Annotated in this window: 60 protein-coding genes and 1 pseudogene; 50 read left to right on the top strand and 11 right to left on the bottom strand. The window is 55.7% G+C overall.

The genetic code is table 11. The annotated features are described in order from the left end of the window. Positions 1-10 precede the first annotated feature (10 nt). The 7 genes from CKK19_RS20785 (at position 11) to CKK19_RS20755 (ending at position 4,162) form a co-directional block, all read left to right on the top strand. Complete coding sequence (locus CKK19_RS20785) at positions 11-325, top strand: hypothetical protein (protein ID WP_023338051.1); 315 nt, start codon at positions 11-13, stop codon at positions 323-325. Positions 326-385: 60 nt separating this feature from the next. Then, complete coding sequence (locus CKK19_RS20780; RefSeq protein WP_074174452.1) at positions 386-847, top strand: DUF1419 domain-containing protein; 462 nt, start codon at positions 386-388, stop codon at positions 845-847. Positions 848-934: 87 nt separating this feature from the next. After that, positions 935-1,135: a hypothetical protein gene (locus CKK19_RS20775; RefSeq protein WP_031494497.1), complete on the top strand. Its 201-nt coding sequence runs from the start codon at positions 935-937 to the stop codon at positions 1,133-1,135. 40 nt (positions 1,136-1,175) lie between these two features. Next, positions 1,176-1,967, top strand: a complete 792-nt coding sequence (locus CKK19_RS20770; protein ID WP_063854333.1) for an N-6 DNA methylase — start codon at positions 1,176-1,178, stop codon at positions 1,965-1,967. A 42-nt stretch (positions 1,968-2,009) separates the two neighbouring features. Then, positions 2,010-2,345 carry a hypothetical protein gene (locus CKK19_RS20765; protein ID WP_063854334.1) on the top strand — a complete coding sequence of 112 codons (336 nt, stop codon included), beginning with the start codon at positions 2,010-2,012 and terminating at the stop codon, positions 2,343-2,345. Between the two features lie 685 nt (positions 2,346-3,030). Next, positions 3,031-3,324: a hypothetical protein gene (locus CKK19_RS20760; protein ID WP_045332709.1), complete on the top strand. Its 294-nt coding sequence runs from the start codon at positions 3,031-3,033 to the stop codon at positions 3,322-3,324. A gap of 16 nt (positions 3,325-3,340) precedes the next feature. Beyond that, positions 3,341-4,162, top strand: a complete 822-nt coding sequence (locus tag CKK19_RS20755) for a DUF932 domain-containing protein (protein ID WP_063854336.1) — start codon at positions 3,341-3,343, stop codon at positions 4,160-4,162. 28 nt (positions 4,163-4,190) lie between these two features. Here CKK19_RS20755 and CKK19_RS20750 read toward each other — a convergent pair whose 3' ends face one another. After that, a complete protein-coding gene (locus CKK19_RS20750) occupies positions 4,191-4,730 on the bottom strand; it encodes a lytic transglycosylase domain-containing protein (RefSeq protein WP_063854337.1) in 540 nt (179 codons plus the stop codon). Between the two features lie 598 nt (positions 4,731-5,328). On the opposite strand from CKK19_RS20750, the gene CKK19_RS20745 reads away from it, so the two are divergent. Beyond that, positions 5,329-5,715, top strand: coding sequence for a relaxosome protein TraM (locus CKK19_RS20745; protein ID WP_023338043.1), 387 nt, complete (start codon positions 5,329-5,331; stop codon positions 5,713-5,715). Between the two features lie 38 nt (positions 5,716-5,753). Here the strand turns inward: CKK19_RS20745 and CKK19_RS20740 are convergent, their stop codons facing one another. Then, positions 5,754-6,395 carry an Arc family DNA-binding protein gene (locus CKK19_RS20740; RefSeq protein ID WP_045343952.1) on the bottom strand — a complete coding sequence of 214 codons (642 nt, stop codon included), beginning with the start codon at positions 6,393-6,395 and terminating at the stop codon, positions 5,754-5,756. A 196-nt stretch (positions 6,396-6,591) separates the two neighbouring features. On the opposite strand from CKK19_RS20740, the gene CKK19_RS20735 reads away from it, so the two are divergent. The 37 genes from CKK19_RS20735 (at position 6,592) to repA (ending at position 41,675) form a co-directional block, all read left to right on the top strand. Beyond that, positions 6,592-6,945 (top strand): type IV conjugative transfer system pilin TraA, encoded by a 354-nt coding sequence (locus tag CKK19_RS20735; protein ID WP_045343953.1) that lies wholly within the window; start codon positions 6,592-6,594, stop codon positions 6,943-6,945. A 2-nt stretch (positions 6,946-6,947) separates the two neighbouring features. Beyond that, positions 6,948-7,250, top strand: a complete 303-nt coding sequence (traL, locus tag CKK19_RS20730) for a type IV conjugative transfer system protein TraL (RefSeq protein ID WP_045343954.1) — start codon at positions 6,948-6,950, stop codon at positions 7,248-7,250. A gap of 5 nt (positions 7,251-7,255) precedes the next feature. Next, the gene (locus CKK19_RS20725) at positions 7,256-7,837 is read left to right on the top strand and encodes a TraE/TraK family type IV conjugative transfer system protein (RefSeq protein ID WP_063854338.1); all 582 of its coding nucleotides are present in this window, start codon (positions 7,256-7,258) and stop codon (positions 7,835-7,837) included. Positions 7,838-7,848: 11 nt separating this feature from the next. Beyond that, complete coding sequence (traK, locus tag CKK19_RS20720) at positions 7,849-8,589, top strand: type-F conjugative transfer system secretin TraK (RefSeq protein WP_047366158.1); 741 nt, start codon at positions 7,849-7,851, stop codon at positions 8,587-8,589. Continuing rightward, positions 8,586-9,989: an F-type conjugal transfer pilus assembly protein TraB gene (gene traB, locus CKK19_RS20715; protein ID WP_045409372.1), complete on the top strand. Its 1,404-nt coding sequence runs from the start codon at positions 8,586-8,588 to the stop codon at positions 9,987-9,989. The genes traK and traB overlap by 4 nt, the downstream gene beginning before the upstream one ends. Positions 9,990-10,002: 13 nt before the next feature. Further along, entirely contained in the window at positions 10,003-10,461 is a 459-nt protein-coding gene (locus tag CKK19_RS20710; protein ID WP_063854339.1) for a hypothetical protein, read from the top strand. Further along, complete coding sequence (locus tag CKK19_RS20705; RefSeq protein WP_047366161.1) at positions 10,451-10,855, top strand: hypothetical protein; 405 nt, start codon at positions 10,451-10,453, stop codon at positions 10,853-10,855. The genes CKK19_RS20710 and CKK19_RS20705 overlap by 11 nt, the downstream gene beginning before the upstream one ends. A gap of 109 nt (positions 10,856-10,964) precedes the next feature. Next, the gene (locus CKK19_RS20700) at positions 10,965-11,330 is read left to right on the top strand and encodes a hypothetical protein (RefSeq protein WP_154819173.1); all 366 of its coding nucleotides are present in this window, start codon (positions 10,965-10,967) and stop codon (positions 11,328-11,330) included. 91 nt (positions 11,331-11,421) lie between these two features. Beyond that, positions 11,422-11,820 carry a hypothetical protein gene (locus CKK19_RS20695; protein WP_047366163.1) on the top strand — a complete coding sequence of 133 codons (399 nt, stop codon included), beginning with the start codon at positions 11,422-11,424 and terminating at the stop codon, positions 11,818-11,820. A gap of 58 nt (positions 11,821-11,878) precedes the next feature. Next, positions 11,879-12,418, top strand: a complete 540-nt coding sequence (gene traV, locus CKK19_RS20690) for a type IV conjugative transfer system lipoprotein TraV (protein ID WP_063854340.1) — start codon at positions 11,879-11,881, stop codon at positions 12,416-12,418. Next, positions 12,415-12,669 (top strand): hypothetical protein, encoded by a 255-nt coding sequence (locus tag CKK19_RS20685; RefSeq protein ID WP_063854342.1) that lies wholly within the window; start codon positions 12,415-12,417, stop codon positions 12,667-12,669. The genes traV and CKK19_RS20685 overlap by 4 nt, the downstream gene beginning before the upstream one ends. Next, entirely contained in the window at positions 12,666-15,272 is a 2,607-nt protein-coding gene (gene traC, locus CKK19_RS20680; RefSeq protein ID WP_063854343.1) for a type IV secretion system protein TraC, read from the top strand. The genes CKK19_RS20685 and traC overlap by 4 nt, the downstream gene beginning before the upstream one ends. After that, positions 15,269-15,682 (top strand): type-F conjugative transfer system protein TrbI, encoded by a 414-nt coding sequence (gene trbI, locus CKK19_RS20675; RefSeq protein WP_045409385.1) that lies wholly within the window; start codon positions 15,269-15,271, stop codon positions 15,680-15,682. Before traC ends, trbI begins: the two co-directional genes overlap by 4 nt. Further along, positions 15,679-16,311: a type-F conjugative transfer system protein TraW gene (gene traW / locus CKK19_RS20670; RefSeq protein WP_063854345.1), complete on the top strand. Its 633-nt coding sequence runs from the start codon at positions 15,679-15,681 to the stop codon at positions 16,309-16,311. Before trbI ends, traW begins: the two co-directional genes overlap by 4 nt. Next, entirely contained in the window at positions 16,308-16,700 is a 393-nt protein-coding gene (locus CKK19_RS20665; RefSeq protein ID WP_074174454.1) for a hypothetical protein, read from the top strand. The genes traW and CKK19_RS20665 overlap by 4 nt, the downstream gene beginning before the upstream one ends. Then, positions 16,691-16,927, top strand: a complete 237-nt coding sequence (locus CKK19_RS20660) for a hypothetical protein (RefSeq protein WP_045409394.1) — start codon at positions 16,691-16,693, stop codon at positions 16,925-16,927. The genes CKK19_RS20665 and CKK19_RS20660 overlap by 10 nt, the downstream gene beginning before the upstream one ends. Further along, the gene (locus tag CKK19_RS20655; protein ID WP_074147105.1) at positions 16,918-17,463 is read left to right on the top strand and encodes a hypothetical protein; all 546 of its coding nucleotides are present in this window, start codon (positions 16,918-16,920) and stop codon (positions 17,461-17,463) included. Before CKK19_RS20660 ends, CKK19_RS20655 begins: the two co-directional genes overlap by 10 nt. Before the next feature lie 103 nt (positions 17,464-17,566). Then, the gene (locus CKK19_RS20650; RefSeq protein WP_045409397.1) at positions 17,567-17,782 is read left to right on the top strand and encodes a hypothetical protein; all 216 of its coding nucleotides are present in this window, start codon (positions 17,567-17,569) and stop codon (positions 17,780-17,782) included. A gap of 56 nt (positions 17,783-17,838) precedes the next feature. Next, on the top strand, positions 17,839-18,162 hold the full coding sequence (locus tag CKK19_RS20645; protein WP_063854346.1) for a hypothetical protein: 324 nt from the start codon (positions 17,839-17,841) through the stop codon (positions 18,160-18,162). Continuing rightward, entirely contained in the window at positions 18,159-19,157 is a 999-nt protein-coding gene (gene traU / locus CKK19_RS20640; protein WP_045409403.1) for a conjugal transfer pilus assembly protein TraU, read from the top strand. The genes CKK19_RS20645 and traU overlap by 4 nt, the downstream gene beginning before the upstream one ends. Before the next feature lie 10 nt (positions 19,158-19,167). Next, positions 19,168-19,791 carry a type-F conjugative transfer system pilin assembly protein TrbC gene (gene trbC / locus CKK19_RS20635; RefSeq protein ID WP_063854347.1) on the top strand — a complete coding sequence of 208 codons (624 nt, stop codon included), beginning with the start codon at positions 19,168-19,170 and terminating at the stop codon, positions 19,789-19,791. Continuing rightward, positions 19,788-21,641: a type-F conjugative transfer system mating-pair stabilization protein TraN gene (gene traN, locus CKK19_RS20630; protein WP_063854348.1), complete on the top strand. Its 1,854-nt coding sequence runs from the start codon at positions 19,788-19,790 to the stop codon at positions 21,639-21,641. Before trbC ends, traN begins: the two co-directional genes overlap by 4 nt. Beyond that, positions 21,638-22,420 carry a type-F conjugative transfer system pilin assembly protein TraF gene (gene traF, locus CKK19_RS20625; RefSeq protein ID WP_045409411.1) on the top strand — a complete coding sequence of 261 codons (783 nt, stop codon included), beginning with the start codon at positions 21,638-21,640 and terminating at the stop codon, positions 22,418-22,420. The genes traN and traF overlap by 4 nt, the downstream gene beginning before the upstream one ends. 9 nt (positions 22,421-22,429) lie before the next feature. Then, positions 22,430-22,921, top strand: coding sequence for a hypothetical protein (locus CKK19_RS20620; protein WP_045409413.1), 492 nt, complete (start codon positions 22,430-22,432; stop codon positions 22,919-22,921). Then, positions 22,918-23,136 carry a hypothetical protein gene (locus CKK19_RS20615; protein ID WP_045409416.1) on the top strand — a complete coding sequence of 73 codons (219 nt, stop codon included), beginning with the start codon at positions 22,918-22,920 and terminating at the stop codon, positions 23,134-23,136. The genes CKK19_RS20620 and CKK19_RS20615 overlap by 4 nt, the downstream gene beginning before the upstream one ends. After that, positions 23,126-23,737 carry an F-type conjugal transfer protein TrbB gene (trbB, locus tag CKK19_RS20610; RefSeq protein ID WP_063854350.1) on the top strand — a complete coding sequence of 204 codons (612 nt, stop codon included), beginning with the start codon at positions 23,126-23,128 and terminating at the stop codon, positions 23,735-23,737. The genes CKK19_RS20615 and trbB overlap by 11 nt, the downstream gene beginning before the upstream one ends. A gap of 17 nt (positions 23,738-23,754) precedes the next feature. Next, entirely contained in the window at positions 23,755-24,018 is a 264-nt protein-coding gene (locus tag CKK19_RS20605; protein WP_063854352.1) for a hypothetical protein, read from the top strand. Then, complete coding sequence (locus CKK19_RS20600; RefSeq protein ID WP_063854353.1) at positions 24,015-24,431, top strand: hypothetical protein; 417 nt, start codon at positions 24,015-24,017, stop codon at positions 24,429-24,431. Before CKK19_RS20605 ends, CKK19_RS20600 begins: the two co-directional genes overlap by 4 nt. Next, positions 24,424-25,788, top strand: a complete 1,365-nt coding sequence (gene traH / locus CKK19_RS20595; protein WP_063854354.1) for a conjugal transfer pilus assembly protein TraH — start codon at positions 24,424-24,426, stop codon at positions 25,786-25,788. The genes CKK19_RS20600 and traH overlap by 8 nt, the downstream gene beginning before the upstream one ends. Beyond that, positions 25,788-29,201: a conjugal transfer mating-pair stabilization protein TraG gene (gene traG / locus CKK19_RS20590; protein ID WP_063854355.1), complete on the top strand. Its 3,414-nt coding sequence runs from the start codon at positions 25,788-25,790 to the stop codon at positions 29,199-29,201. The genes traH and traG overlap by 1 nt, the downstream gene beginning before the upstream one ends. Positions 29,202-29,213: 12 nt before the next feature. Further along, the gene (locus CKK19_RS20585; protein ID WP_063854356.1) at positions 29,214-29,810 is read left to right on the top strand and encodes a hypothetical protein; all 597 of its coding nucleotides are present in this window, start codon (positions 29,214-29,216) and stop codon (positions 29,808-29,810) included. A gap of 182 nt (positions 29,811-29,992) precedes the next feature. Continuing rightward, positions 29,993-30,724, top strand: coding sequence for a conjugal transfer complement resistance protein TraT (traT, locus tag CKK19_RS20580; protein ID WP_048210006.1), 732 nt, complete (start codon positions 29,993-29,995; stop codon positions 30,722-30,724). Between the two features lie 190 nt (positions 30,725-30,914). Further along, complete coding sequence (locus CKK19_RS20575) at positions 30,915-31,229, top strand: hypothetical protein (RefSeq protein WP_047959896.1); 315 nt, start codon at positions 30,915-30,917, stop codon at positions 31,227-31,229. Positions 31,230-31,343: 114 nt separating this feature from the next. Beyond that, positions 31,344-33,944: a type IV conjugative transfer system coupling protein TraD gene (gene traD / locus CKK19_RS20570; RefSeq protein WP_225455215.1), complete on the top strand. Its 2,601-nt coding sequence runs from the start codon at positions 31,344-31,346 to the stop codon at positions 33,942-33,944. Continuing rightward, a complete protein-coding gene (traI, locus tag CKK19_RS20565; RefSeq protein ID WP_225455214.1) occupies positions 33,941-39,355 on the top strand; it encodes a conjugative transfer relaxase/helicase TraI in 5,415 nt (1,804 codons plus the stop codon). Before traD ends, traI begins: the two co-directional genes overlap by 4 nt. Before the next feature lie 28 nt (positions 39,356-39,383). Further along, positions 39,384-40,172 carry a DsbA family protein gene (locus CKK19_RS20560; protein WP_225455213.1) on the top strand — a complete coding sequence of 263 codons (789 nt, stop codon included), beginning with the start codon at positions 39,384-39,386 and terminating at the stop codon, positions 40,170-40,172. 582 nt (positions 40,173-40,754) lie between these two features. Further along, positions 40,755-41,675 carry a plasmid replication initiator RepA gene (repA, locus tag CKK19_RS20555; protein WP_225455212.1) on the top strand — a complete coding sequence of 307 codons (921 nt, stop codon included), beginning with the start codon at positions 40,755-40,757 and terminating at the stop codon, positions 41,673-41,675. A 6-nt stretch (positions 41,676-41,681) separates the two neighbouring features. On the opposite strand, the gene CKK19_RS20550 is transcribed toward repA, so the two are convergent. From CKK19_RS20550 to CKK19_RS20530, 5 genes are all read right to left on the bottom strand, one after another. Then, positions 41,682-42,239: a recombinase family protein gene (locus CKK19_RS20550; protein ID WP_003100847.1), complete on the bottom strand. Its 558-nt coding sequence runs from the start codon at positions 42,237-42,239 to the stop codon at positions 41,682-41,684. After that, a complete protein-coding gene (locus CKK19_RS20545; protein WP_003100853.1) occupies positions 42,233-42,604 on the bottom strand; it encodes a hypothetical protein in 372 nt (123 codons plus the stop codon). The genes CKK19_RS20550 and CKK19_RS20545 overlap by 7 nt, the downstream gene beginning before the upstream one ends. Continuing rightward, entirely contained in the window at positions 42,601-43,101 is a 501-nt protein-coding gene (locus tag CKK19_RS20540) for a hypothetical protein (RefSeq protein ID WP_003100856.1), read from the bottom strand. Before CKK19_RS20540 ends, CKK19_RS20545 begins: the two co-directional genes overlap by 4 nt. Next, complete coding sequence (locus CKK19_RS20535; protein WP_003100858.1) at positions 43,098-43,424, bottom strand: hypothetical protein; 327 nt, start codon at positions 43,422-43,424, stop codon at positions 43,098-43,100. Before CKK19_RS20535 ends, CKK19_RS20540 begins: the two co-directional genes overlap by 4 nt. Before the next feature lie 254 nt (positions 43,425-43,678). Beyond that, positions 43,679-44,035, bottom strand: coding sequence for a cupin domain-containing protein (locus CKK19_RS20530; RefSeq protein WP_003465043.1), 357 nt, complete (start codon positions 44,033-44,035; stop codon positions 43,679-43,681). Between the two features lie 307 nt (positions 44,036-44,342). Here CKK19_RS20530 and CKK19_RS20525 point away from each other — a divergent pair, with 307 nt between their 5' ends. The 3 genes and pseudogenes from CKK19_RS20525 (at position 44,343) to CKK19_RS20515 (ending at position 49,160) form a co-directional block, all read left to right on the top strand. Further along, a complete protein-coding gene (locus CKK19_RS20525) occupies positions 44,343-47,309 on the top strand; it encodes a Tn3-like element ISPa38 family transposase (protein ID WP_003100881.1) in 2,967 nt (988 codons plus the stop codon). Positions 47,310-47,341: 32 nt separating this feature from the next. Beyond that, positions 47,342-47,467: pseudogene (locus CKK19_RS20520) on the top strand (replication initiation protein); the annotation flags it as partial. Positions 47,468-48,356: 889 nt separating this feature from the next. Further along, the gene (locus tag CKK19_RS20515) at positions 48,357-49,160 is read left to right on the top strand and encodes a DUF4225 domain-containing protein (protein ID WP_041163021.1); all 804 of its coding nucleotides are present in this window, start codon (positions 48,357-48,359) and stop codon (positions 49,158-49,160) included. Here the strand turns inward: CKK19_RS20515 and CKK19_RS20510 are convergent. The 3 genes from CKK19_RS20510 to CKK19_RS20500 all read right to left on the bottom strand — a co-directional run bounded on the left by CKK19_RS20510 (position 49,138) and on the right by CKK19_RS20500 (position 51,138). Further along, complete coding sequence (locus CKK19_RS20510; protein WP_014172383.1) at positions 49,138-49,461, bottom strand: hypothetical protein; 324 nt, start codon at positions 49,459-49,461, stop codon at positions 49,138-49,140. The two genes, CKK19_RS20515 and CKK19_RS20510, sit on opposite strands and share 23 nt — an antisense overlap. Positions 49,462-49,471: 10 nt before the next feature. Continuing rightward, positions 49,472-50,245: a TraX family protein gene (locus CKK19_RS20505; RefSeq protein ID WP_063854296.1), complete on the bottom strand. Its 774-nt coding sequence runs from the start codon at positions 50,243-50,245 to the stop codon at positions 49,472-49,474. 368 nt (positions 50,246-50,613) lie between these two features. After that, complete coding sequence (locus CKK19_RS20500; protein ID WP_074174450.1) at positions 50,614-51,138, bottom strand: hypothetical protein; 525 nt, start codon at positions 51,136-51,138, stop codon at positions 50,614-50,616. A 141-nt stretch (positions 51,139-51,279) separates the two neighbouring features. On the opposite strand from CKK19_RS20500, the gene CKK19_RS20495 reads away from it, so the two are divergent. Beyond that, positions 51,280-51,540, top strand: coding sequence for a type II toxin-antitoxin system ParD family antitoxin (locus CKK19_RS20495; protein WP_063854297.1), 261 nt, complete (start codon positions 51,280-51,282; stop codon positions 51,538-51,540). Continuing rightward, positions 51,527-51,823, top strand: a complete 297-nt coding sequence (locus CKK19_RS20490; RefSeq protein ID WP_063854298.1) for a type II toxin-antitoxin system RelE/ParE family toxin — start codon at positions 51,527-51,529, stop codon at positions 51,821-51,823. Before CKK19_RS20495 ends, CKK19_RS20490 begins: the two co-directional genes overlap by 14 nt. 231 nt (positions 51,824-52,054) lie before the next feature. Here the strand turns inward: CKK19_RS20490 and pcoE are convergent, their stop codons facing one another. Further along, positions 52,055-52,489 carry a copper resistance system metallochaperone PcoE gene (pcoE, locus tag CKK19_RS20485; RefSeq protein WP_004152085.1) on the bottom strand — a complete coding sequence of 145 codons (435 nt, stop codon included), beginning with the start codon at positions 52,487-52,489 and terminating at the stop codon, positions 52,055-52,057. Positions 52,490-52,560: the final 71 nt, after the last annotated feature.

The raw sequence follows: 52,560 nt of genomic DNA, 5'->3' as shown, positions 1-52,560 counted from the left end.
GAAAACCAGGATGCACACACGAAACGTCAACGTCAAAACCGCCGCTCAAGAATCTTCCAGAAAGATGGGGGGAAAAACCGTGTCGTACACGATCCTCGTCGCTGAGACGAAAAAAAACTCAGAGGAGGAATCGGACGTTCTGGAGTTCAGCAGCCTTGCTGAGCTGAAGAAACTGCGCAGACGCTGCCCAGAAACGATGCGCTGCACCTATTTCTACGCCCTCAGCAGCGGCGTCGATAAACAGTTCCGCCATATCCATGTGGCAGAAGCTGACCACTTCAAACAGTTTGTGCGCCTGATCGAGCGCGCAGGTATCGACATTTAAACACGGTTCACCCCGTGCGGCTGCCGCCGCACGGAACCTCATCAGACAGGAGCCAGAAACATGAACGTTAACACTCCGACCGCTACACCAATGGCCTTTTTCGTTCCGTCTCATAACGCCGTTTATGACCGCGCAACCCAGCTGGAAGGGCAGTGGGTGACTCAGCGTGAAGCGATAACGCTGGAATCTCTGCGCCGTCTCTATCCGGATGCGGAGCTGATCCCCGCGACTCTGGTACAGGAAAAGCAGAATGACGGCTATCGCCGTCCCTGGGTGGAAATCACCGAGGCCCGGTACATCGGCCAGCTGGAAACGCTGCCGCCAGTGGACTGGTGCAGAGGGTATGGCGGGGAGTCGTTCAAATCGATGGAGTTTACGGGCGGGGATGTGACCGCGATTTTCGTCCGGTATGGCGTGCGTTTCTTTGAGTGCCATGACCTGCACACCCGCCATCACCGGGAGCTGATTGGGGACGTGATCGCCCGTTTCTGTCTCGATGCACCGCTGAATTCAGCGCATTAAAAAAGCAGGGTTGCCCCTGCTTTCTCAACGCCGGGTAGCCGCAGCAACGGTGAACCGGCAATCACAACCAAAGTAAGGAGATTGATCGTGAAATTTGACCCGCAAACTGTCGCACAGGCGAAGGCATTTGTAAATGCCCTCCGCGCCGGAAAACGCGCCCGCGTACCCGCGCTGCGCTTCTCACAGTGGCAGCCGTTCCTGTCCGTGGTAAATGCCGAAACAGGCTACGCCGCCGATGCTGACTGTGGTCTGGCTGTCAGCGTCTACCCGGCGCTTGGACTGGCTTAACAGGAGACGGCCGCCTGCGGGCGGCCGGTAAGGAGAAACCATGTCACAACTGAGTTTTGAATCCCTGTTCCTGGCAGACCTGGTCGATCCGCAGCCGCGGGCTTCCGCGCCTGTCCGGATGCTGTCGCCAGCTGAGGCGCGTAAACAGTTCGCCAGCGTCTTCCGTCAGACGGCGAAAAATATGCGCCGTTCGGAAGTGTTCCGCGACTTTATCGCCCTGGCTGCCAGTGAGCTGGATATGGCGCGTATACGTTTGCCGGAGAATATTGAAAACAGCCGTCGCATCTGCGGGCGGTATCAGCCGGACGATTTATACGCCATGAAACAGCTGTTCAGCCTGTTGGTGGAGGGGCTGGCGGGTGACATTCATGATTTTCTCGGCGCCCTGTACATGGAGCAGGAGCTGGGTGCGGATGAAATGGGTCAGTATTTTTCACCGTCCTGTATCTCCCGTCTGATGGCCGGAATACTCATGCCCGGCGCTCAGGAGACGATAAAGCGTGAGGGATGGTTGACGCTCGATGAGCCAGCCTGCGGCAGCGCCGGAATGGTCATCGCCTTTGCATTCTGGATGGCTGAAGCGGGATATAACCCGTCAGAACAGCTGTATGCCACCTGTACCGATATCGATCCCATGGTGGCTGATATGGCCTTTATCCAGCTGGCGCTGCTGGGTATTCCCGCGAAAGTCGTGACAGGCAACACGCTGACCCTGAAAGCGAGCCGTGTGCGTTATACCCCCGTGTATTACTTCAATGACTGGCAGGGACGTCTGGCATTTCGCAGTCGTCTGGATGCAATGAAAAAATTTCTGGCCACCGTGGCCGCCTGACTGACAGAGCGGCAGGGCAGACCTGCCGCAGGAAGAGAGAAAATGACAAGCAACACACTAAACGCTGTTCCGGCGACCGTGCTGGAGACGCTGGCAGAACGCCTGAAAGACCAGCCTGAACCGCTAAAAATCCGCAGCAACGATGATCACGCCGCGCTGGCTGCTGATGTGCTCTGGAACTTCGCCCGTAAAACCGGGCTGAACAGGGAAAGCGAAAGCGTGCAAACCGTCATCACGGATTTTCTGGCCAATCTTCTGCACCTGTGCGAACAGTGCGATCCGGACGGGGCGGGTATCGATGGATTTAATGCCCTGCTGAATATGGCCGTGATGCATTATGAGCAGGAAAATGGGGGTGACAGCGAAGAACCGATCTGAACGGGAACCTTAGCCCCGGTGCATATCATCGGGGCAACCGCAAAACGTTACCCCTTCGGGGAAACGGGGAGGGCGAAAGCGCCTCCGGCGCTCTTGCCATTCCCCGTTGCAGTGCATCTCTCCTTACCTGCGATCATAACCGGCGTCCTGCTGGTTAACTTGCTCAGTTGCAGCTCCGTGACCATACCCCGAAAACAGGGCAGGGCGATGGCCCCCTTCGGCTCCCGGCCAGCGCTGCTGTCCGGTCGTCGAGCCCCACTCCGCCAGGGCGGCCGCTGCGCACCCGCCAGGCTCCGCCGAACCCCTTCGGGTTTCGGGCCATACGGCTAGGGTCTGATGGCAAAGGTCAAGGGCTGCGGCTTCTCCGGCCGTGCCGTCCGGAACGCCTTCACCGCGCCGGCTGATGCCGTCGCTTTAATGGCGCCACGCCGTTCCGACGTGTCGGGTGTGTGCATCCTGTTCCCCTGGTGAAGCCATCCCCCGTGCGTCCTCACGCGGAGGGCTGGTCGTAGCACCGTCGGGTCGTCATCCAAGGGGTGAAATGCACTCCGCCAAAACTTTTTGCGTGCCGCAAAAACTTTAGTCTCCGCCCCTTTCCTTCCTCCCTTCGCCGTTGCTCCTTTGCCCTTTGCCGCGAGAGAACTCACCAGGGAGATGGACACCATCACCACAGGAGAAAACCAGGATGCACACACGAAACGTCAACGTCAAAACCGCCGCTCAAGAATCTACCGGAAGATGTGATTCAAACCTCACCACGTCCCAGTTCACGGATCTGTTTTGCTGGGTCCTGGCAGCATCGGAAGGGGAGCCACAACCGGCAATTTTTACGCCGCCAGAGAATGCCACTGAGCTGACGTTAATTAATGACGAATGCCCGGATTATATCTCTGTCTGGGTTGTAGATGGTCGCCCGGTGGCAGCTGCAATGCCGCTGGATAATTTTCACCGCGTTATTCCTTCATCACTAACTAAATAATCAGGAGTAAATAAAAATGGTCAGTTTCGCAAGCCGCTATCGTATGCCTACCTCGATCCGCAAAGACCGTCCACTGACGAATGAGGAATTACAGCTCATCGTTCCAAGCGCGTTCTCATCGGATAAACACGATTCACGCTCTGAACGTTATACATATATCCCGACCATAAACATTCTTGACCGTTTACGTGATGAAGGGTTTCAGCCGTATTATGCAACGCAGTCACGTACACGTGACCAGGATAAACGCGACTTTACAAAGCATATGCTTCGCCTGCGTCGTCATGACCAGATTAACGGAAAAGAAGTACCGGAAATTATTCTGCTGAATAGCCATGATGGTTCAAGCAGCTATAAAATGATCCCCGGTATGTTCCGTCAGGTTTGCAGTAATGGTCTGGTTGCATGGAAGGATTTTGGTGAAATCCGCGTACCCCACAAAGGGGATATTGTCGGGCAGGTTATTGAAGGCGCTTACACGGTGCTGAAAACATTTGACGCAGTTGATGAAAATATTGACCTCATGAAAAGCATTCAGCTTACTTTGCCTGAGCAGCGGCTTTTTGGTGCGACCGCCCTGGAACTTAAGTATGATGGAAAACCAGCGCCGATTACGCCGGAGCAAATTATTAACCCCCGCCGGGTACTCGACAGAGGCCAGGATTTATGGACCACGTTTAACGTGGTACAGGAAAATGTGATCCGTGGGGGGATTCGTGGCAGAACGCAAAAAGGGAAGGTGACCAGAACGCGGGAAGTCACCGGAATTGATGGTGACATCAAATTAAATCAGGTGCTCTGGAAAATGGCGGAGGAGTTTGCAAAACTGAAGGCCTGAAAATTAAGCCGCTCAACAGAGCGGCTTTTTACTGTCCGCTATGTAACGAGGCCGCTTCCGCAATTTGAATCTCATGCTCCTTTCCCGCAGTTGGCGCCAGACGTTCAGAAAGTAACTTTTTTCTTGCCAGCAATACGCGATATATATTTTTGATATCCTGAGCATACGCCTTGCGCTGCGCAATGAGCTTTTTGCTCGGCCCCGTATTATACATCCCCACGCTGTCCCAGTTTTTTCCGTATGACCTGAAGTTGTGCGCCAGTACCCACGCTCCCGTATAAACGCAGATACATGGATCATTCAACAGGCGCTCACGGGTAATATTGAAGTTTTTAAGTTTACCGTAATGGGAACTGTTCACCTGCATCCCGCAGACATCTTCTGTTCCATTCCTGTTTGATCCATTTATCGCACCCGGCTTAAGTCTGCTCTCTTTAATTGAAATTGACATAAGCAGCAGCGGATCAATTTGATAATCTTTCCCGGCTTGATCAAAGCACATCTGGGGAGCTGCGCCAGCAGACATGGAAAGAGTCAGCAATGCCGCAGGCAGTAACGATATTTTCATGGTTTGGCCTTTTAACGAAATACACGGGCTCAGGAGAGTCGCCTTAAAAAATACCCCGGCGGATCGTCGCAATCAAGTTAATTCACTACAAACGCGCGTGAGCGCTCTCCTGATGGGATTCAACACCCGTCCGAAATAAACATGTCAGAGCAGTAGACGGTATTAACACGCCGCTCTTTACTAACCCATTAAAACATCACACCCCACGCAAGACTTCGTCTTGCAGATTTTTTCTTTAAATTCAGTGGCATGATGTATGTTTTATTACGTAATTTTTGAGTATGTGCGATTAAGGTGTGTGGACTAACACACATTGCAGTGCTTAATCAGGCACTGCAATGTGTGCTAATACAGCACTCTGAAGTGTGGGGATTGTGTGTATTCAATTAATAGAGTAAGTTAAAAGCAGATAGTGCCTGAACCACACACATCATAGTGCCTAATGCACACACACCGTAGTGCCTGATTAGCACACATATTTAGGGATGAGTCATATATAAAATCAGTTGGTTACCAGAACCCTGCACCACGGATAGCTGTTAAAGTTCGCCATTGCAGTGCCGCATCAGGCACTGCATTAGAACATCGAGAAACTATTATGCCAAGAAAGAACATTTACTTTAAAGACAAAATTGACCGCGAAATACATGATATTCTTGAAATAGAGCTACAGAAAGGGGCCACATCTTCTGAGATGAACTACTCTTCGATAGTCAACGAATTAGTACGCCTTGGGCTAATGGTTTACAAATCGAAAGAAGAAGGAAGCTCATTTGACCTGGATGGTTTTAGGCGCGACCTTATAAAGAAAGTCTCCGGGTCACGAGAAGGTATTATGATTCTGACTGCCCTTGTCTCTGACATCTTCGTTACACTCAAAGGCCCCGACTCTGGCGTGAAACTGGAAGAGCTCATAAACACCAACATCAGTGCAATTAACGATGCGGAAGATAAAGCCGAAAAAGACCACTTCCTGGCAGGGTAAAATAACTTCTTTGGCCGGAACACTCCGGCCAGAATCGATCACTGAGACGACTTTTCGTCCCACAGAGGCTCGCTTTTCTCCACCTCCTTAATTTTTTCCTTCAGGAAAACTTCAAATTCCATACACAGCACTTTAAGCGCCTGCGCATCCTCGTTCTGGTCAAGCAATCTTTCAGTAAAATAGCCGAGAGTATTCATTAACCGGGTGAGCATTTCATCATTCAGACTGCGGTTATGCACCTTCGCCATCGCCCTGATTTCATCCGCAAGATTCTCAGGAATACGCATGCTATAGCCGGTAGTTTTCCCCGGAAGCAAAATTCTTTCACCCTCCCGCCATACCCACAATTGCTCCTGTTTGTGTGGGGTCTTAATTTCACTCACAACCTCAACGGATTCACCATCAAGTAATTTCCCAAGCCATTCCTCGAATCTGACCGCCAGCGCAATAAGCCGCTCACCCTCCGCAGTTTTAATGACAGGCTTACCCGGCTGATAATTCAGAGACAACAAAAGCCTGGCAATAATTTCCTCATTCACGCTCCTGTTACCCGCTCTGGCACATATTCTCAGCTCCATGAGCAAATTATCGGGCGCCCGCAACCTCCACTCCACAGCCTCCCCTGGCTGGAACTTCCGTGGACGGCCGCGACCATCCCACATTTTCTCTTTAACTTTCATAGCTATAGATCCCTGAGGCCATTTCTGAACTTACTGGTCAACAAAGCCTACTCACTTACATATTCGGATAAATCTGAATACCTTGTAAAAATGTGACATGCGTCACAGTTTTTTTTTTTTAGGGTCATGGGACAATTGCGCCTGCGTAAACAAGCACTTACGCGATTCACTTTTGTTTACTTCGGAGAAAACAAGCATGTTAACCAAAGGCAGTGCCCTTAACGTCGGTAAGGGATGGGCGGTAGCGTCCTTATTCCGCAAAGCTCGTGAAAATCGTCTGACTAAATTTTACTTAAAGACAGTTGGCGCATTTCTTTTTGCATTCCTGGTCACACACCCGGCATTCGCATCCGGTACTGACCTTCTCGCATCACAGAACACAACGGTTAATTCAACCTTTGGTTCTGGCTCATCAATCGTTAAATGGTTTTACCTCGGGGAAATTCTTTTCGGTGTCTTCATTTATATGAAAACCCGCTCCCCACTCACATTCCTGGGCGTGCCGCTGGTAATCATTGCAACACGCATTGGTTTTGCGATTGCGAGCTAACCATGAGCGGGGAAGAGGATAAATACTACTTCCCGGAAACACTGAACCAGCAGGACCGCTATTTTGGTTTGCCATTAGATGAAATTATTATTGTTGCCCCTCTGGCTATACTGGGCATCCTCAATAATATGTCTATTGAACTCTCCATCATAGCGGGCCTGCTCTGGTTTCTCGTCAGATATCTGAAGAAAGGGCAGGGGTCGTACTGGTTACTTAATTTCTGCTACTGGCACCTGCCATCACTTTTATTCAAAGTAACCTTTCGCCAGATACCTGATTCAAGTTTCCGGCACTGGAGGGCATAGTTTTTATGAAACTGAAAATTAAAGGAGAGCGCGATAAACAACTTAGTTATGCGTTTATTGGTCTTTCAGCGTTAACTTTAATTATGGGCGTGGGAAACGTATTAACAGGTTCGCTGGCATGGCATTTCGCCACCACCCAGAAAATCATCACCACGCCATTAACGTTTAACCGCCCATTTGCATCAGATTCAAAAAGTGTCGACGCCACCGGCCTGACACAGTTCGCCGCTTCCTTTATTTACTGGCGGCTGAATGTTAGTCCGGAAAACGTCGACACTAACCAGAAAATGGTTCTTGGATTCGTCCCCTCCGCCGAACGGGACGCACTCAAGAAAGCCCTGGATATTGAAGCTGAGCGAATCAAGAACGGGGGCATCACCACCCGATTCGACACGAAAGAAATTCGCGTTATTGACGATAACACCGTGCAGTACAGCGGAATACTGAAACCATCCACCACCAACGGCGCAATCACCACGCCACTGAAAGACCAGGAAAAAACCTACCGACTTAAACTGAGTTATGACAATGGTGTGATTAACCTCCACAGCTTTGAAGAACTCCAGCCGGTATCTCCCACCAACTGACAGGACTGCCCATGAAATTTCGCATTTCACCGGCAGCTGCTGCTGTGTTTCTGGCAGCGGGATTATTCACAAGCGGCCTCCGGGCCGCTTCCGCACCCGCAGCCATTCCGTTTGAGAACGACGCCGCCTTTAACGTCACACTCAGCAACACCAACCCGAGCAAGGTTGTTGTTGACGGAGAACTCATAACCAGCATCAGCGGACCAACCGGTGCCTATGACCAGAGCACAACCGACGACGGAGCGCTAATTCTGTCTCCACTCGTAGGCCAGAACTTCACGCTGTTTATCCAGACTGACCGCGGCTCATCCCTGAGCCTGAACGTCAGACCCCAGCCGGGTAACGGCAAAACACTGCGCTTCACCCCAATGTCACCACCACTTCGCAAGAACGATGACGCGAAGGCATGGGAAGAAGGGCAGACCTACGAAAAAACTCTGGTCGCATTGTCCCGCGCTGTAGTCAATGGCCAGGTGCCGGACGACTACCAGGAGTACCCGGTCAGCCGCATGCCGGCATACACACCCGCCAGTGATGTACGCCTGACGCCGGAACGCCAGTTTGTAGGTAACCACCTGCGCATTGTGCGCTTCCGGATGAGCAACCCGGGCAGCATCACCCGCAGCCTGCGCGAGCGCGATTTCTGGCGCAAGGGCGTCCGGGCCGTAATGCTGTCGCAGAACCAGCTCTACGCCGGCGGAGAGGGGTATGCCTGGATTGTGTTTTCAGATGACGGAGACACCCGCCCATGAACCTGAATGAAAACCTGAAAACCCGCCGTAAGCAGCTGGCCATTCTCGCTGCCGTTATAGTCGGCGGCGCGGCCGCAACGGGCGGCGTTATCTGGTACGGGCAGCATCAGCAGGAGCAGAAGCAACCCGCCCCGGTCGCAACGCCAAATATGACCGGCGTGGTTACCGCAGCGTTTAACCAGCAGGTTAACGATGCCGCACTGCAGCAGCAGCAGGCCAAAACATCAGAGCTTGAAGACAAGCTCGCTACGCTCACGCAGCAGTTCGCGCAGAACAAGCTCACCACCGAGCAACAGCTGGCCAAAAAGGACGAAGAAATTCAGCGTCTGAATGACCAGCTTACGAAAGCCCCCGGCAGCAACCAGACCACTGGCCAGCAGACACCACCTGCAGGTCAGAACGGAACACCACTCCCCGGTCCCGTTGCTGCCGGTCAGGCCCGGCCTCCCGAATACACTGTGACCCCCGCAGGCACACCGGCCGCCACTGGTGTGAATATGGGGCAGGGCGCAGCGTTCTACCCGGGCGGCTCCGGCCAGAGAATGACAGGCGGCCTGTCGACAACAAAGTTCAGCTATGAAAGCCTGAAGAAAAAGCCAACGAAACTCCCCTGGATTCCGTCAGGCTCCTTCTCCGACGCCATCATGATTGAAGGTGCCGACGCCAACGCCAGTGTTACCGGCCAGCAGAACACCCAGCCCGTCACCATCCGCCTGCTGGGCAATATCCAGATGCCGAACAACAAAGAATACAGCGCTGACGGCTGCTTTGTGGTGGGTGAAATCTGGGGCGACATCTCCAGCGAGCGCGGGATTGTCCGGACGAAATCAATCAGCTGCGTACTGAAAAACGGCAAGCACGTCGATATGGAATTCGATGGCCACGTCAGCTACCAGGGTAAAGGCGGTGTTCGTGGCAAGCCTGTTATGCGAAACGGCATGATTGTCGGCTACGCGGGGGCTGCAGGCCTCCTGTCAGGCTTTGGTGAAGGTATCAAATCTGCGGCAACACCATCTGTCGGCCTCGGTGCCACAGCGGAAGTAGGTGCCGGCGACGTGTTTAAGCAGGGCTTTGGCGGCGGGGCCAGTAAGGCAGCCGACACGCTGAGCCAGTACTGGATTAAGCGCGCCGAACAGTATCACCCGGTCATTGATATCGGCGCTGGCAACCTGGTAACTGTGGTCTTCCAGAAGGGCTTCCGCCTTGAAACCATCGAGGATGCCGATGACGCGAAAGCGAAAGAGGAACTGCAGAAAGCCGGCAACGCCGCGCAGAACGCTGTGACTCCGCAGCCTGCGAGCCAGACCACAACATCCAGCACCACCTCTGTCGGTAACATCAACCCTGATGACGTTCTCCGCCAGGCCAGTCAGTTGCGCCTCGGTGACACCATCAACTAATGAGGAATCCAGGATGAAATCCTTTATCCGTGAAGCAAAGCGTAAAGACAACGCGCTGACACAAATCCGGGAGGACCTCGATGACTGGAGCGCCGGTCGATCAACGCCGGTGCAGCGGTTTTTCGTAACTGCATGGGTGTTCATGATTCTCACAGGAGGCGGTCTCTTCCTGCATTACTGGCCAGTATGGGGATGGATATTTCTGGCAGTCTGGTTCGTCCTGAGCAACCTGCTGCTCAGAAAGCTCATACCACGCAAGACAGAATCGTGGGAGGCCGTGTTTGACGATACGCTGTCATCCTACAAACCGGTTAATCAGGCGGCCTGGGAAAAACTGAAACTGCAGGTTGAGAGAGAGGGACTTACGCTGACTGCAGTCAGAAGCTGGTTTCAGGAAGAAGCAATGTCTGTCTGGCCAGAAGAGAGAACCGCTAAACCAAAAGGTGAAGGCGGAGGCAAACATGAAGCGTGAAATCGGAATTGTTCTTTTTTTGCTATCGCTGAGCGTACCTGCAGGGCTTCTGCTGAATTTTATGACTTCATCTGAATACGGCATTCCGGCACGGGCTGTTACAGATTCAAACGCTCAGAAAGCGGCTAAGGACACCGCTCAATTTGAGAGCATGGAGCGTGACGCTTTAGCCCAGCCAGATGCATGGAAAGCGTATCAGCAGGTGTCTGATGCAGTCCCTGATGATGCACCCACCGGGCTGCAAAACCGTTACCGCAGCCTCGCGGTTTCACTGGCACTGAAGGCTGCAATGGCCTGCTCGCCGGACGCCCTCAGGCTCCTCGAACGTAACGATGTGATTGAGTTTCGCATACTCCGATCATCGTTAGTTTCCGCCTGCAGAACCGCCAGGTAAGGTAGCCGGAATGCGTGAAGAAAAACGTAACAACGACCTGCTCAGGAAAATGCGGATGCATATAGCTGACTGGGAGACTGGTCGGCCAACCCCTGCAGGAAGCAAGTACATGTTTTTGGGGTTTGTCATCTTTCTCTGTGCAGGGGGACCGGTTCTTTCGTACTGCCCGTCACTGTGGGCGCTGGGTATCCTGATTGTCTGGCTATTTCTGACTCAATGGATATGCAGGCGAATTGTCCCCCGCTACAACGAAAGCTGGGAGGAGGTATTCGACAGGATGCTGTCTGCTTATGAACCCCTGAACCTTCCTGCCTGGGAGCACCTGAAGCGTCAGGCTGAAACAGAGGGGCTGACGGCCAGCAACGTCAGAAACTGGTATCAGCTGGAAGCGATGAGCGCCTGGCCAGAAAAGAAACCTGACCTGAAATTTCTCAACAACAGTCCAGACCGTGAGAAAGAGTCCGGGAGCGAGTGAACAGCAAAGCGGTACTCGGATAGCTGATTACTCTCACCGGTTTGTATCACCTCATCATTACAACCTTGAAGTTCTTTTTACTGGAGTGTCTATGCCTTCAATCAGGACACATTCTTCATTACTCAAAATCCTGTATGACTACCGCCACGTCGTCTTTTTAGTGCTTATTTATGCGACTGAAATGACGGTATGGGCGATTCTGAACCTGAAGGGAATCGGTGACGATGATTTTTCCACATGGCGAATCTTTCTGCTCATAAGCGTGGCCATCATCGCGTCCAGTGCTGCAGCTTATGGCGATACTGATAAAGCATGGATGATGTTTGCAGGGGCTCTCGCGCCCTGGCTCAGCGCGTCTGTTTCAATCATCGTCTATGGTTTCATTCAAATGAACCTGCATTTTCTGTCGATGGACTGGTTTTTTACCTGCGTACTGTGCAGCTTCGGTCTGCAGGTAATGCTCAATGTCATGCGAGAAATTTTCGTGTAAGCCACAAGTCACTCCCCCCTTGTACATATAACCCTCAAATTCCAACCGGAGTTACCCCATGAAAAAACTACTGGGTGCTGCACTGCTGTGCAGCGCACTGACCGGCTGCGCCGGTCTCAATTCTGATTTCGACTGCAACAAGACCGCGACCGACCAGTGCCTGACCACCGCTGAAGCCAACAAGCTGGCCGCTCAGGGTAAAAGTCTGGATGACCTGACGGCAGATAAAACCGCAAAAAAGCCTGCGGGTGAAACCCTGCCGGCACTGCGCAATTCGGCACCGGTCGTGAATCCGTTCCGTCCTGTCTCCGTCGCAGCAACCGGAACTGCCGCCGCTAAGCCGCTGAACACTGCGCCGGCGAAAGCGTCCGGCACACTGGTCACGCCGCTGGCCACGACCAGTCATGTGACACCCGTGCCAGTTAACACGGCGGGCCGCGTTCCGGTTCAGCGTATTCCTGACGCCACGCAGCGCCTGTGGATTGCCCCCTGGGTGGACACAGACGACAACTTCCATCAGCCGGCAGTGGTCGAGTTCGTGAAGAACAAATCTCACTGGGATGAGAGTTACCGCGTTATCGGGGAGGGTGGGGAATGAGCAGCCACTACGTTTCCGGCCAGAACGGCGTCGATCATCTGGTGAAATCATTCACTTATACGCGGAAAGGAACGATGCAAATCACCGCCACACAGTCAGCCGATACCGACGATGAAACGCTGGCCGTTCTGAGCGTGAGCTGTGACTGGCAGATTAAAACTGCCGGTGACGCGCTGCACGCCGGGCAAATGAACGAAGAGAAGCAGCGTCGCCTGGAGTTAATCCGGGCCGCTGTGGAGGGTCGAAAATGAGTTTTGTCGACAGCCTGATGGATATGCTGAAAAACGGGAAGCAGGAAGACGGAGCCGCCACGGCCCGCAACAACCTCTCTCAGACCTGGGACTATCCCTCTCTGGTCGCCGCGCTGCCTTACCGGTATTACGACGATACGAATGAGATTTTCGTCAATGCCGGCTCCGCAGGTTTCATTATGGAAGCGGCCCCGCTTCCCGGCGCGAACGAGCAGGTGATGGCCGCGCTCGATGACATGCTCCGCAAGAAGCTGCCACGCCAGACGCCCGTCACCGTTATTCTGGTCGCAAGCAAATGTGTCGGAGAGCGTATCGATCGCGGCGTGAGTAATGATATGTGGAAAGGCGGGATGGCTGAGCACCTCAATAAAATCACCCGCGCTTTCTGGCAGCGCTCCGCGCTCCACGGTCTGGCCAACGAACGTGAATATCCGCTCTACCTGCGTAACTACCGTATCTTTTTTGTGTACGGCAAAGAGGTAAAACGTTCTTCCCAGATGCAGCGGGTCATTGACGAGCTGATTCAGATACGCAACACCATCCGCGTCTCACTGGGGGCCGCACGTATCGACAGCATGAACATTGATGTTCACGCCTTCCTGTCTGCGGTACGTGAAGTCATGAACTACCGCCAGGAACAGGTGCTGATGTCTTCCGGAGATTACAGCGAGGACGAGAGGCTCAACCGCCAGGTGGTTGATCCGGGGATTGACCTTAAGGTTCATCCATCGCATATCCGGATGGTGCTGCCGGAGACTATCGACGCGCGCGGGACGCGCCTGCCGGCATCGGCATGCCGCATCATCAATATGCAGCTCGCCAAAAACCCTCGTCGGTTTGCGCTCTGGCAGGGCGCAGATAATCTGCAAAATCTGCGCTTCCCTGACCTCGGCATTCCCTGTCCGTTTATGCTGACCTGGACCACTGAGCTGGAAGAACAGACCAAAAGCCAGAGTGAGGCGTTTCGTAAAGACACGGACCTGTCCAAAAAGGCCAACTCAGCCTACGCCGCACTCTTTCCTGGCACCAAAAAAGCAGCCGAAGAGTGGCGTCGGGCGCGTGAACAGCTGAACAGCAATGAAATTGCACACTGCAGAACCTACTTTAACCTGACCCTGTTCGCGCCGGACAACAACACCGACGCGCAGGCCTGCGAGCTGGCCGCCGTGAACGTGTTCCGTAAGAACGAGCTGGAGATGGTCACGATACAGTACCAGCAGATGCGTAACTGGCTGGCCGGGTTCCCGTTCGTCATGCAGGAAGGAATGTGGGAAGACCTGAAGATGACAGGGGCTACCCTGCGCGCCAAGTCATGGAATGCAGTAAGCCTGATGCCGGTTGTGGCCGAGCGCCAGCTGTCCAACGTGGGGATGCCGCTGCCGACCTATCGCAACCAGGTGGCGTTCTTCGACATGTTTGGCGAAGAGAACGGCAGTACCAACTTTAACATTGCGGTAACCGGTACCTCAGGGGCAGGGAAGACATTCCTTATTCAGGGGATTCTGCGTGATGTGCTGAATGCTGGAGGTTTTGGCTGGGTCATCGACATGGGGGATGGATATAAGAACTACTGCCATCAGGCCGGCGGGGTCTACCTTGACGGTGCGAAGCTTAGATTTAACCCGTTCGCTAACGTCAAAGACATCAATCACTCTGCGGAAGGGATTGTGCGTCTGTTGACGGTGCTGGCCAGCCCTACACAGCCGCTGGACGGTGTCTGTGAAGCGATCCTGCAGAAAGCGGTAATGGATGCGTGGGAGAAGAAGGCAAACAAAGCCCGTATCGACGATGTTCATAATTACCTGACCAATGAGGATGTGAATCAGGCGTTCGCAGACAAGCCGACCATCATCGCGCGTCTCGCTGAGCTGGCCATGCTGCTCGATACCTACTGCACCTGGGGGCCGGACGGCGAATACTTCAACGCCGACACCCCGACGCTCGACGGTGAAACCCGCTTCGCGGTGCTGGAGCTGCTGAGCCTGGAGGACAAGCCGAAGCTGCTCTCGTCCATCCTGTTCTCGCTCATCCTGGCAATTCAGGAAAAGATGTACCACAGCCCGCGCGATCTCAAAAAAGTCTGCATCATCGACGAGGCCTGGCGTCTGCTGGGTGGTTCAAACCCACATGCGGCCCGGTTTATCGAAACAGGCTACCGTACGGTGCGTCGACACCGTGGCGCGTTTATCACCATCACACAGGGCATCAAGGACTTCAGCGCCAGTAAGGAAGCGGAAGCCGCCTGGAACAACAGCTCCACCAAAATCACCCTGCTGCAGGATGCGAAGGCGTTTAAACAGTACCTTGCCGATAACCCGGATCAGTTCTCGGACATGGAAAAAGAAGTTATCCGCGGCTTCCAGCCCGCCCTGCAGACCGGCTACAGCTCCCTGCTGATAAGCGCCGGGGAATACAGCTCCTTCCACCGCCTGTTTGTCGACCCCGTCACGCGCGCCATGTTCAGCTCCCGTGGCGAGGACTTTGCCTACATGCAGAACGCTCAGAAAGCCGGAGCGACTGCGGAAGAAGCGGCATATCTGCTGGCGGAGAAGAAATACGGCAGTGAACTTCGTGAACTTGAACAATGGGTGAACGCAGCATGAGTGAACAACAGGACAAGCCATATGACGGCGATACCGTCCGCGACGGTGTAACAATCGTAAGCAAGACATCCCGATGGGTTAAGGTCGGGATGCTGGGGCTGGCGGGACTTCTGGTCATGACAGGCGTCGCGTACGTAACGGCGAAAGTCGTCACACCTGAGGTGGTGGTCTTCGACATGAAGGGCACGATAGATCTCTTCAAGCAGCAGTCCGCCCAGCTGCATCTCGATGAAGGCAGCGCAAAAGCGATGACCCTGCAGTTCAACGCGGCGTTGAGCGGCAGCCTGGATGCGTGGCAGGCCTCACACAACGCCATCATTCTGGTGAAACCGGCGGTAATAAACCCGCAGCGGGATATTACGAATGAGATCCGTGCCGACATTGCACGGCGTACCCAGGGGGGCCAGTGAAAAGACGACTGAAGCTGATGGCCATGCTCCTGATGCTCTCTTCCGGCAGCGGGGCGAAAGACCTGGGGACCTGGGGAAACGTCTTCGAACCGGCCGAGCAGGATATGCTGGCCTTTATCCAGAACCGCCTGAAGGGGATGGAGCAGACGGGCGAACTGGACCGGCTGCGCAGGGAAGCAACGGACAGGGTGAAGGAGCATGCGGTACGCCCGACGCCGGTGGAGGGCCTCACAAAAGCGAAGGAATACCGCAGTTTTGCGTGGGACCCGACCTTCACCGTGAAGGAAACGATCACTGACATGCAGGGCAACGTGATCGCCCGTAAGGGCGACACGGTCAACCCCCTGGATAGGGTGCCCTTCAGCCAGGTGCTTTATTTCATCGACGGTGATGATAAAGAGCAGATGAACTGGATCCGTCAGCAGATCGCAGGCCAGACAAACGTGAAGGTCATCCTGGTGAACGGCAACATCAAAGAAACAAGTGATGCGCTGAATGAACGTATCTACTTCGACCAGTCTGGCGTACTGACCCGTAAATTCGGTTTTGAACACATCCCTGCGCGGATTTCACGCGATGGCCGCGTGATGAAGGTGGAAGAAATTCCGGTATCAGGAGCAAAAAAATGAGCGCAACCACGTTAGGTGATCTGTTTCCGCACATGCACGAGGCCGTCACTTCGCATCGCCGCTACGCTAAACAACCCCGCAAAGCATCAGCCGTTACATCCCGCATGGGTACGGCAGAGCGGCTCAAGACGCTGTATCCGGAGCTGGATTCCTGGCATCCGGTACTGGTGACCAAAGCCTGGCTTCACTGGTGTGTTCAGAACCAGCAGGACAGCCGGGAGCCGTCGAAACGTGATGAACGTTTTCCGGACTACATCATTCACCTCTTACTGGAGAACATGCGGGCCGAGGACAGCGCGAAACGTAAAAAAGGCCAGACGATGTCACTTTCTGAGCGCCTCGACAGGTTGTTCGCGGGCGAGGAGCAGGAGAACGCCGAATGTCACTGAAGTGCAATGCTGAAACCAGAGGCTGTGATGAAAAAGTGAAACAACTCTGCCAGCTGTACCCTGAAATCGCATCCTGGCATCCGATGCTGGTCACCGGTGCGTGGCGTCAGTGGTGCGCGGAGAACCAGCGTCAGCCGATAGCGCCGGAAGAACGGGATGAGGCGTTTCCCCTGTACCTCGTCAGGCTTATCCGCAACAGAATGGAGGAGATGAACGCATGGCGTTAATCAGCTGCTTCACCGGACCTCAGGGCTTGCAGGGGATGCTCACCTGTTTGCGCGATACTGAGGGCATGACCGGTATTCTGGTCGTGGTAACACTACTCGCGGGCTGGCTTGTTGTTCAGCATCTTGCAGATGCACGCCGTGAACGCCGGGCGTGGGAGAGCAGACCGGGAATACCCGTTCCGCAGGCACAGTTTGGCAGTGCCCGACATGCCGATGCGGTACATGGCTTTGCCAACAGAGACTATTACCAGATGCTGCTCGCAGAGCTGGAGCAAGGTCTGACCGAGGCGGGTTATGCACTGACGCATGATGAATCACAGCGCGTAACGATACCGACAGCAGACCGACTGGCTCTCAGTCGCAGGATTTTTCGGGCGCGTCTGCGTTATACCACACCGAGAGTCTCTGAGCAGACGATGAAAGACAGCGAAGATATAGCGGTGAATGATGGGTATGCCGGCACGTGGCTCAGTGTGCTTATACGTGGCAGTGAGTGCGCTGGCTGGTACATCACCAGACCGCAAAAAGGCCATTGATTCAACCGCGCTGCCATTCAGGATGTTCGGTGCTCACTGCGTTGCGCTCCGCCTCAGCCTGAATGCCACCCCGGTTTACGATTAATCCCGACCAGGTAACGCCATGAAAAAAGACCCTGTTACTGAAAAGGGCCGGAATGTCACCTCAGTACGTCACGATGAGGGTTCGGCACGACAGCTGGATGAGATCCTCAACGACAACCCGCTGTACAAGCCCTCGCATGTTCTGCGCGGTGCCATTCTTGCCCTGTACGAAATGAGCCAGGAACAACGACTGGCCATCATCATGAAAGCCGCCGGTAAAGGCAAAAACCACTGATCCTTCTTTAAGCCCTCCCGCCGTCCGGTGGCTGCGGCATGCCCGGAGATACCCCCATGACTCACCCTGAAAAAATCAGGCCGGTGACGGTTACCCGTGACCGCAACGGCTTCTGGACGCACCCACACTACTTTACACCTGCCAGTGATGAAGCCACGCAGACAGAGTTTGGCGACTGGATGCGCCTGCATAAACTCACCTGCGCCACCCGCTGGATGGAAAACGATGCTCCTCCCCAGGTGATTACCGCCTGGGAAAACGGTGCGTCGGACATCAGTGACTGGCAGCCGTCAGTCCCCGCCGGAGAGGGCTGGTTTATCGGCTCCATTCATGACACTGAAGATGGTCCGGTCTGTGTCTGGCTACGGGAGGTGAAATGAAGCATGTGTCATGGTTTTCCGGCATGGTGCTGCTTCTGCTGTCCTCTTTGCCTTTGCAGGCAACGGCCGCAGCCAGTAACGCCGGTGACGGCCGCTGGGTTAATCCGATAAGTGATGTCTGCTGGAAGTGCCTGTTCCCGATGACGCTCGGCAATATTCAGCTGGCGGCCGGCCCGCAAAAGGATACCAACAACCCGGCTTCGCCGATCCAGATTTGCCCCTACGGCGTGTTTTATCGCATCGGTCTGGCCATCGGGTTCTGGGAGCCAATGGCGATGGTGGATGTAACCCGTGAGCCTGGCGTGATGGTCAACATGGGGGGCTTTAAAATCGATCTCGGACGCACGGGAACGGGAACCGCAGGGCAGAGCGACAGACCCGCTGCCGGCACGTTCTATCATGTTCACTGGTATAAATACCCGCTGATTTTCTGGCTGAACATCATCACCAGTCTGGGGTGTCTGCAGACCGGCGACATGGATATCGCTTATCTCTCTGAAGTTGATCCCCTCTGGAATGACAGTACGCTCTCGATGCTGATAAACCCCGAGGCAGCGCTGTTCGGCAACCTGATAGCTCAGGGTGCCTGTGCTGCTGACGCAGCTGCTTCATCAGCGGGTCTTCCTCTGTCTCCGCTGTTCTGGTGCGCGGGAAGTCAGGGGTCTATCTACCCGCTAACCGGCTATACCAGCGGTGAGTTTTCTCCGCTCGAGGCCTCTCTTCTGGTTGGAGAGCGAATGGCATTCAAAATGCATCGTGAGGGGCTGGTCTGGAACTCTGTGGGCGCGGACGTCGCAGTATGTAACCAGTATCCATCCCCGATCATCCCGAAAGAGCGATGGCGGTATCAGATGGTCAACATGTACCCCGAACCGGGTAACTGTCATCCCTTCGGGGCCAGCACGCAGCTCTGGGGCACAACGCATAACTCTCCATCCTCCAAAAAGAACTTCGGCTATCTCTTCTGGCGCAAACGTAACTGCGTATTCCTTTAAGGACATGACAATGAAAAACGTTTATCTCCGGGCGCTGACGATCAGCGTCATGGTTGCTTTCGCGCCGCTGGCCCTGGCGAGCGCTCAGACAGATATCTCCGTCTCAGACCATAACTGGATCAAAGGCCAGCAGGACGCGCTGGCAGCCATGAAGGAAGACCTGCAGAGTCACCCTGCGGGTGTATCCGTGTTGCCGCAGCCACAGCAGGACCTGATTAACCGCCTGCAGGGCGATATCGCTGCGCAAACCACCTCTATGGGGGAAAAAGACACGTTCCCGGCTATTTACTTTGTGAGCCTCGGTATTCCGCGTGAAGGTCTTCTGCCCATGCTGAAGGACGCCCGTCGTTACAACATTCCGCCCACGCTGCGGGGCCTGGTCAATAACGATATGCGACAGACTGCGGCGGCCATGTTTGAGCTGAGTAAGGAGGACAAGGACGCCGGCGTGCAAATCGATCCGACGTTGTTCACTCAGTACAACATCACGACAGTGCCGGCACTGGTGGTCACCTGTCCGGGTCATCATGACGTTATCCGGGGAAGCCTGCCCCTGCAGCAGGCGCTGGAGAAAGTCGCTGAAAGCGGTGATTGTGCAGCGACGGCGCGCCATCTTCTGGAGGCTGCGAAATGAAAAAACGACTTTCAGCGATGCTGATGCTTTTCCCGCTCCTGGCGGGGGCAGCCGATCCTGCGTTTGAGGCGGGAGCGAGCTTTGGCAAGGGAAATGCCTCCGCCGGTACGGGGGCCCTGAAAAATCCTGGTACCGTCACAGGGGCAATACCAGGCTATACCGCTAACCCACCGGAGAAAGGGTATTACGGCGGTGTGGATGGTGGAGACGGTGGGCTGGCCAACAAAGGGCAGGCCGCACTGCAGGGTAATGACGCAGCGCAGTCAGTTATCAACTCCGGCAAAACGAATCCGGTTCCCGCCATCGACCCGCAGGCACCTTTCATCACGATCGGGAAAAATGCGGAAGCCGGTGCAGACGGTGTGCTTAACGGAACCGCGAACCAGTGTAAGGAGGTGACGGTATCGAAAACCACCTTTGAAAATTACAGCTGCGACAAAGATGTGGCCTCCGTTGAGGCCTGCACCCGGACCGCAACCCCTGGCGGACGGTCATCAACCACCACGGTTCAGAAAACCTTCACCCTGACCGCTGCGGATGTCGTGTTCAGTATTAACGGTACATCATTTAACTTTAGTTTTAATGCACCTGCATCAGGGCCGGTGATCAGCGCACATTTTTACTGGGCAGACCGGGAAGTGAATGCCGGGAAAATCTCCTGGTGGGGCGTCAGTCAGACGATGGTCGGGAAGAATTTTGACTGGGAAATGCCGGGTGCGCCAGGTACGCCGCTGTCAAAAGGTGGCTCCTTACCCGCGGGTACCTATACCAGTACAGGGTGTACCAGCGGGAACAAGGACCGTTGCGAAAAGCATATCCGGGAACAGATAGCGGATTTTCAGTCCGGTGCTTCAGGCTTCAGACTGCTTCTCGTTATGAACGCGGTCGAAACCACCTTTACCCCCGAAGTGACCTGGTCCTCATCCTGCGGTCTGGATATGGCGAAGGCGCAAAAAACAACGTCAACCTGCACCTCTCCGGGAGGAAACAAGACCATTATCAATAATGGCCAGAGCTATGACGTTTACAGCGACTGCTGGGAGTACACCGATAACTATGTTGTGCCGTCAGACTCGAAGGGAACCTGCGGAACGCTGATGACGAACCCTTCCTGCACTGCAGCAGGTACAACCTGCACCGAATCGACTGACGGACAGTGTACCCACATGAGCTACACCTACCAGTGTCAGACCACGCATCAGTCGGGAGGCCTGGTCTGCGGAGGAGACTATATCTGCAAATCAGGCGAGTGTGATGACACGAATGGTGCCGGAAGCAGTGGTTTTGATACGGCTGTGGCTAAACTGGCCGGTCTGGCTTCGGCAGCTGAAGACGCTAAAGATGCAAGCAGCACGATTGAGGTAAAAGCGTTCACGGGTAAAGCCATGCGGTGCCGTAAAGCCTTTGCCGGTTTCTCTAACTGCTGCAAAGACTCCGGCTGGGGGCAAAGTGCCGGACTGGCGGCATGTGATGATGAAGAGAAGGCCATAGGGAAAGCGAAGGCGAAGAAAATCACCGTCAGCGTGGGCGAACGTTGCGATCGTAAGGTGCTCGGGGCCTGTATCCAGAAAAGCCAGGTGTACTGTGTGTTTGACGGCAAGCTTGCCCGCATTATTCAGGAGCAGGGACGTCGAGACCAACTGGGTGTGAAGTTCGGCAGCGGCGACAGTCCGGACTGCCGGGGGATCACAGTCCCGGAACTGCAGAGAATCGACTTCGACAAAATCAACTTCTCAGACTTCTACGAGGATTTGATGAAGAACCAGAAAATCCCGGATACCAGCGCACAGGTTCAGCAGATTAAGGAGCGGATCGCCGCCCAGGTGAACCAGCAGGGAGGTGGCAAATGAAGCGTGTCCTCTGTGGCCTGCTTATGGTGCTGGCGAGCCATACGGCGCAGTCCGAGGAAATTGTGACGCCAGCGGAGCCGTTCACCGGCTGGTCCTGGTACAACGAACCGAAGAAGCCGCCTGAACAGCCAGCGAAACCGCCGCAGCCTGCGCAAAAGGCGATCCCGGATCTCAGCAAAATGTCTCCTGTGGAGCAGGCCCGCGTACTGAAAGGGTACACACAGGAGGCGCTTAACCGCGCCATCCTGTACCCCTCGCGGGAAAACACGGCGACGTTCCTGCGCTGGCAGAAGTTCTGGACGGACCGGGCATCAATGTTCAGTCAGTCCTTTGCGGCGGCACAGCTGAGTCATCCTGATCTCGATTACAACCTGGAATACCCGCACTACAACAGCATGGCGCCGTTTACACAGACGCGTGATCAGCAGACGCAACAGAATGCTGTTGAACAACTGTCCCAGCAGTACGGTCTGTTCTACTTCTACCGGGGCAGTGACCCGATTGATGTGCAGATGGCCGGGGTGGTGGCGGACTTTGCGAAAACCAACGGGATATCGCTTATCCCGGTCTCAGTCGACGGCCAGGTGGCGGCCACCCTGCCGCAAAGCCGTCCGGATACGGGGCAGTCCCGGTCGATGAACATCATGCACTTTCCGGCGCTCTTCCTGGTTGACCCGCGCAACCAGAACTACCGCGCCCTGTCCTACGGCTTCATGACCCAGGATGACCTGTCAAAACGATTCCTGAACGTGGCCACCGGTTTTAAACCCAATTCCTGAGAGAGTCATATGCTAAAAACGCTTTTCACCCTCATCCGTGATGCAGGGCGGGTTGCCCTGTATTCCTTCGTCCTCGGCCCGGCCCTGGTGCTGTATGTGTTTGTGATGCTGGCGGCGTCAGAGGGTTCACTGTCCCGGCAATTCCTGACGACCTTTCATGACCTGACTGACGGCGCACCTGCCGGCAAGGTGATGGGGTGTGTTAATGAAAAGGTGATGGCAGGAAGCTTCTCGCCACCGAAACCCGGAGAAACGTTAAAGCCTGAGCCTTCTGCTTTAGAGAAAAAACCACCTGAAGTCTTGTGTCAGAGAGGCCCCGTGGACATCGATTCATGGGCGCGTTCGGTTGATGCAACCTTACGCAACGTCTGGATGATGGTGGTGATGTTGGGCTTTGGAGTGTGGTTTGTATCCCGTCGCCGATCCCTGGCCGCCCCAAAACGCATTTCACCAGACACGCATTCGATTTTAGTACGGCAGAACAAGGAGAAAGACGAATGAAACCATCCATTCTCGCAGGACTGATTTTCTGGGGCACGATGGCGCGCGTACTGAGCGAGCTGATGACCCTGTCAGTGGAGCACACTCAGCAGGGGCTACTGTGGCTGTGCAATGGCATGTGGGTTGGCGCGGGGGGCATGGTGATTTTTGCCTTATGCCGCTGGCTGCGCCAGGACAGAACGCAGAAGCATAATGAGGCCGATCATGAACATTAAAACCGGTCTCACAGCACTCCTGTTATCCCTGCCTTTGCTGGCGAACGCCGGTGCGCGTGAGGAGTTAATGGCACTTGAGGCGACAAAAACGACTTCAACTGCTGACGCTGCGACCATCACCACGTCCACACCTGCGGTCCCGGCTCCCGGCAGTCTGATGCTGCTGCCGGACGGACGTCGGGCGAATATGAAAGAGTATGCCGTGGTGCTCTTTATGCAGGCGCACTGCCAGTACAGCGCTAAGTTTGACCCGCTGCTGAAAGGCTGGGCCGATGAACATGCCATCAGGGTGTATCCATACACCCTGGACGGAGGCGGGGACGTCTCTTACCCGACCCCGATGATCCCGCGCAAGACGGACCCTAACTCCCCCATCGCGGACGAGATTGTCACTTTCTTTGGTAACGGCCTGCCGATTGCGACACCGACGGCGTTTATGGTCAACGTCAACACCCTGAAAGCCTACCCGCTCACCCAGGGTGTGATGGACATCCCTGCACTTGAGAGCCGGATGGCCAGCCTGATTCAGGCTGACATGGATAACATCGATCCGAAAATGCTGCCGCCAATGCCGGCAAGCGCGCAGGTCACCCCTCAGTAATACAAACGGACTACAAAATGACGACAAATTCGTATGCGTTATCGCGTACCGAGCGCGTATGGCTGTTATTCAGCGTGACGCTGCTTGTGTCCGCAGCCTTCTATGGCGTGCTGGCCCACCGGGTGGTCAGCGTCATGGACCGTCCTGAACTGACCACCTGTCTGCAGGACTTTCCGGTACTTCTGCTTATCTCGCTGAGCATCGGATTCTTTTTCACTGTTACAGGGCAATACGTCTGCCGGCAGACCCTGGCCAGGAAACCCCGGGAGGAGATTGCATGAGGCTCATCAGACTGAAAACGCTTATCCGAAACCAGGCTATCGCGATACTGAAAGACTGTAGTGAGGACACGGAAGCCCGAAAATGGACTGACCTGTTAACGCTGAAACTGTTTTATGCCTTAATTTTTACCGCTGTGGTCGAAAGGGTATACGTGAAGTGTGCCGGTACAACACTCAGTACGATGGTAGAGCCGGTGACTATTGACCGCTCCGAACAGTTTACGCTTTCACTTCTCATCCACTATCCGCAGTACCTGCTGTGGGGCGTTATGGGCGCGATTTGTGTGCTTATTGCGGTGAATGTACTCGTCTGTAGCTGGCTCAGTCTGGCCAGATATCTTTGCCGCAAACTGAGCCGGGCTGACAGCCCGACAGGTCAGGATACGCAAGCTGCGGAGGTGCCAAATGATTAAGGCGCTTATTACGGCAGGGGTTGTGTTCTTCTCAGGTCTGGCAGCTCTGCCAGCTCAGGCAGACGTTAACGGCGACCTGAACGGCTTCTTTGGCAAGCTGGGCTACAGCGGTAACGTCTCTCAGGCTCAGGCATGGCAGGGACAGGCGGCCGGGTACTTCTCCGGCGGTTCTGTTTATCTCCGCAACCCCGTCAAAAACGTCCAGCTGATCTCGATGCAACTGCCTTCCCTGAACGCCGGCTGCGGCGGTATCGACGCCTATCTCGGGTCGTTCAGTATGATCAGCGGTGAGGAAATTCAGCGATTCGTGAAGCAAATCATGAGCAATGCCGCAGGCTATGCCTTCGACCTGGCACTGCAGACAATGGTGCCGGAGCTGAAGCAGGCGAAAGACTTCCTGCAGAAGCTGGCCAGCGATGTTAACTCCATGAACATGAGTTCGTGCCAGGCGGCGCAGGGCATTATCGGCGGGCTGTGGCCAGTCACGCAGGTTTCCCAGCAGAAAATCTGCCAGGACATTGCCGGCGAAACCAACATGTTTGCTGACTGGGCGGCATCCCGTCAGGGCTGCACCGTCGGAGGGCAGGGCGACAAGGTCACGGCCAAAGCGGGTGATGGTGAAAAAGACCAGGTCCTGAAAAACAAAAACCTTATCTGGGACACGCTCAGTAAAAACGGACTTCTCGCTAACGATCGGGCGCTGAAGGAGCTGGTCATGAGTACCGTCGGCTCAATCATTTTCAATAAAAGCGGGGATGTCACCATCCTGACGCCGCTGGTCGATAACCGCGACCTGATTAAGGTTCTGATGCGCGGGGGGACCGCGAAGGTCTACGGATGTGATGAGGCAACGTTGTGCCTGGGACCGACCGTAAAAGACCTGACCGTTTCTGAATCCAATGCCCTGGTCACGCTGGTTAAAAACCTGATGATCTCCATGCAGAACAAGCTGGTTGATGACAAGCCGCTGACCGATCAGGAAAAAGGGTTCGTTAACACCACGTCCGTACCGGTGCTGAAATACCTGACCAACGCCCAGAGTATGGGCATGAGTGCAACGTATCTGCTCCAGGTATCTGACTTCATCGCGCAGGACCTGATGATCCAGTACCTCCAGGAGCTGGTGAAACAGGCCAGTCTGTCGCTTGCCGGCAAGAACTTCCCCGAAGAAGCCGCCGCGAAGCTGCGTGACAACGTCATTCACGCGCAGGGTCTGCTGGCTGACATGAAGCTGCAGTCAGCAGCAGACCAGAATGCGCTGGACGGTATCGACCGCAACATGCAGTACCTGCAGCAGCAGGTGTCCACCATCGTTTCAGGCTCCTATCAAAGCAACTATCACTGGGGTGATCGCTGATGCTTGAGATATACACCATTTATGGCGGGGGGATGTGGAAAACGGCGCTCGACGCCGTTGTCACCCTCGTCGGCCAGAATACCTTCCACACCCTGATGCGTATTGCCGGCACCTTCGGGGTGCTGGCCGTACTGTTCACCTTCATTAAACAACGTAACCCGATGGTGTTCGTCCAGTGGCTGGCAGTCTTTATGATCCTGACCTCTATTCTGCTGGTACCGAAACGCTCTGTGCAGGTTATTGACCTCTCAGATCCGGCTGCGGTATGGAAAACCGATAACGTGCCGGTGGGACTGGCGGCCATCGCGTCACTGACCACCAGTATCGGTTACAAGATGTCGTCGGTGTACGACATGCTGATGGCCAGACCTGACTCAATCACCTACAGCAAGACAGGGATGCTGTTCGGCTCCCGGATTGTGGCGGAAACGAGTGACTTCACCACGCAAAACCCTGAGCTGGCACAGATGCTGCCGGATTATGTGGAAAACTGTGTGATAGGCGACATTCTGCTGAACGGCAAATACACGATTAACCAGCTGCTGAACTCCACTGACCCGCTGACGCTGATAACGAGCAACCCGAGTCCGTTGCGGGGCATCTTTAAAATGACGTCCACCTCGCGGCAGTTCCTGACCTGTCAGCAGGCCGCCACGGAGATAAAGACGCTGGTTAATACCGACGTGAATCCGGGCAGTGCAACTTTTACCTGGCTGACGCGTAAGGTCTTCGGAAACAAGCTGAACGGCGCAGCACTGCTGTCAAACGCAATGGGGGAAAGTTACGGGTACTTCTACTCTGGCGGTATGACGGCCGCGCAGATCATGAAGAACAACATCACGAACAGTGCCGTGCGACAGGGGATTAAGGGCTTTGCGGCGCGTTCATCTGATACCGCCAACCTGCTGAATCTGGCCACCGAGAACGCGGCAACCAAACAGCGCCTCAGCTGGGCTGCGGGTAACGAACTTGCCACCCGCACACTGCCGTTTGCGCAGTCCCTGCTGATGCTCATCCTGGTGTGTCTGTTCCCGCTGATGATTGCGCTGGCAGCGTCCAACCACTCCATTTTCGGGCTGAACACGCTGAAGATTTACGTCTGTGGCTTTATTTACTTCCAGATGTGGCCAGTGATGTTCGCCATCCTGAACTATGCCGCCAACTACTGGCTGCAGAGCCAGTCCGGGGGGACGCCCCTGGTGCTGGCCAACAAGGATATTGTTGCGCTGCAGCACTCGGACGTGGCCAACCTGGCGGGTTATCTGTCGCTGTCCATTCCGGTATTGTCGTTCTATCTGACCAAAGGGGCGGCTGCAATCGGCTCTCAGGTGGCAGGCAGTGTGCTCAGTTCGGGGGCATTCACGTCCGCAGGTGTGGCAGCGACCACGGCAGACGGCAACTGGTCGTTTAACAACATGTCGATGGACAACGTCAGCCAGAACAAGATGGACACGAACCTGGTGCAGCGTCAGGGCCAGCAGACGTGGCAGGCTGACAACGGTTCAACGCAGACCCAGACGGCCGGTGGCCATACGGTTATTGACGGCTCCGGTGCGATGTCGAACCTGCCGGTGAACATGAGGCTCAGCCAGCTGGCCAGCAGTGGGTTCCAGGAATCAGCCCGCCAGTCGCAGGTTCAGGCACAGACGGCGCTCGATGGCTACAACCACAGCGTGACCAGTGGCTGGTCGCAGCTTTCCCAGCTTTCTCATCAGACCGGTAGTAGTGACAGCCTGACTCAGGGCAGCGAAAACAGCCAGGCAACGAATGCGACGCGCGGTGCCAGCATGATGTTGTCGGCAGCAGAAAGCTATGCGAAAGCAAACAATATCTCCACACAGGAAGCCTATAACCAACTGATGTCAAAATCTGTTGAAGGCAGTGTTAATGCTGGAGCAAGTGGTAAATTTAACACCGGCGATCAGGCATTTGGTAAAGTAGGTAAATGGGCTACCGGGGTGAGTTTTGAAGCGCATGCTGGCGCAGAAGTTAAAGGTTCAAGTGGAAGTTCTCATGGAACCCAGGAAACACACTCCAACAACCAGGATATGCGACATGACCAGAACAGCCAGGCGGTTAATGACTTCCGTCAGGGTATGGATATGGTTAAAAGTAGCCGCGTTACCGATGGTGCGAACCATACGGAGAATGCAGCAAGCAGCAATGTTCAGCAGTTTGCCGCAACACTCAATGATGCTGAAAGCCAGTACCATCAGTACACCACCAGTTCAACGCAGAGTAACGAGTTCAGCCGTATGGCCACACTGGCCCAGAACCAGAGTGCCAGCCTTGACACGAACTATACGCAGGAGTTTGTGGACTGGGCTGCGAATAAATACGGTGACAAGGCACAATCCATGCTGACAAGCGCCCCTTCAGCGCGCGAGGCGGCAATGGAGTTCGTGAATGAACGTCTCAAGCCTGAAATTACGGGGGATTATCAGCAGGGTCGTTCAGATCTGGCCAACGGCAATGAACATGCAGCCTTCAGTGGTGAGCGCGTGGTTCAGCCAGCCAACAGCATTCAGCAAGGATCAGGCCCGGCAGGTAATGATGGAGGTGTACGTTACAGCCCTGTCGAGAGTGGCTCTTATAATTCGAACGGCACGGGGAACCACCATACAGACGGAGCGTCTCAGGTGACGGAATATGCGGGCACTTACGGTGGACAGGTTTCATCTGGGGGGGGAAGCGTGTCTGTGAGAACTGGCGGTTCTGCTTCGGGTAGCCATGAGTCATCATTGTTAGCGCAAAATCAAACGGACAGTGAGAACTTAGCCGGTCAACGGGAAATCAGCCATAACGAAGTACATTCTGGCTACGGCAGACAGGAACAAAGCTCCCAAATCCAGTCAGGCACTCACAGAAGCGAACAGGATAGCCTCTCCATTAAATCCAGTGATCATGATACCGGAAGACATTCGGCTGAAAGGCAACGCTCTGACTCCAGCGCTGGGATGCAGCAGGAATTACGCCAATCCGGGACCTTACGGGAACAAGGGGGAGCAACAGGCCACAGGAACGAAATGAGCCATAGCCCTGCAACCATGAATGTTGAGGAGCAGCGGGTTCAGGGTAATGCTATGCAGGCGTCTTTCAAAGAAAACCAGGCAAAACTGCATGAACAGTCAGGTCAGGGTTTTGGTCCGCAAAATGATATCCAGCGACGTGTAGCGGAACAAAGATCTGAAAACGAGCATAAAATCAACGAATCTGCTGGAGAAATTGGTAAAAAACAATCCACTGTTCAGGCATCCAGTGATATATTGAAAGGAGAGCTTCATAATTCACAAAGTTCATTCTCGAAAGGTTTAAATAAAGAGAAAATCAGTCAGGGGGAATCATCTCCTTCTGAAAGTGATGATGAAATGAAACGTAGATTAGCTGAGCTAAGAGAAAGGAAAACGGGCTGATTAGGAGGGTATATGGCATTCTCAAATGGTGATGCAAAAAAAGAAATTGCTGAGATTATCTCAGGGATTAGTAGTGATGAACGTCCAGTTTCATCGCCCAAGAAGGCTTTCCAGATTGTAGCTATATACCCTGTTATTATGATCCTCACAGCCATTCTGATGTGGTTTGCTTATTATGTCAGCCTGATTCAGGCTGGAGATAATAGCGGGCTAGGCTGGAAGTTCTATCTTGAAGCAGCACAGCTCGTTTTAGGGTATGGAGGATGGATATCTATCGGGGTGACAGCTGTTGCCGCAATATTCTTCATGCTCATAAATTATTCTACTGTTCTGGTATATCTATCTATACCTGAAGATATCAGGAATCGTTCGACATTAATCACTTCCTTAAGGTCCACAGTTAAGAGAATAGCCTTGTACCTATGGGGTAGCGCCACCTTGTTATCTCTCGTAGGGATGATAACTAATTGGGGGATTTTACTGGCAGGGAGTATTCCAGCAGTTTTATTCATTTCAATATTTGTTACTAATGGATATCTTGGAATACAGAGCACTCGTTACGGCCTGGGGCCATTGATGTCAACGGCCAGTAAGATGATGAGTAGATAGAAATGGTCAATATTCTATCTTAAGTAAAATTTAACCTCTGATGAAAATACAGTCCCGGAACTTCATACGTTGCCGGGATTTTTATACCCTCTCGCTGTAAATTAACCTTCAAATCAGCCGATAACGTCTCTGTTAGTTATATCTCGCTAACGGGGACGTTTTTCTATGCACAGGAAGAATTCATGAAATTAAAACAATTAGCCGTTGTAGGTCTGATCGCTTCTACTCTTGCACTGTCAGGTTGTGGTGCCATGTCCACTGCGGTGAAGAAGCGTAATCTCGATGTCAAAACTCAGATGAGTGAAACCATCTGGCTGGAGCCATCATCAGAGAAAACGGTTTATCTTCAGATCCGTAATACCTCTGACAAGGACATGTCTGGTCTGCAGGCACAAATTACAAATGAACTGGCCGCCAAAGGCTACCGCGTCACCAGTTCTCCGGACGCCGCCTACTACTGGATTCAGGCGAACGTACTGAAAGCCGAAAAAATGGATCTGCGTGATGCACAGGGCTTCCTCAAGACCGGGTACGAAGGTGCGGCAATGGGAGCGGCACTGGGCGCGGGTATTACGGCGTATAACTCATCTTCAGCTGGCGCAACGCTGGGTGTAGGGCTGGCCAGTGGCCTGATTGGTATGGCTGCAGATGCAATGGTTGAAGACGTGAACTACACGATGGTGACCGATCTGCAAATTTCCGAGCGCAGCAAGGCGACCGTCACGACTGATAATATCGCTGCACTGAAGCAGGGGACCTCAGGCGTCAAGCTACAGACCAGCTCAGAACAGGGCAACCGCGCTAAATACCAGACCCGTGTGGTATCCAATGCCAACAAGGTAAACCTCAAGTTCGAAGAGGCGAAACCTGTCCTGGAAGCTCAGCTGGCCAAATCCATCGCCGGCATCATGTAATACCCTGCGGCTGTGGCGACCGTCACAGCCTGTTCCCCTCAGACTGATATTCACCGTGTTCTTCCCGGAGCCGGGTGCGTCAGTGCTTTCTGTCAGTTACCAGTAATTACGCTTCCTCGCATGGCTGCGCCAGGCGCAGCCCTGTCTGCGGCGAGCGTTGCGTCCTTAATTTCAAAGGAGTTCGTCCATCATGATGCATCAGATAAATGAACGTGCAGATTACTCAGCTGAATTCTGGTCGCTTATCCATCTGGAAAGCGAGCTGATGGCAGCAAGGGCCTGGATGAATGTATTCGGTTCACTTCCTGAGGGGCAGGGTATGACCATTGTTGCTTTCTGGGCTGGCTATGAATTTACCCTTTATGATCTGGAGCCCCGGGAGTGGCATTCACCGGTTTATAAGGATGTGGCCTCGTCAGTCCGTTCTGTGGCTGCATACATTAATAAACAGGACTGGGAGGACGGATGTCAGCAGGCCAGGTATGAACTGAGTCAGATGGAATAACCTGACGATTAACCCCCACGCGGTACCACATTTTTTCATCCCCCTTTTCAACGTTTCTTCTCTGATAACACACATCACCGCACAGGTGATGCGATAACGGCCGGACAAAACTCTATGAGCTTCGCAGGAAAAAACCTCACCCAGGGCGGTCAGATGACCGCCTACCGCTGGCGCATGTTCATTCAGGTGAACAACTGGATAGGATTCTGGATCTTCATCCTGTTCGCCGTACTGACTACCGCCATCTTTCTCTGGCGAATCCCTCAGGAAGCCCTGGATAACGGTTCACTGTGGTGGTTCGCCAGTATCAACAGCAGCTTTATTGACCTTATGCCGGCATCGGGAACGCCAAAAATCTACGACGTTCACTACTGGTATGCGCCGACCGCGACGGCAATGGTGCTGAAAATGACTTTGCCGCAGATTTATACCGACCCGTACATGCAGGCGATGGGCGACCAGTGTCTGCGCGAGCTGCAATGGGCGGCTGGCGCCAGCGGGCTGTTCAGTATGGTGGTGTTTATCGCCGTGACCTGGTTTATCGCGAATATCGGCCGAAAGGAGAGCGAGGACGAATATCTCTCCGGCATGCAGCTGACCGACAAGCCAGCGGAAGTGAATAAATTACTGCGCAAAAACGGTGAGATCTCTGATCTGCGCGTAGGCGACCTGCATATGGTCAGGATGGCGGAGGTTCTCAATTTCCTGATGCATGGCACTATCGGGGTGGGTAAATCGACCCTCATCCGCTGGCTTCTTGACTTCATCCGCAAACGCGGTGACCGGGCCATTATTTACGACTCCGGCTGTACCTTCACCGAAACCCACTATAACCCTGACACTGATTTTATTCTCTGCGCCCATGACGAGCGCTGTGCAAACTGGCAAATGTGGGGCGAGTGTGTCGACGCGGTCGACTATGACAACCTGGCCGCCAGCCTTATCCCTGTTGAAGGGGATTCCGATCCGTTCTGGGTATCCAGCTCGCGCACCATCTTTGCCGACCTTGCGATACGCATGTCTGTTGACCCGGAACGCAGCATAGAGAAGTTCCTCAAAACCCTGCTTTCTCTCAGCATGAAAAGCCTGCGTGGCTATCTGGCCAACACGCCGTCGGCCAACCTGGTTGAGGAGAAAATCGAGAAAACGGCCATTTCCATTCGCTCAGTGGTGACCAACTACGCCAAAGCCCTTCGCTATCTGCAGGGGCTGGATGACGGGACGAAGCCTCCGTTCACCATCCGTGAGTGGATGACACAGGAGCGATATGACAACAGCTGGCTGTTCATATCGACCCAGGCCCGTCACCGCAAGAGCGTGCGGCCGCTTATCTCACTCTGGGTATCTCTGGCCACGCTGATGCTGCAGAGCATGGGGGAGAACAGCGACCGCCGCGTGTGGTTCATTATCGATGAAGCCCCCAGCCTGCAGCGCATCCCCGAGCTGGCCGAAACGCTTGCCGAGGCGCGTAAATTTGGCGGTTGTTTCGTGCTGGGCATGCAGAACATGGCGCAGCTGGTTCACGTCTACGGCCGCGAGCTGGCCAGAAGCATCTTTGACCTGATGAACACCCGTATGTACGGCCGTTCGCCGAGCGCCGAGATGGCCAAAGTGGTGGAAGAGGAGCTGGGCAACCAGCGTAAGCGCAAAATCCGCGAGCAGAACAGCTACGGTCTGGACCAGGTGCGTGACGGCGTATCTCTCGGTAAAGACGAGGTCAATAACCCGATTGTCGACTACGAGCAGATCATGCGTCTGCCAAACCTCAACTTTTATGTGCGCCTCCCGGGTGAGTATCCGGTCGTCCGTCTGAAGCTGAAATATCGTGCGCCGAAGAAGCGGCAGGCAGGCCTTCTCGAGCGCAACATCCGTGATGCACTCAGTCCGGAGCTGGAGAAGGTTATTCAGGAGAACGAGCGCGCAGCGGCTGCTGCAGGTCTGACGTTCCCGACCGGCGATGAAGTGCTGGAGAAGGGGAGCGAGGCAACATCTGCAGACGACAGTCCAGCTCCAATTTCTTCTGCAGGCGCATCCGGCTCGCCGGCAACACCGGCCGTCGAAAAAGTGGCTCGTACCCGAATGGAAGAACCGAAGCCTTTGCGCAGCGCTGCACCTGAGCAGAAGTCGGTACCTGCCAGGGAGCCCGTCACATCGCGAACAGCGCCAGTGGTTGCGGAAGTCGTAACTCAAAATCACAGCATGGTGACAGACCCTGTCACCGAAGACAAAAAAGACAACGTCGTTTCACTTCGTATTATCGGGCTGGCTAAAAGTACCGCTGGCGCACCGGACAAAGCACCGGCCGTATCCGATGTATCCGGTAGCGAATCTGCGGCTGGCTCCGTACAACCGATGCCGGATGCCCTCAAAGCCCTCCGAAACCGTCACCACATAACTGAAGCGCCAGTCGCGTCACCCCTGAGCATGCTGCACAGGGCGCGTCAGCGCCCTGCCACTTCAGAAGGCGATCAGCAGACAGAGGAAAACGGCGGCGAGTCCATGAACCTCGACATGAAGGTAACGGCACTGCCTGACGGCGGCATGAGTCTGACGACGGCTGGGAAGTCAGTGACACCGCAATCCCCGGATGAAGCCCACAACACCCACCGGCAGCTGGCGCAGGAAGAAGAGAACATTTTACTTCACCGTCACGCGGACGACCCGGGTTACGACGAAAACGACCATCACTATTACGAGAGAGAGCATGACCTATGATGTCAGTCGCCCCAGTAGCGTCAGCCGGTGAGGCTGCAGGCTACTACAGCAATTCCGATAACTACTATTTTCTGGGCAGCCTGCAGAGCCTCTGGATGGGGGAAGGTGCAAAAGAGCTGGGCCTTGAGGGCAATGTTCGTGGCGATGATCTGACGGCCGTGCTCGAGGGGCGTCTTCCGGACGGATCACGGCTTGGCAAGGTGGTTAACGGACAGCACGTCCATCGCCCCGGCCACGACCTGACCTTTTCCGCGCCCAAGAGCGTGTCCATTCTTGCACTCATCGGTAACGATAAAGAAATGGTGGAAGCACATAACCATGCCGTCCGCGTGGCGGCCGGCTATGTGGAGAAGCTCATCTCGGCCCGCGACACGAAAGACGGCGTCACGTCCATCGTACACACCGGCAAGATGGTGGCCGCTGCCTATACGCATGATACCTCGCGCAATCTTGACCCGCAGCTGCACACCCATCTGCTCATTGCCAACATGACGGAGTATGCGGGCAAATGGAAAGCCCTGGCCACGGACTATATCCATAACGCCGGCTTTATCGAGACCGTCATGAAGCACCAGGTCACGCTCGGGAAAATCTATCGCAGCGCGCTGCGCGAGCGGGTTGAAGCGCTCGGCCATGAAGTGGAAGAAGTAGGCAAGCATGGCATGTGGGAGATCAAGGGCGTTCCTGAAGAGGTCAGGGAGGAATATTCCTCCCGGGGCCGGGAAATTCAGGGGGCCGTGGGGGCTGAAGCCACGCTGCGCAGCCGGGATGTGGCCGCGAAAGACACCCGAAGGGCGAAAGTCGACCCGTCACGTATGCGCCTGATGGAGCGCTGGCTGGGTCAGATGAAGGAAAAGGGATTTGATCTGAAAGCGTATCAGGAGAGCGTCGTTCCGCGTGATGCAGCTCTTCGTGAGGCACCGCCTCAGCCGGAGCGGGATCATCAGGCGATGCCTGTTCGTACCGGGCCTGAACAGGATTACCCCCGGACGTCGTCCAGTGCAGAAAATAGCGTCGATACACCTGCTCAACCCGCAGAACGGGAGAGCCAGTCCCGTCAGGCTGTGGCACAGATGGCTGACACACTGCGTCAGACGGTACAGACCGGCCCCAAAAAGACGCCAGCGGCCAGGAACTTTCCTGCAGCGCAGCGGGACACCGAAATACCCCGCCCGGAACTGACTGAGGCTGTCCGGCTGGCCATCTCGCAGCTCAGCGACAGTAAAACTCGCTTCACCTTTGGCGAGCTGATGATGACCACCGCTGAGCTGAGCGAGCAGCTGCCGGAGATTCAGGAAATTCGTGTGGCCATCGATGCGGCGCTGAAGGACGGCATGATTGTGCCGCTGGACAGTGAGAAAGGGGTCTTCACCTCCCGTATTCACCTGCTGGATGAACTCTCGATCCAGGCGCTGAGTCAGGAACATCTCAAATCCACAAAAGTCGTCAGTTTCACCCGCCCGGCGCAGTACGCGCCGGCGGCGCTGGAAGTGGTGGAGAAAGACGCCCTGGTTCTGATGAATGCCCCGTCAGGCGTGGCGGGTATCCGTGACCTGACCGCGCAGCTGGCCGGTATTGCCGGCGCGAACGGTCGTGACGTGCAGGTGCTGGCCAGCTCTGCCGAGCGCGCCATTTCGCTGGCGAAATCCGACGTTTTGCGGGAGCGGATCATCAGCCGTCAGCATGTTCTGAGCGGTGATTTCCACCTGAAACCCCAGAGCACGCTGATTATCGAAGGGGCAGAGCGTCTGGGATTAAAGGAGACGCTGGTACTGCTGGGCGAAGCGCGCGCGCAGGACGCACAGCTGGTCTTTCTCGACAGTGCCGGGCGTCAGGCGAATGGTAATGCCATGTCCGTGCTGGAGTCCGCGGGGGTTGCCCGCTCCCGCCGCACTGAGCCGGCGCCCGGGCTGGAGGCCGAAGTGGTCAGTATTCCGAACAAACGCGACCGTTACGAGGCGCTGGCCAACCGGTTTGCAGAGCTGAGCGGAGGCAGTGAAAACGTCACCGCCGTTGTGGTCGGCAGGCGTGAACAGGCACAGCTGACGGGCCTGGTACGTGAGGCGCTGCAGAACGCAGGACAGCTGGGGCGCGACGGCGTGGAGATAGAGGCCCGGCAGCCGGTCTGGCTCGACAGCAAAACGCGCCGCATGCCCGGTTCATATCGTCCCGGGATGGTACTTGAAGATCGCACGGACGCAAAAGCGCGTAAGTCGTATGTGATTGACCGGGTGCATGAGGACACGCGAGTCCTCTCGCTCATCGACGGGGACGGCGTGCTGACCCGGATGAAAATCGGGGATATCAGCGCTGACTGGCGTCTCTTCAGCCGCGAAACCCTCAGCGTGGCCACCGGCGAAAAACTGCTGGCCGTGGCGGGGGATCGTGAGCACAGCCTGAAGGCAAAAGACCGTCTTGAGGTGACCGGGATAAGTGAAAAGGGGATTGAGGTGAAACGGGGGGAAGAGACCCTGACGCTGCCAAAAGACCAGCCGCTCTACCTGTCGCATGCCTACGTGACCGCGCCGGGCGGCCGGGATAACGACACCGGTGTGGTGCTGGCCGCGCTGAACAGTCGCGACATCTCATCCCAGACCATGAACTCGCTGGCGCAGAGTGGTCACCGGGCGGAAGTGTTCACCGCCGAAGTGCAGGATCGGGCAGAAGCCCGGCTGCAGCGCATGAAGACCAGTGCCTCTCCCGTGCAGCTGGTCAGAAGTCTGAGTGGCCACGATGACGTCAGCCAGGCGGTTGACTCGCTGCATGACAGCGTCCGGACGGACGCCGGACTGGCCGTCTGGCGTGCCATCAATGACCAGCGCACTGTGGTGTTCAGCGAACTTAAGCTGGCGACGGAGGCGCAGAAATATCATCCCGACCTTGAAGCTATCGGGAATGAAATTGGCGCGATGATTAAAAATGGCGAGCTGTTGTCCGTATCCGCAGGGGGAGAGCCGGTACTGGTTTCCCGGTCCACATGGGAGATGGAGAAAGCCATTCTGCGTGTGGTGGAGGAAGGGAAAGGTACGCAGCAGCCCTTGCTGGAACAGGTACCGGAGGCCGTGCTGAACGGACTCACCGATGGCCAGAAAAAGGCGACCACCCTGGTGCTGGGCACCACGGATCAGTTTATCGGGATTCAGGGCTATGCCGGCGTGGGGAAAACCACGCAGCTGAAGGCGGTGATATCTGCACTAGAGACCCTGCCGGCAGACGATCGTCCGGTGATGACGGGGCTTGCTCCAACGCACCAGGCGGTGAAAGAAATGAGCGACGTCGGTGTCCGGGCGCAGACCATCAAATCCTTTATCGTTGAACATGACCAGGCGACGGCCGCAGGTGGTAAACCCGACTATAAAGGACAGGTGTTTCTTATCGATGAGTCCTCAATGGCAGGCAACCAGGATACGGCGGCCCTGTTCCAGGCCATTGCCAGCGGCGGCGGTCGCGCGGTCTCGATGGGGGACATCGACCAGTTTGAATCGGTCGACGTGGGCGCGCCGTTTAAGCTGATGCAGGAGCGCAGCCCGATGGATGTGGCCATCATGAAGCAAATCGTCCGCCAGAAAGACCTGCAGCTGCGCGGTGCCGTTCACGACATCATTGATAACCGGATCGATGCGGCCCTGCAGCGCATTGAAACCCAGCCGGCTGACCGTGTGGCGCGTAGCGCTTCAGCCTCGCTCCCGGGAAGTGCCATTCAGGAAACGGAGACGCCTGTTAACGACATCGTGGCTGACTGGACGGACCGGACGCCGGAGGCGCGGTCCCGTACCCTCATTATCACCCAGCTGAACGCCGACCGTCGTGCGGTAAATGCCGGCATTCATGCTGTGCTGGCTGCCCGGGGAGAGCTGGGGGAGAAGGCCATTACGGTGCCGGTGCTCGATAAAATCACCCACACCCGTCATGAGTTCAATAAAACCGATGCCTGGGAAGCCGGGATGGTGGTTAAACGCGGCGATCGCTACCAGGACGTGCTGGCCGTTGACCGCAACGGCAGTACGGTCACGGTACGCGATGAGGAGGGGAAGATTGGACTGTATTCCCCGAAGGAACTCATCACCGGCGACGTGCAGCTGTTTCGCCGCAGCGAGAGGGAAGTCCGTGCCGGCGATCTGCTGAAGTTCACGGCGACAGATAAGGAGCAGGGACAGATGGCCAGCCAGCGCTATACGGTCGAGTCGGTCAGCGAAACGGGCAATATTCGCCTGAAGGGGGAAAACGGCCGCATTACCATCAATCCTCAGGCGGTCAGGGCGCAGCAGCATATTGACTACGGCTGGGCTGTCACCGGGTACGGTGCTCAGGGGGCCAGTAGCGATTATGTCATTGCGCTTGAGGGCACGGAAGGCGGGCGTAAGGCACTTGCCTCCCGTCGTGCCTTCTACATCTCGGCCTCGCGCGTGAAAGAGCACGTCCAGATTTATACCGACGGGAAAGCGGACTGGGTTAAGGCGGTAAAAACGCCGGAGCGGGATATCAAAACGGCGCACGATGCGCTGGCGCCAGAAACGCAGCGCAAACAGGCGAAAGCCATCTGGGCAATGGGACAGCCGGTGAATAAAACGGCCATTGGCCGCGCCTGGGTGCGCCATCAGGGCATGCAGGATGCGTCACTGACGGCAAAAATCATCCCGGCCACCCGGCGCTTTCCCGAACCGGCGCTGGCGCTGCCGGTGTATGACAACAACGGCCGGAGTGCGGGCCTGGCCCTGGTTTCCCTGGTTGCCAGCCCGGAAGGGCGGATGACACAGGGGGAGACCCGGATGGTCATGACAGAACGTGCCCGTGGTGCGGTACTGCAGCGAAGCCAGTCAGGCAACACGATTGTGGCCAGTGACCTGGCGGCCGCGCTTGATGCAGTACGACATCACCCGAAGGACGGCGTGGTCTGGCAGACCGGCGATGAGCCACCATCAGCACATCTGCTGAAAGTCAGCGGAGGTATCGTTACGGAGGCCGCATCAGAACACAAACTGATCCGTGACCAGGAGGAAACCACACGACAGACGGAACAAGACATGCTTAACAAAGCCGCTAAAGCGGAAAAAGAAAAGAGTGAGACTCGGGAGCGTATTGTTGTGCCGGTGGAGGACGCGGTGCGTATTACGCCCGGGATGCTCGAGGTTGACGACCGGAATGAGCCGATGATTCCTGACGGAAAAGTGCTCATTCAGGTTGCCAGCTCGGACAGCGTTAGCCACGATGAGATTGGCCGTCATATCAGGGCAGAAAAGGAACCATTGGCCAGCAAAGTCGCTTCGGAACGTGCGGGAGTCAGCCGCATTGTGAATGAGCTGGCCAATACCGAGCGGGATATTATCCGGCAACCCGAAAATAGCGAGCGCGGCCGCATGCCGGAGCGAGAAGAACAGACCCTCACCCGAACCATTCAGAAAGAACGTTAATCTCCCTTTTAACCATGAGACTCAGACGATGAAAGTACACAAATTAGCGGCATTAATAGTTACAACATACATAGGTTTTATCGCAACGGCACACGCTTCGGCCCCGCAGCCGGTCTTCAGCCCGGAGCAGGAGGCCCGTATTGGCGAAATCGCAGCAGACTACCTGGTGTCCCATCCGGAGATACTGGTGACGGTCAGTCATAAGCTGCAGGAACAGCAGGAGGCACGTAAGCAGAAGATGTTTGCACTCAGCGTGATGGAGAATCAGGCGAACCTTCTGCATGATCCGGATACTCCGGTTTACGGTCCTGATAATGCAAAGGTCGCGGTGATTGAATTCTTTGATTACCAGTGCGTGTTCTGCAGCCGCTTCGCGCCGGAGCTGGAGAAGGTCATGAAAGCGCAGCCGGACGTCCGCTACCTCTTTAAGGAGTGGCCAATTTTTGGTGGTCGCTGGGAAGCCTCACTGCAGGCAGCGCAGCAGGGGCTGACCGTCTGGCAAAAGAAAGGGCCACAGGCCTATGTCACCTATCACAATGCCATCTACGCCACCGGCCATAATGAAGGCAAACTGACGGAGGAGGATATTCACGGGGCAGCGTCAAAGGCGGGGCTGACCACTCCAGCTCCTGGCGACCATACCGCGTCCCTTGAGAAAAACAGTAACCTGGCAGAGGCGCTGGGACTCACCGGAACGCCGGGGATCATCGTCATGCCCGTTAGCGGGGCGACTCCTGACACCATCACGGTTTTCCCGGAAGCCGTTACCGCTGAAAGACTCCAGGAAGCAATCCGGAAAGCCACCAGGGTGAAATGATCCTCAGTCCGAAGAACGTCTCCCGCCAGAGACTGTTTTTCATGTTCCGCGCGTAATTGCCATCTTCACGTTCCGTTCTCCTGCGCTTCCTCGATCAGGCCTGCTGGCCTGATACTGCGGCGAGCGCTGCCGGTTATAGTCCCTAAAGGACAATTAGCATGCAAACTACGGATGGTTATCTGGTCGAACATCTGGAAAAATTACTGACGAGAAGGTAGTATTCGGATCGTCAGCGATCGTCTTGTGGTGGGACAGATTGTTGATTCAGATTACTTTTGTGACCTAACTCAAACTGACGGTTTGACTGCTTTGTGGTGAGGCAGGCGGGTGACAGAAGATGGTTTTACGGAAGAAATGCGGACTTCCGGAAACAAACAGGGACAGGACGTGTCCGTTAAAACGTTCAGGAGCAGGTGACGGGATATTTCCCAGAGCCTGAATGCACAAACCCCCCGATAACTGTCATCAACTTGGCGGAAGAAGCAGGTATCAGGGGGTCCAAAAGCAGGCGCGTTGCCTGTGAAGGATTATAACGCATGCACCATAGAAAACAACACCCGGCCGCCATAAGAACAGGCCGCCGTGAATGACAAACAGATTTCTGTTCACTGGTCAGATCTACCGAAAGATGAGCTAACCCGCTTCTGGCAGGATGTCGATGCCGGCACTCAGGGTAATTTCCTCATTGCGCCGGTCAAAAAACTGACCCGCCGCAAACGCGGTGAGCATTCCACAAAAGCCAAATGTGAGAACCCGGCCTGGTATCGCCCGGAGCATTATAAAAAGCTCTCCGGGCAGCTCGGTCATGCCTACAATCGCCTGGTGAAAAAAGACAAGGAAACCGGGCAGGTTAGCCTGCGCATGCATGTTTCTCGTCACCCTCTCTATGTCGCCGGCCGCCGTAAAGCGGGCCGTAAATATGGCTTCCGTCCGGAACGTCAGCGCCTGCTCGATGCACTCTGGCCAGTGCTCATCAGCTTCTGTGATGCCGGCAAGCATACCGTTGGCATGTGTATCACCCGTCTTGCAAAAGAACTCAGTGCAAAGGACGCAAAAGGCAATGTCATTCCTGAAACGGAGGTGACGGTGTCACGCCTTTCACGGCTTATTGAGGAACAGGTACGGTTTGGCGTTCTGGGCCTTGCGGAAGAACGCAGCTGGGATCGTGAATCCCGCTCCTGGCTGCCAACGTATGTTTATATCACCCCCGTGGGATTCCAGATGCTGGGCGTCGATATGGACAAGCTGTTTAAAGAGCAGGAGAAGAAGCTACGCCAGAGCGCCGAGCGTGAGCAGCTGATCCGGGAAGGGGTGATGAGCGAACATGATGATGTTCAGCCCCACTCTGCGCGGAAATGCTGGTCTGGCCGTAAGCGCCGGGAGGCACTCGTTTACCGTCGCAAAAAAGGCGCGGAGCGTAAACGTGCCAACAACCTGATTAAGCTGCCGGCAGATGAACGACTCCATGCAATGTCTGGGGTCGTCTCAGAAAACGGAAAATAAAGCACGCTAAGCGTGCGTGGAGGCTGGCACCCAGCGGTACAGCGTCGGAATGGACACGCCGAGGTTCTTGGCCACGTCCTTGGGCGGCACCCCGCTGGCCAGCAGCTTCTTGGCCGACTCGATCTTGCTGTCGGTCATCTTCGGCTTGCGGCCGCCTTTGCGGCCGAGCTGCTTGGCGACTTCCAGCCCGGCGCGGGTGCGCTCGACGGTCAGCTCGCGCTCCATTTCGGCAAGGCTCGCCATGACGTGGAAGAAGAACCGCCCGGATGGTGTGCCGGTGTCGATGGAGTCGGTGAGGCTCCTGAACTGGACACCGTGCTTGTGCAGATCGCCGACCAGATCGACCAGTTGCTTGACCGACCGGCCCAGCCGGTCGAGCTTCCAGACGACCAAAGTATCGCCTTCGCGCAGCATTTCGAGCGTCTTGGCCAAGCCAGGCCGGTCTGCCCGCGTGCCACTCACCTTGTCCTCGAAGACCTTTTTACATCCGGCCTTGCTCAAGGCTTCGCGTTGCAGCTCCAGGTTCTGATCCTGCGTCGAGACGCGCGCATAGCCAATCAACATGGCTTGTCTCGCGCCCGGTCGATGCGTTCCTGCATCGCCTGCATCACTTCTTCGTGGGTGTACGATCTGGCGTTGGCGTCGGTGGCTTGCCGCAGGGCTTCCTCAACCTCGCGCGTCATCCGCTCGTAATCCTCCGGCCACAGCGCTTGCTCCATGCGCAGCGACGCCTGACCCAGCAGGTGCAGCAGGCTGAACAGCCGCATGTCGTTGGTGGCGACGATGCGCTCCCGAATCTGCTCCTGAATAGCTTCGCTAGCCCGATGCGCTTGTGGTGTGGCAGTCCCCTCGTAGTCAGCGGGGAATTCCGCTTCCTCGGCAATCCTTGCCCAGGCGCTGGCCAGCGCCTCGATGGTTGACGTGCTCATTTCCGCCGCTCCTGTGCTCTTTGGCGAATCAACCGGCCAAGGGGCCTCGACGCGAAAACCAGCAGCATCACGCCTATCGGATACCAGGTCGAGAAGACCACCAAGGCATCGAAGGCTGGCCGTCCGGTGTTGGTAGGCAGTACGGCGGTCACAGCCATCAACCCGCCGACCGTCCAGATGATGCGCCACACGTAGGGCATCACGCGGGGCACGTAGCCGTCATCGAAAGCGGTCTGGTAGTAGCGGCGCAGGCCGCGCTCGGCAAGCGCCTGGCGCTGCCGCTCCGACAGCGCATCCGTCCGGCCATACCAGCGCCGGAATGGTGGACAGCGCAGCAGCAAAGGGGTGAAGAGGATCATCACCGCCACGATCGCGACACCCCACGCCATGACGGCGCCGGCATCGGGCCGCTTGGCGTTCTCGATCACGGGCGCGAAGACGCCCGGAGCACCGATCATCCAGAACAGCGCAATGTGCTGATGGAAGGAGAGCTTCATTTGCTCATCCACTTGCGCAGCAGGCGCTTTTTCAGGGAGGCGCGTTCTTGCGGGTTGCGTCCCTTGTGATTGGCGATGCGATCCGCCGTGGCGGCCTGGCGCTTGACGGGCCAGTAGGAGCGGCCATCCTTGCCCATCGACCAGACGCTGCTGGCCTGGTTTTCCAGCAGGGGCAGATGGGCGCTCAGGGCTTCGGGCGACGCGCTGGTCAGCGCCGTGCGCTCACGGGTGCGCCAGCGCTGATGCCAGAGCTTCTTGTCCTCGCGCTCGCTGCCGCAGGTCGTGTGCCCGACGATGGGTGTTTTGCGGCGGCTGCGGCTCATAACGTAGTGGTCTCCAAGAACATTCAGGACTGATCCCAGGCGTCGATGGTCAAGACCTGATCGGCAGGACAGGCGGCTACGCGGTCGGGAACTGGATGGTGTTCAGTCTCATGCCGACCCCATTCGATTGATCGCGTCGCTTGCGGCACGCTGCGACGCAAGGAGGTTTGCGACCTGGTTTAGCAGCCGTGTCCGCTGCATGTCTGTTACCTATCTCCCCGACCGCTCATTGGACCAACTCCAGAGATTGGGCTCTATCGCTCAGCCAATACGAAACCGGCATTGGCTGATGCCACAACCGAGACGAACACAAATGGCTCGGTACCTGTATTTCGCGCCCCGTGCACTTGGCCCGGTCTTGCCACGGCTATCTCACCTTCCCTGAGGGCACGAACAATCCCATTGCCCTGAAAGTAATCAGCCATTCCCGACAAAACAGTCCACGTGTCTTGGCCGTGAGGATGAATGTGAGCCGCAATTTCCTGCCCGGGATGGACATGCCAAACCACGATAATTGAGTCTCGGGTTTCAAGCACAACGGAACGAATAGGCTCGCCTTCGGACGGCTGAACATACTCGGCTACAGAAAATATTCTCGATTCAACAGTCATCGGTGATCCCTCTTTCACAGTGCCCCCAGACAGGCTGGATATGAGTTCTAACTCGAATTTGAACGGGAGGCTGGTCGTGCGGTCGTGCAGTTGCCGATGAGCGTGTCGGCTGCTGCCTCCTTGCCCACCAGCGAACCAGACGGTCGCATGCGCATCCTTTCTTATCGAAACTCGTTGAGATGATATGCAATCAAGAATAGAATTTCAAGAACTATTTTCGAGAATCGCAATGCCTTGATTCCCGTGCCGCGCCGGTTGCCTTGGCGGGCTTGTCACAAACCTACGTTTTCAAGAAGAAGGAAACCGCATGCCCCGCCGTTCGATCCTCTCCGCCGCCGAGCGCGAAAGCCTGCTGGCGTTGCCGGACACCAAGGATGAGTTGATCCGTCACTACACGTTCAGCGAAAGCGACCTCTCCATCATCCGGCAGCGGCGCGGCCCGGCCAATCGGCTGGGCTTCGCGGTGCAGCTCTGCTACCTGCGCTTTCCCGGCGTCATCCTTGGCGCTGATGAGCCACCGTTCCCGCCATTGCTGAGACTGGTCGCCAACCAGCTCAAGGTCGGCATCGAAAGCTGGGACGAGTACGGGCAGCGTGAGCAGACCCGACGCGAGCACCTGGTCGAGCTGCAAACGGTGTTCGGCTTCCAGCCGTTCACGATTGGCCACTACCGGCAGGCTGTCCAGTTGCTGACCGAGCTGGCCATGCAAACCGACAAGGGCATCGTGCTGGCCAGAGCCTTGATCGAGCACCTGCGGCGGCAGTCGGTCATTGTGCCCGCCCTCAACGCCGTCGAGCGGGCGAGCGCCGAAGCGATTACCCGCGCCAACCGGCGTCTCTACGACGCCTTGGCTGAGCCGCTGACGGACGTGCATCGCCGTCGCCTCGACGATCTGCTCAAGCGCCGCGACAACGGCAAGACGACGTGGCTGGCCTGGCTGCGGCAATCCCCGGTCAAACCGAACTCGCGGCACATGCTGGAACACATCGAACGCCTCAAGGCGTGGCAGGCGCTCGACCTGCCCTCCGGCATCGAGCGGCTGGTTCACCAGAACCGGCTGCTCAAGATCGCCCGCGAGGGCGGCCAGATGACGCCCGCCGACCTGGCGAAGTTCGAGCCGCAGCGGCGTTACGCGACCCTGGTGGCGCTCGCCATCGAGGGCATGGCCACCGTCACCGACGAAATCATCGACCTGCATGACCGCATCCTGGGCAAGCTGTTCAATGCCGCCAAGAACAAGCATCAGCAGCAGTTCCAGGCATCCGGCAAGGCGATCAATGCCAAGGTGCGGCTGTTCGGGCGCATCGGCCAGGCGCTGATCGAGGCCAAGCAAGCGGGCCGCGATCCGTTCGCCGCCATCGAGGCCGTCATGTCCTGGGATGCTTTCGCCGAGAGCGTCACCGAAGCGCAGCGGCTCGCGCAACCCGAGGACTTCGATTTCCTGCACCGCATCGGCGAGAGCTACGCCACGCTGCGCCGCTACGCGCCGGAATTTCTCGACGTGCTCAAGTTGCGGGCCGCGCCCGCCGCCAAGGACGTACTCGACGCCATCGAGGTGCTGCGCAGCATGAACAGCGACAACGCCCGCAAGGTGCCCACCGACGCGCCGACCGAGTTCATCAAGCCGCGCTGGCAGAAGCTGGTGATGACCGACACCGGCATCGACCGGCGCTACTACGAACTGTGCGCGCTGTCGGAGCTGAAGAACGCGCTGCGCTCCGGCGACATCTGGGTGCAAGGCTCGCGCCAGTTCAAGGACTTCGAGGACTACCTGGTGCCGCCCGCGAAATTCGCCAGCCTCAAGCAGGCCAGCGAATTGCCGCTGGCCGTGGCCACCGATTGCGACCAGTACCTGCATGACCGGCTGACGCTGCTGGAAACGCAGCTCGCCACCGTCAACCGCATGGCGCTGGCCAACGAGCTGCCGGACGCCATCATCACGGAGTCGGGCCTGAAGATCACGCCGCTCGATGCGGCGGTGCCCGATACCGCACAGGCCCTGATCGACCAGACGGCGATGATCCTACCGCACGTCAAGATCACCGAATTGCTGCTGGAGGTAGACGAATGGACGGGCTTCACCCGGCACTTCGCCCACCTGAAGTCAGGCGACCTGGCCAAGGACAAAAACCTGTTGCTGACCACGATCCTCGCCGACGCGATCAACCTGGGCCTGACCAAGATGGCGGAATCGTGCCCCGGCACGACCTACGCCAAGCTGGCCTGGCTGCAAGCCTGGCACATCCGCGACGAAACCTACGGGGCGGCACTGGCCGAGCTGGTCAACGCGCAGTTCCGACATCCCTTCGCCGAGCATTGGGGCGACGGCACCACGTCATCGTCGGACGGCCAGAACTTCCGCACCGGCAGCAAGGCCGAGAGCACCGGCCACATCAATCCGAAATACGGCAGCAGCCCAGGGCGGACGTTCTACACCCATATCTCCGACCAGTACGCGCCGTTCCACACCAAGGTCGTGAACGTCGGCGTGCGCGACTCGACCTACGTGCTCGACGGCCTGCTGTATCACGAATCCGACCTGCGGATCGAGGAGCACTACACCGACACGGCAGGGTTCACGGACCACGTCTTCGCGTTGATGCACCTGCTGGGCTTCCGCTTCGCCCCGCGCATTCGTGACCTGGGCGACACCAAGCTCTACATCCCGAAGGGCGATGCCACCTACGAGGCGTTGAAACCGATGATCGGCGGCACGCTCAACATCAAGCACGTCCGCGCCCATTGGGATGAAATCCTGCGGATGGCCACCTCGATCAAGCAGGGCACGGCGACGGCCTCGCTGATGCTCAGGAAGCTTGGCAGCTACCCGCGCCAGAACGGCCTGGCCGTCGCCCTGCGTGAGCTGGGACGCATCGAGCGCACACTGTTCATCCTGGACTGGCTGCAAAGCGTCGAGCTGCGCCGCCGCGTGCATGCCGGGCTGAACAAAGGCGAGGCGCGCAACGCGCTGGCCCGCGCCGTGTTCTTCAACCGCCTGGGGGAAATCCGCGACCGCAGCTTCGAGCAGCAGCGCTACCGGGCCAGCGGCCTCAACCTGGTGACGGCGGCCATCGTGCTATGGAACACGGTCTATCTGGAGCGGGCCGCGAACGCCTTGCGTGGCCACGGTCAAGCCGTCGATGACGGCCTGTTGCAGTACCTGTCGCCGCTCGGCTGGGAGCACATCAACCTGACCGGCGATTACCTCTGGCGCAGCAGCGCCAAGATCGGCGCGGGCAAGTTCAGGCCGCTACGGCCGCTGCAACCGGCTTAGCGTGCTTTATTTTCCGTTTTCTGAGACGACCCCTGTCTGAATGGATTTACCGCACGCTGCCGCCTGACGAAGCGTACTGGTGCACATCTGAGCGCCTGAAGGCTCTGGCCATCCAGCATCTTTACCAGCTGGATCTGGCGCTTTATCCACCGGACTAGTCACAAACGACACGACAGTCTTGCTGTTTACAGGCCCCTCACCGGGGCTTTTCGTGCTGGTTTTTTTCGGCCATTCCGCTCATTTTTCACACTTCACTGCTTTCCCTTTCCGTTCACCATGGCGTTTTGCGTGTCGTTATGGCCCGCAGTGGCCACTGGCTCTTTTTTTTACACAGAAATCCGCAAATGAATAAGTGAAGTAACCCGGAAATGAATAAAAGACATTCCGCAAAATAGTCTTACTTCACCTTTTTTATCTCTCTGTTCATTTCATTCCAGAGTGGATCTTTGTCTGCGGCCACTCTGTGGATAACGAATAATGCCTTCGCATGCAGCGGCCTCACGGCCGCGCGCTCAGAAGAAAATAAAAAGTACCTCCCGTCGCAAGCGCCGGGCCCCTTTCTGGCCAGAACCCGGCACCGCATACATACCTGACCCCTGCTATACCGAAGCCGCCCCGGCCCGAAGGGCCGGAACACCCTCGCTTTAAGAGGGATGTTGTAACTAGAGATCAGAGCCGCTGCAGTTTAAGTCGCGGTAAGCTCACTGTACACGCTCGTAAGCGCCTCACGGCGCTAACGCGGAGATACAGCCCGTCAGCGGCCTCTGGCCTCGACGTGCTCACTCCGACCGCGCACATCACAATCAGGCGTGGCGGTTAACGGATATGGCTTTGCAGGGTAAGGGATGGGACAGGCAGAACCTTTCAAACCGCAGCGGCTTACGCCGGTCACGGCGCCCATCAACGTTCTCCCCCTGTCTGGCCTCAGCTGGCGCCTCCATGCCGCGATGCGGCATCAGTGAGTTCTGCAGGACAGCGTGCCCATTTTTTGTTGTCAAAAATCGTTTCGGGAATATGTTTTCAGAAACAGATAAGCGAGGCGATAAAATGGACACGTTGCTTTTACCCGGCCAGAACCCCCGTGCCTGGGCGGAAACCATGATCAACCTGGAGGCCAGGAAACTGGTTAACACGGCCAACACGGTGGCGGCTATGCATCTCCAGGATGGTTTTATCCGGATTCAGTTTGTAGATGAGATCAGGGCATTTATCATGGCCCAGTTTGAAGCCGCACGCCGGGCAAAAACGGATGATGACTGTATGGCCTGCCTGCAGGCATTGCGCGCAGAGAACACCAGTCTGCTTGAACAGTCCCGTTCGCTCAAAACCGGCTATGCAAAACTCTATGCCGAGGTGAAGGTTGTCCGGGACGAGAACAAAATTGTGGGCTACATCATTTCAGCGGTCGACGTCGTGGTGGCCGGTGCGGCCATCTTCGGTGGGATCGTCATGATGTCTTCGATGACGCCGGTGGGCGTGGTGGCCGGCGCGGTGATTGTCGTAAATGGATTCAACACGATTTCACGGGAAGCCGCGCACAACCTCCTCGGCGATAAGCAGACGGAGGGAATTTTCGCTGACGGCTCGATGGAGATCGCTGAATTTCTGGGCTTCAGCCGGCAGCAGGGTCTGGGGACCTATAAGGCAGTCACACTCTTCAGTGAGGTCTACGGCGCGTATGGTCTTCGGCTGAAACCCGAAGCACAACGGCTGTGGTACTGGACCAGGCCCGATTTCTTCAGGAAAGTATCCGGTACGCCACGTCCCGCAATGGCGCTTAAGATTGCGGGATGGGGGGTTAAAGCCAAAGTGGCGCTTGATTTACTGACTATTGAGCCTTCCGGGAAATAGTCTTCTGCAGGCGGAATGCTTTCCAGCCCAGCGCAGGTGGGAAGGTCACCCAGGCGATGATCAGGACAACAAGGGAGCTCATGCCCCCGGAAAGAATGTGTGTCCGGCTGCCGGCAATAAGGGTGACCAGCATTACCAGAACCAGCGCGACGGTGATCCATACCGACACACGGAACCGCCGTGAGAGCGCATCGATGAGATGCTGCATGGTACCTCCGCCTGCTGCAAGCCGGCCCTGTAAATTGTCCACTTCGCTCTTGCTGAAACCTGCCTCAAGCAGCTCTTTCTCACTGATAGCCATCTCGTCCTCCCTAATCGGCGAAAGTATACTGTATCAGACCAATAATCCCCAGGTGACCGGCGTAAGCATAATAAAAGAAATTACGCGGCATGAAACGTTTGCTGCCTTCCGGACAGATTCTCCTGCAGAAGGAAATCACTGCCAGGGGGAATACCAGAGTAGGCAGCGTGGCCAGTAATAATGTTTCTGCGGGCAGGTTCAGGAGATGCGATAACCCGTTTAAACAAATCAGTGACAGTACGGCAGTGATGGCCGCCAGCCGCTGCACTTCGGGCGTATCGCTGCCCGAAACGGTTGCCATACTGATGGCCAGCGTAATTCCAGCCAGTCCGTAGCTTGCCGGATGCAGTGGCCAAATCATGAGGGCCAGGAGCAGATATCCTGCAAGCATTCCTTTCCGGCCGTGCCGGTACTGCAGGGCAATAAGCTGTGTGACGCCGGCAAACACGAACAGAATGTTCAGGGCCCACCAGGGCTGGTGATGCCAGAAGGCCAGGCTGAACACCGGCTGCGTGATGACTGCCCAGATCCACAGACGCCAGGCTCTCTTCTGAAGTCGTTCCGGGGTGCGCTGTGCGTTCATCGCCCATATAAGCGTGAACAGGGGGAAGGCCATCCGGCCAAGCGCATACATCACCGGCCAGGCTGGCGACAGAAACACCGTATTGGTGTGGTCGATAATCATGGCCAGAAGAGCGAGGAGCTTGACCATATCGAGAGCAGCGGGACTGAGCTGTCTGGTGGTCCGGATGTGGGGTAATACGTCGGGTACTGAATGATTCATGCTGTATATTCCCCTGGCGACACGCGGTTAACAGCCACCCCTGAACATAATGCCAGAATGCCCTGCCGGTTTGCGCTGTGACCCTGACCTTGAGTTTCTCCAGAATCTTGCGCACCGCAAATTCTGATTTATCACGCAGCACGCGCATTGCACCTGCCACATCCTTATTCTGAATACAGATATTTAAAATATGAAAATCGTTCATCACACTCCCTTCCTTACTATATATATCGGCAAAGATATTGATATATTTAGATTAAGGAGTGTAATTGCTTATTATTTTACCATATTTTGCAGGGGCAGATGCTTTATAATTATAAAACATGCTGCTGCAAAATAACTTCATATACATCTCAGCCAAAACCCGGTTATACCTGGCTGATATCCGAAGAGGGAGCTGGATGAAGCTTTGCATAATCTTCTCGAAGCGATTTTGCCGCGGGTTTCCAAGCTTTCGCCCACTCATCATCCATTCTTCCTACACCTACAATCTTCAGTGCGACAGCATAGGGAGTGCGCCCTTGCTGCTTTGAAAGCCACAGGATGTGATCATCAATTCTGTCATCAGGTAAATCGTCGATAATGGAATGGATAACATCGAGGTCCTCTGGCAGCCACGGCTTTCCTGTACGGGGAAACACCTGGTCCGGTTCGCGCGGTTTCTTTACCTTCTCGTTTTTAGCGATCTGCCTGGCTTCGTTCTCCGCAGAAACGAGTCGTAGTCGCTCCTTAAGCCCACCCAGTGTGGCAACCGTTTTAATTAAATTTTCTCGCTGTTCGCGAGTAATACTTTGCTCATCGCAGATAAGGTCGTTCAGGGTATCTATGAGTGTATCCACACGATTTTCTGTTAATTTCATTTCCAGCTCTCGCTTAAGGCTATAACTCAGCATTCTATTAGATATCTATCCGATTTCGCATTCCTGTTGATCTCATAAACGAAGTCCATAGTCTCGACCACAAAGCATGGAAGCCTGATGCTAAAATGATATACTGATGTAAGAATAAATCTTACATTAAGAAACGGAGGGGTTATGGCCCGTACGATGACGGTGGACGTGGGTGAAGAGCTGCGCGAATTTATCGATTCTCTGGTTAAAGCCGGTGATTACCGTACACAGAGCGAGGTCATGCGCGACGCGCTGCGGCTGCTCCGTGAAAAGCAGGCTGAATCCCGTCTTCAGGAACTGCGCGATCTGCTGGCCGAAGGGCTAAGCAGCGGCGAGGCGAAACCATGGAACAAGGATGCCTTCCTGAATAATGTCAGGGCCAGGGTGGCAAATGAAAGAGATTGAGCTGACTCCCAAGGCAGAAGAAGATCTGGAAGCTATCTGGAACTACAGCTTCAGACAGTTTGGGGTTGTTCAGGCGGATGCGTATATCGGCCGTATAGCAGCGGTGTTTGATGTGCTGACCATGCATGACATCGGCACGCATCGCGCAGAGCTCGGCGAAGATATCAGCTCGCTGCCGGTGGAACAGCACATGATCTATTTTGTGTCATCACATTCAGTGGTTACGATCATTCGCATTCTCAGCCAGTCTCAGGATACAGCGCGGCATGAACCCTGGATATAGGATATAACCGGGAACGAAAATAATAATTAAAAACAATATGATACTGATATTTTTTTCATGAACTGAATTCTCGCGCAACATAAGTTAAATTTTATTTGATCAGGGCCAATTATGATAATGGTGATGGATGCTTTTAATGACACTTATTAATTACGAAAAAAAACGCTCCCGGCGGGAGCGTAAGCCAGTGACTTCGGCGTCAAATGAGGGTCTGACAAGTGGAGCTGCGGGTTAATTCTGGGTGATCTGGCTGCGATGCTTTTCAGCCTGCTGCTGATGAATCACTGAAGACTGACCATTATTCGCCTTCTCGTGTACAACAGCGGCTTTCTCATGCTCGTTCATTTCGGAAAATGATTTTGCTGTTTCGTTAGAAGCTGCTGGCTTGGATTTCATCATTTTTTTATGCATTTCAGCCATGTCCTGATGGGCAGAAGCGTTGCCGTTTTGCATCATTTCATGGGTCATTGCAGCCTGATCGTGACCGCTCATATCCATCATTGTCATACTGTCTCCCTGAACAGCGCTTTTTTCAGAGGTTGACTGCATCTGATGGGCGGGTGCCTGGGCATTATTTACCTGGTCATGCATGTTCATTGTCTCTGCAGCCATGGCGGATGAAGCGACAGCCATAATGGCAACAAATGATACAAGGATCTTTTTCATGGTTGGGTCTCCGGTGTTTTCATACCCAAACAATCAACGGCTTATAACAGAGAAAGCATTTGATCTCAGGG

Origin of the sequence: Enterobacter sp. CCUG 70166 (assembly GCF_020224095.1) — a bacterium.
Classification (GTDB): Bacteria; Pseudomonadota; Gammaproteobacteria; order Enterobacterales; family Enterobacteriaceae; genus Enterobacter; species Enterobacter intestinihominis.
The sequence above is the reverse complement of the archived record's forward strand: the minus strand, read 5'-3'. Positions and strand labels throughout refer to the sequence as shown.

Bases quoted from the DNA above. Each gene is read 5' to 3' on its own strand.
- traC (WP_063854343.1), top strand. From the start codon at position 12,666: ATGAGTTTTGTCGACAGCCTGATGGATATGCTGAAAAACGGGAAGCAG.
- traI (WP_225455214.1), top strand. From the start codon at position 33,941: ATGATGTCAGTCGCCCCAGTAGCGTCAGCCGGTGAGGCTGCAGGCTAC.
- trbI (WP_045409385.1), top strand. From the start codon at position 15,269: ATGAGTGAACAACAGGACAAGCCATATGACGGCGATACCGTCCGCGAC.
- CKK19_RS20750 (WP_063854337.1), bottom strand. From the start codon at position 4,730: ATGAAAATATCGTTACTGCCTGCGGCATTGCTGACTCTTTCCATGTCT.
- CKK19_RS20550 (WP_003100847.1), bottom strand. From the start codon at position 42,239: ATGTTGATTGGCTATGCGCGCGTCTCGACGCAGGATCAGAACCTGGAG.
- CKK19_RS20510 (WP_014172383.1), bottom strand. From the start codon at position 49,461: ATGGCTATCAGTGAGAAAGAGCTGCTTGAGGCAGGTTTCAGCAAGAGC.
- CKK19_RS20755 (WP_063854336.1), top strand. From the start codon at position 3,341: ATGGTCAGTTTCGCAAGCCGCTATCGTATGCCTACCTCGATCCGCAAA.
- CKK19_RS20710 (WP_063854339.1), top strand. From the start codon at position 10,003: ATGAAATCCTTTATCCGTGAAGCAAAGCGTAAAGACAACGCGCTGACA.
- CKK19_RS20585 (WP_063854356.1), top strand. From the start codon at position 29,214: ATGGCATTCTCAAATGGTGATGCAAAAAAAGAAATTGCTGAGATTATC.
- CKK19_RS20535 (WP_003100858.1), bottom strand. From the start codon at position 43,424: ATGAGCCGCAGCCGCCGCAAAACACCCATCGTCGGGCACACGACCTGC.
- traN (WP_063854348.1), top strand. From the start codon at position 19,788: ATGAAAAAACGACTTTCAGCGATGCTGATGCTTTTCCCGCTCCTGGCG.
- CKK19_RS20700 (WP_154819173.1), top strand. From the start codon at position 10,965: ATGTTTTTGGGGTTTGTCATCTTTCTCTGTGCAGGGGGACCGGTTCTT.
- traV (WP_063854340.1), top strand. From the start codon at position 11,879: ATGAAAAAACTACTGGGTGCTGCACTGCTGTGCAGCGCACTGACCGGC.
- traD (WP_225455215.1), top strand. From the start codon at position 31,344: ATGAGCTTCGCAGGAAAAAACCTCACCCAGGGCGGTCAGATGACCGCC.
- CKK19_RS20650 (WP_045409397.1), top strand. From the start codon at position 17,567: ATGAAAAAAGACCCTGTTACTGAAAAGGGCCGGAATGTCACCTCAGTA.
- CKK19_RS20540 (WP_003100856.1), bottom strand. From the start codon at position 43,101: ATGAAGCTCTCCTTCCATCAGCACATTGCGCTGTTCTGGATGATCGGT.
- CKK19_RS20705 (WP_047366161.1), top strand. From the start codon at position 10,451: ATGAAGCGTGAAATCGGAATTGTTCTTTTTTTGCTATCGCTGAGCGTA.
- CKK19_RS20660 (WP_045409394.1), top strand. From the start codon at position 16,691: ATGTCACTGAAGTGCAATGCTGAAACCAGAGGCTGTGATGAAAAAGTG.
- trbB (WP_063854350.1), top strand. From the start codon at position 23,126: ATGAACATTAAAACCGGTCTCACAGCACTCCTGTTATCCCTGCCTTTG.
- CKK19_RS20785 (WP_023338051.1), top strand. From the start codon at position 11: ATGCACACACGAAACGTCAACGTCAAAACCGCCGCTCAAGAATCTTCC.
- CKK19_RS20665 (WP_074174454.1), top strand. From the start codon at position 16,308: ATGAGCGCAACCACGTTAGGTGATCTGTTTCCGCACATGCACGAGGCC.
- CKK19_RS20725 (WP_063854338.1), top strand. From the start codon at position 7,256: ATGAAACTGAAAATTAAAGGAGAGCGCGATAAACAACTTAGTTATGCG.
- CKK19_RS20495 (WP_063854297.1), top strand. From the start codon at position 51,280: ATGGCCCGTACGATGACGGTGGACGTGGGTGAAGAGCTGCGCGAATTT.
- traB (WP_045409372.1), top strand. From the start codon at position 8,586: ATGAACCTGAATGAAAACCTGAAAACCCGCCGTAAGCAGCTGGCCATT.
- CKK19_RS20615 (WP_045409416.1), top strand. From the start codon at position 22,918: ATGAAACCATCCATTCTCGCAGGACTGATTTTCTGGGGCACGATGGCG.
- CKK19_RS20745 (WP_023338043.1), top strand. From the start codon at position 5,329: ATGCCAAGAAAGAACATTTACTTTAAAGACAAAATTGACCGCGAAATA.
- CKK19_RS20525 (WP_003100881.1), top strand. From the start codon at position 44,343: ATGCCCCGCCGTTCGATCCTCTCCGCCGCCGAGCGCGAAAGCCTGCTG.
- pcoE (WP_004152085.1), bottom strand. From the start codon at position 52,489: ATGAAAAAGATCCTTGTATCATTTGTTGCCATTATGGCTGTCGCTTCA.
- CKK19_RS20605 (WP_063854352.1), top strand. From the start codon at position 23,755: ATGACGACAAATTCGTATGCGTTATCGCGTACCGAGCGCGTATGGCTG.
- CKK19_RS20500 (WP_074174450.1), bottom strand. From the start codon at position 51,138: ATGCTGAGTTATAGCCTTAAGCGAGAGCTGGAAATGAAATTAACAGAA.
- CKK19_RS20780 (WP_074174452.1), top strand. From the start codon at position 386: ATGAACGTTAACACTCCGACCGCTACACCAATGGCCTTTTTCGTTCCG.
- traF (WP_045409411.1), top strand. From the start codon at position 21,638: ATGAAGCGTGTCCTCTGTGGCCTGCTTATGGTGCTGGCGAGCCATACG.
- CKK19_RS20765 (WP_063854334.1), top strand. From the start codon at position 2,010: ATGACAAGCAACACACTAAACGCTGTTCCGGCGACCGTGCTGGAGACG.
- CKK19_RS20685 (WP_063854342.1), top strand. From the start codon at position 12,415: ATGAGCAGCCACTACGTTTCCGGCCAGAACGGCGTCGATCATCTGGTG.
- CKK19_RS20735 (WP_045343953.1), top strand. From the start codon at position 6,592: ATGTTAACCAAAGGCAGTGCCCTTAACGTCGGTAAGGGATGGGCGGTA.
- trbC (WP_063854347.1), top strand. From the start codon at position 19,168: ATGAAAAACGTTTATCTCCGGGCGCTGACGATCAGCGTCATGGTTGCT.
- CKK19_RS20490 (WP_063854298.1), top strand. From the start codon at position 51,527: ATGAAAGAGATTGAGCTGACTCCCAAGGCAGAAGAAGATCTGGAAGCT.
- CKK19_RS20770 (WP_063854333.1), top strand. From the start codon at position 1,176: ATGTCACAACTGAGTTTTGAATCCCTGTTCCTGGCAGACCTGGTCGAT.
- traK (WP_047366158.1), top strand. From the start codon at position 7,849: ATGAAATTTCGCATTTCACCGGCAGCTGCTGCTGTGTTTCTGGCAGCG.
- CKK19_RS20620 (WP_045409413.1), top strand. From the start codon at position 22,430: ATGCTAAAAACGCTTTTCACCCTCATCCGTGATGCAGGGCGGGTTGCC.
- CKK19_RS20545 (WP_003100853.1), bottom strand. From the start codon at position 42,604: ATGAGCACGTCAACCATCGAGGCGCTGGCCAGCGCCTGGGCAAGGATT.
- CKK19_RS20600 (WP_063854353.1), top strand. From the start codon at position 24,015: ATGAGGCTCATCAGACTGAAAACGCTTATCCGAAACCAGGCTATCGCG.
- CKK19_RS20560 (WP_225455213.1), top strand. From the start codon at position 39,384: ATGAAAGTACACAAATTAGCGGCATTAATAGTTACAACATACATAGGT.
- traH (WP_063854354.1), top strand. From the start codon at position 24,424: ATGATTAAGGCGCTTATTACGGCAGGGGTTGTGTTCTTCTCAGGTCTG.
- traG (WP_063854355.1), top strand. From the start codon at position 25,788: ATGCTTGAGATATACACCATTTATGGCGGGGGGATGTGGAAAACGGCG.
- CKK19_RS20505 (WP_063854296.1), bottom strand. From the start codon at position 50,245: ATGAATCATTCAGTACCCGACGTATTACCCCACATCCGGACCACCAGA.
- CKK19_RS20695 (WP_047366163.1), top strand. From the start codon at position 11,422: ATGCCTTCAATCAGGACACATTCTTCATTACTCAAAATCCTGTATGAC.
- CKK19_RS20655 (WP_074147105.1), top strand. From the start codon at position 16,918: ATGGCGTTAATCAGCTGCTTCACCGGACCTCAGGGCTTGCAGGGGATG.
- traU (WP_045409403.1), top strand. From the start codon at position 18,159: ATGAAGCATGTGTCATGGTTTTCCGGCATGGTGCTGCTTCTGCTGTCC.
- CKK19_RS20575 (WP_047959896.1), top strand. From the start codon at position 30,915: ATGATGCATCAGATAAATGAACGTGCAGATTACTCAGCTGAATTCTGG.
- CKK19_RS20515 (WP_041163021.1), top strand. From the start codon at position 48,357: ATGGACACGTTGCTTTTACCCGGCCAGAACCCCCGTGCCTGGGCGGAA.
- CKK19_RS20530 (WP_003465043.1), bottom strand. From the start codon at position 44,035: ATGACTGTTGAATCGAGAATATTTTCTGTAGCCGAGTATGTTCAGCCG.
- traL (WP_045343954.1), top strand. From the start codon at position 6,948: ATGAGCGGGGAAGAGGATAAATACTACTTCCCGGAAACACTGAACCAG.
- CKK19_RS20740 (WP_045343952.1), bottom strand. From the start codon at position 6,395: ATGAAAGTTAAAGAGAAAATGTGGGATGGTCGCGGCCGTCCACGGAAG.
- traT (WP_048210006.1), top strand. From the start codon at position 29,993: ATGAAATTAAAACAATTAGCCGTTGTAGGTCTGATCGCTTCTACTCTT.
- CKK19_RS20645 (WP_063854346.1), top strand. From the start codon at position 17,839: ATGACTCACCCTGAAAAAATCAGGCCGGTGACGGTTACCCGTGACCGC.
- CKK19_RS20760 (WP_045332709.1), top strand. From the start codon at position 3,031: ATGCACACACGAAACGTCAACGTCAAAACCGCCGCTCAAGAATCTACC.